This window comes from Phytobacter cepae (assembly GCF_054165735.1).
The window spans coordinates 4,927,467-4,985,012 of the sequence record NZ_CM135107.1 but is presented as its reverse complement, the minus strand read 5'-3'; the positions used below and the strand labels follow the sequence as shown (position 1 = coordinate 4,985,012).

At 53.2% G+C, this 57,546-nt stretch carries 50 protein-coding genes, 8 tRNA genes and 3 rRNA genes (2 of these 61 running past the window's edge); 47 read left to right on the top strand and 14 right to left on the bottom strand.

What is annotated here, in order from left to right; genetic code table 11:
• From btuB to ACUY4Q_RS23330, 9 genes are all read left to right on the top strand, one after another.
• Window positions 1-1,212, top strand: the 3' portion of a protein-coding gene (gene btuB, locus ACUY4Q_RS23370) for a TonB-dependent vitamin B12 receptor BtuB (protein ID WP_458044991.1). 639 nt of this gene lie to the left of the window's left edge; only the last 1,212 of its 1,851 coding nucleotides appear in the window; the start codon falls outside the window, past its left edge; the stop codon is at window positions 1,210-1,212.
• Window positions 1,157-2,008, top strand: coding sequence for a glutamate racemase (murI, locus tag ACUY4Q_RS23365; RefSeq protein ID WP_458044990.1), 852 nt, complete (start codon window positions 1,157-1,159; stop codon window positions 2,006-2,008). Before btuB ends, murI begins: the two co-directional genes overlap by 56 nt.
• Window positions 2,009-2,390: 382 nt before the next feature.
• Window positions 2,391-3,930 (top strand): 16S ribosomal RNA (locus tag ACUY4Q_RS23360).
• 71 nt (window positions 3,931-4,001) lie between these two features.
• A tRNA-Ile gene (locus ACUY4Q_RS23355) sits at window positions 4,002-4,078 on the top strand.
• Window positions 4,079-4,189: 111 nt separating this feature from the next.
• A tRNA-Ala gene (locus ACUY4Q_RS23350) sits at window positions 4,190-4,265 on the top strand.
• Window positions 4,266-4,473: 208 nt separating this feature from the next.
• Window positions 4,474-7,379 (top strand): 23S ribosomal RNA (locus ACUY4Q_RS23345).
• A gap of 191 nt (window positions 7,380-7,570) precedes the next feature.
• Window positions 7,571-7,686, top strand: a 5S ribosomal RNA gene (gene rrf, locus ACUY4Q_RS23340).
• Together the 16S, 23S and 5S rRNA genes with 4 tRNA genes alongside form the textbook arrangement of a ribosomal RNA operon.
• Window positions 7,687-7,738: 52 nt before the next feature.
• A tRNA-Asp gene (locus tag ACUY4Q_RS23335) sits at window positions 7,739-7,815 on the top strand.
• Window positions 7,816-7,822: 7 nt separating this feature from the next.
• Window positions 7,823-7,898 (top strand) — tRNA-Trp (locus tag ACUY4Q_RS23330).
• Between the two features lie 94 nt (window positions 7,899-7,992).
• Here the strand turns inward: ACUY4Q_RS23330 and hdfR are convergent.
• On the bottom strand, window positions 7,993-8,814 hold the full coding sequence (hdfR, locus tag ACUY4Q_RS23325; protein WP_458044989.1) for an HTH-type transcriptional regulator HdfR: 822 nt from the start codon (window positions 8,812-8,814) through the stop codon (window positions 7,993-7,995).
• Between the two features lie 118 nt (window positions 8,815-8,932).
• Between hdfR and ACUY4Q_RS23320 the strand changes: the two genes are divergently transcribed.
• On the top strand, window positions 8,933-9,271 hold the full coding sequence (locus ACUY4Q_RS23320; RefSeq protein ID WP_458044988.1) for a MaoP family protein: 339 nt from the start codon (window positions 8,933-8,935) through the stop codon (window positions 9,269-9,271).
• 25 nt (window positions 9,272-9,296) lie between these two features.
• Here ACUY4Q_RS23320 and ACUY4Q_RS23315 read toward each other — a convergent pair whose 3' ends face one another.
• The gene (locus tag ACUY4Q_RS23315) at window positions 9,297-10,820 is read right to left on the bottom strand and encodes a YifB family Mg chelatase-like AAA ATPase (protein WP_458044987.1); all 1,524 of its coding nucleotides are present in this window, start codon (window positions 10,818-10,820) and stop codon (window positions 9,297-9,299) included.
• 339 nt (window positions 10,821-11,159) lie between these two features.
• Between ACUY4Q_RS23315 and ilvL the strand changes: the two genes are divergently transcribed.
• The 8 genes from ilvL to ACUY4Q_RS23275 all read left to right on the top strand — a co-directional run bounded on the left by ilvL (window position 11,160) and on the right by ACUY4Q_RS23275 (window position 18,713).
• Window positions 11,160-11,258, top strand: coding sequence for an ilv operon leader peptide (ilvL, locus tag ACUY4Q_RS23310; RefSeq protein ID WP_001311244.1), 99 nt, complete (start codon window positions 11,160-11,162; stop codon window positions 11,256-11,258).
• 86 nt (window positions 11,259-11,344) lie between these two features.
• Window positions 11,345-11,395: a peptide IlvX gene (gene ilvX, locus ACUY4Q_RS23305; protein ID WP_458047430.1), complete on the top strand. Its 51-nt coding sequence runs from the start codon at window positions 11,345-11,347 to the stop codon at window positions 11,393-11,395.
• A 2-nt stretch (window positions 11,396-11,397) separates the two neighbouring features.
• Window positions 11,398-13,044 carry an acetolactate synthase 2 catalytic subunit gene (gene ilvG / locus ACUY4Q_RS23300; protein ID WP_458044986.1) on the top strand — a complete coding sequence of 549 codons (1,647 nt, stop codon included), beginning with the start codon at window positions 11,398-11,400 and terminating at the stop codon, window positions 13,042-13,044.
• Window positions 13,041-13,304 carry an acetolactate synthase 2 small subunit gene (gene ilvM / locus ACUY4Q_RS23295; protein WP_458044985.1) on the top strand — a complete coding sequence of 88 codons (264 nt, stop codon included), beginning with the start codon at window positions 13,041-13,043 and terminating at the stop codon, window positions 13,302-13,304. The genes ilvG and ilvM overlap by 4 nt, the downstream gene beginning before the upstream one ends.
• 16 nt (window positions 13,305-13,320) lie before the next feature.
• Window positions 13,321-14,247 (top strand): branched-chain amino acid transaminase, encoded by a 927-nt coding sequence (locus ACUY4Q_RS23290; protein WP_437433026.1) that lies wholly within the window; start codon window positions 13,321-13,323, stop codon window positions 14,245-14,247.
• 63 nt (window positions 14,248-14,310) lie between these two features.
• Window positions 14,311-16,161 carry a dihydroxy-acid dehydratase gene (ilvD, locus tag ACUY4Q_RS23285; protein ID WP_458044984.1) on the top strand — a complete coding sequence of 617 codons (1,851 nt, stop codon included), beginning with the start codon at window positions 14,311-14,313 and terminating at the stop codon, window positions 16,159-16,161.
• A gap of 2 nt (window positions 16,162-16,163) precedes the next feature.
• Window positions 16,164-17,708, top strand: a complete 1,545-nt coding sequence (gene ilvA, locus ACUY4Q_RS23280) for a threonine ammonia-lyase, biosynthetic (protein ID WP_458047429.1) — start codon at window positions 16,164-16,166, stop codon at window positions 17,706-17,708.
• A 165-nt stretch (window positions 17,709-17,873) separates the two neighbouring features.
• Window positions 17,874-18,713 (top strand): ankyrin repeat domain-containing protein, encoded by an 840-nt coding sequence (locus tag ACUY4Q_RS23275; protein WP_458044983.1) that lies wholly within the window; start codon window positions 17,874-17,876, stop codon window positions 18,711-18,713.
• 64 nt (window positions 18,714-18,777) lie between these two features.
• On the opposite strand, the gene ACUY4Q_RS23270 is transcribed toward ACUY4Q_RS23275, so the two are convergent.
• Both ACUY4Q_RS23270 and ilvY read right to left on the bottom strand, forming a co-directional pair.
• On the bottom strand, window positions 18,778-19,164 hold the full coding sequence (locus ACUY4Q_RS23270; protein WP_458044982.1) for a hypothetical protein: 387 nt from the start codon (window positions 19,162-19,164) through the stop codon (window positions 18,778-18,780).
• 12 nt (window positions 19,165-19,176) lie between these two features.
• Window positions 19,177-20,064, bottom strand: a complete 888-nt coding sequence (gene ilvY / locus ACUY4Q_RS23265) for an HTH-type transcriptional activator IlvY (RefSeq protein ID WP_458044981.1) — start codon at window positions 20,062-20,064, stop codon at window positions 19,177-19,179.
• Window positions 20,065-20,213: 149 nt separating this feature from the next.
• Between ilvY and ilvC the strand changes: the two genes are divergently transcribed.
• The 3 genes from ilvC (at window position 20,214) to ACUY4Q_RS23250 (ending at window position 22,691) form a co-directional block, all read left to right on the top strand.
• A complete protein-coding gene (ilvC, locus tag ACUY4Q_RS23260; protein ID WP_458044980.1) occupies window positions 20,214-21,689 on the top strand; it encodes a ketol-acid reductoisomerase in 1,476 nt (491 codons plus the stop codon).
• Window positions 21,690-21,876: 187 nt separating this feature from the next.
• Window positions 21,877-22,317 (top strand): Rrf2 family transcriptional regulator, encoded by a 441-nt coding sequence (locus ACUY4Q_RS23255; RefSeq protein WP_458044979.1) that lies wholly within the window; start codon window positions 21,877-21,879, stop codon window positions 22,315-22,317.
• Complete coding sequence (locus tag ACUY4Q_RS23250; RefSeq protein WP_458047428.1) at window positions 22,317-22,691, top strand: DUF1360 domain-containing protein; 375 nt, start codon at window positions 22,317-22,319, stop codon at window positions 22,689-22,691. Before ACUY4Q_RS23255 ends, ACUY4Q_RS23250 begins: the two co-directional genes overlap by 1 nt.
• A 114-nt stretch (window positions 22,692-22,805) precedes the next feature.
• Here the strand turns inward: ACUY4Q_RS23250 and ppiC (ACUY4Q_RS23245) are convergent, their stop codons facing one another.
• A complete protein-coding gene (ppiC, locus tag ACUY4Q_RS23245) occupies window positions 22,806-23,087 on the bottom strand; it encodes a peptidylprolyl isomerase PpiC (RefSeq protein WP_039055076.1) in 282 nt (93 codons plus the stop codon).
• Between the two features lie 51 nt (window positions 23,088-23,138).
• Window positions 23,139-23,420: a peptidylprolyl isomerase PpiC gene (gene ppiC, locus ACUY4Q_RS23240; protein WP_458044978.1), complete on the bottom strand. Its 282-nt coding sequence runs from the start codon at window positions 23,418-23,420 to the stop codon at window positions 23,139-23,141.
• Between the two features lie 112 nt (window positions 23,421-23,532).
• Here ppiC (ACUY4Q_RS23240) and rep point away from each other — a divergent pair, with 112 nt between their 5' ends.
• The gene (gene rep / locus ACUY4Q_RS23235) at window positions 23,533-25,557 is read left to right on the top strand and encodes a DNA helicase Rep (protein WP_458047427.1); all 2,025 of its coding nucleotides are present in this window, start codon (window positions 23,533-23,535) and stop codon (window positions 25,555-25,557) included.
• 44 nt (window positions 25,558-25,601) lie between these two features.
• Here rep and gppA read toward each other — a convergent pair whose 3' ends face one another.
• Window positions 25,602-27,086 carry a guanosine-5'-triphosphate,3'-diphosphate diphosphatase gene (gene gppA / locus ACUY4Q_RS23230; RefSeq protein WP_458044977.1) on the bottom strand — a complete coding sequence of 495 codons (1,485 nt, stop codon included), beginning with the start codon at window positions 27,084-27,086 and terminating at the stop codon, window positions 25,602-25,604.
• Between the two features lie 5 nt (window positions 27,087-27,091).
• The gene (gene rhlB / locus ACUY4Q_RS23225; RefSeq protein WP_458044976.1) at window positions 27,092-28,357 is read right to left on the bottom strand and encodes an ATP-dependent RNA helicase RhlB; all 1,266 of its coding nucleotides are present in this window, start codon (window positions 28,355-28,357) and stop codon (window positions 27,092-27,094) included.
• 135 nt (window positions 28,358-28,492) lie between these two features.
• On the opposite strand from rhlB, the gene trxA reads away from it, so the two are divergent.
• The 18 genes from trxA (at window position 28,493) to ACUY4Q_RS23135 (ending at window position 43,702) form a co-directional block, all read left to right on the top strand.
• Window positions 28,493-28,822, top strand: coding sequence for a thioredoxin TrxA (gene trxA / locus ACUY4Q_RS23220; protein ID WP_039077011.1), 330 nt, complete (start codon window positions 28,493-28,495; stop codon window positions 28,820-28,822).
• A 165-nt stretch (window positions 28,823-28,987) separates the two neighbouring features.
• Entirely contained in the window at window positions 28,988-29,089 is a 102-nt protein-coding gene (locus ACUY4Q_RS23215) for a hypothetical protein (RefSeq protein ID WP_458044975.1), read from the top strand.
• A gap of 77 nt (window positions 29,090-29,166) precedes the next feature.
• Complete coding sequence (gene rho, locus ACUY4Q_RS23210; RefSeq protein WP_064327923.1) at window positions 29,167-30,426, top strand: transcription termination factor Rho; 1,260 nt, start codon at window positions 29,167-29,169, stop codon at window positions 30,424-30,426.
• Window positions 30,427-30,668: 242 nt separating this feature from the next.
• Window positions 30,669-31,772: a UDP-N-acetylglucosamine--undecaprenyl-phosphate N-acetylglucosaminephosphotransferase gene (gene wecA / locus ACUY4Q_RS23205; protein WP_458044974.1), complete on the top strand. Its 1,104-nt coding sequence runs from the start codon at window positions 30,669-30,671 to the stop codon at window positions 31,770-31,772.
• A 13-nt stretch (window positions 31,773-31,785) separates the two neighbouring features.
• Window positions 31,786-32,832, top strand: coding sequence for an ECA polysaccharide chain length modulation protein (wzzE, locus tag ACUY4Q_RS23200; RefSeq protein ID WP_458044973.1), 1,047 nt, complete (start codon window positions 31,786-31,788; stop codon window positions 32,830-32,832).
• 56 nt (window positions 32,833-32,888) lie between these two features.
• On the top strand, window positions 32,889-34,019 hold the full coding sequence (wecB, locus tag ACUY4Q_RS23195) for a non-hydrolyzing UDP-N-acetylglucosamine 2-epimerase (protein ID WP_458044972.1): 1,131 nt from the start codon (window positions 32,889-32,891) through the stop codon (window positions 34,017-34,019).
• A complete protein-coding gene (gene wecC, locus ACUY4Q_RS23190; RefSeq protein WP_458044971.1) occupies window positions 34,016-35,278 on the top strand; it encodes a UDP-N-acetyl-D-mannosamine dehydrogenase in 1,263 nt (420 codons plus the stop codon). Before wecB ends, wecC begins: the two co-directional genes overlap by 4 nt.
• An 11-nt stretch (window positions 35,279-35,289) precedes the next feature.
• Complete coding sequence (rffC, locus tag ACUY4Q_RS23185; RefSeq protein WP_458044970.1) at window positions 35,290-35,964, top strand: dTDP-4-amino-4,6-dideoxy-D-galactose acyltransferase; 675 nt, start codon at window positions 35,290-35,292, stop codon at window positions 35,962-35,964.
• Window positions 35,965-35,968: 4 nt separating this feature from the next.
• Window positions 35,969-37,099, top strand: a complete 1,131-nt coding sequence (gene rffA, locus ACUY4Q_RS23180; RefSeq protein ID WP_458044969.1) for a dTDP-4-amino-4,6-dideoxygalactose transaminase — start codon at window positions 35,969-35,971, stop codon at window positions 37,097-37,099.
• Window position 37,100: 1 nt separating this feature from the next.
• Window positions 37,101-38,351 carry a lipid III flippase WzxE gene (gene wzxE, locus ACUY4Q_RS23175; protein ID WP_458044968.1) on the top strand — a complete coding sequence of 417 codons (1,251 nt, stop codon included), beginning with the start codon at window positions 37,101-37,103 and terminating at the stop codon, window positions 38,349-38,351.
• Window positions 38,348-39,427 carry a TDP-N-acetylfucosamine:lipid II N-acetylfucosaminyltransferase gene (locus tag ACUY4Q_RS23170; protein ID WP_458044967.1) on the top strand — a complete coding sequence of 360 codons (1,080 nt, stop codon included), beginning with the start codon at window positions 38,348-38,350 and terminating at the stop codon, window positions 39,425-39,427. Before wzxE ends, ACUY4Q_RS23170 begins: the two co-directional genes overlap by 4 nt.
• Complete coding sequence (gene wzyE, locus ACUY4Q_RS23165) at window positions 39,424-40,764, top strand: ECA oligosaccharide polymerase (protein WP_458044966.1); 1,341 nt, start codon at window positions 39,424-39,426, stop codon at window positions 40,762-40,764. The genes ACUY4Q_RS23170 and wzyE overlap by 4 nt, the downstream gene beginning before the upstream one ends.
• Before the next feature lie 12 nt (window positions 40,765-40,776).
• A complete protein-coding gene (gene wecG, locus ACUY4Q_RS23160; protein WP_458044965.1) occupies window positions 40,777-41,517 on the top strand; it encodes a lipopolysaccharide N-acetylmannosaminouronosyltransferase in 741 nt (246 codons plus the stop codon).
• A 233-nt stretch (window positions 41,518-41,750) separates the two neighbouring features.
• Window positions 41,751-43,136, top strand: a complete 1,386-nt coding sequence (gene thrP, locus ACUY4Q_RS23155) for a bifunctional threonine/serine APC transporter ThrP (protein WP_458044964.1) — start codon at window positions 41,751-41,753, stop codon at window positions 43,134-43,136.
• A gap of 102 nt (window positions 43,137-43,238) precedes the next feature.
• Window positions 43,239-43,315, top strand: a tRNA-Arg gene (locus ACUY4Q_RS23150).
• Window positions 43,316-43,383: 68 nt separating this feature from the next.
• Window positions 43,384-43,459 (top strand) — tRNA-His (locus tag ACUY4Q_RS23145).
• A 43-nt stretch (window positions 43,460-43,502) separates the two neighbouring features.
• Window positions 43,503-43,588 (top strand) — tRNA-Leu (locus ACUY4Q_RS23140).
• 37 nt (window positions 43,589-43,625) lie between these two features.
• Window positions 43,626-43,702, top strand: a tRNA-Pro gene (locus ACUY4Q_RS23135).
• A 528-nt stretch (window positions 43,703-44,230) separates the two neighbouring features.
• Here the strand turns inward: ACUY4Q_RS23135 and ACUY4Q_RS23130 are convergent.
• From ACUY4Q_RS23130 to hemC, 5 genes are all read right to left on the bottom strand, one after another.
• Window positions 44,231-45,442 (bottom strand): MFS transporter, encoded by a 1,212-nt coding sequence (locus tag ACUY4Q_RS23130; RefSeq protein ID WP_458044963.1) that lies wholly within the window; start codon window positions 45,440-45,442, stop codon window positions 44,231-44,233.
• A gap of 176 nt (window positions 45,443-45,618) precedes the next feature.
• Entirely contained in the window at window positions 45,619-46,815 is a 1,197-nt protein-coding gene (gene hemY, locus ACUY4Q_RS23125) for a protoheme IX biogenesis protein HemY (protein WP_458044962.1), read from the bottom strand.
• 2 nt (window positions 46,816-46,817) lie between these two features.
• The gene (gene hemX / locus ACUY4Q_RS23120) at window positions 46,818-47,975 is read right to left on the bottom strand and encodes a uroporphyrinogen-III C-methyltransferase (RefSeq protein ID WP_458044961.1); all 1,158 of its coding nucleotides are present in this window, start codon (window positions 47,973-47,975) and stop codon (window positions 46,818-46,820) included.
• 21 nt (window positions 47,976-47,996) lie between these two features.
• A complete protein-coding gene (gene hemD, locus ACUY4Q_RS23115; protein ID WP_458044960.1) occupies window positions 47,997-48,737 on the bottom strand; it encodes a uroporphyrinogen-III synthase in 741 nt (246 codons plus the stop codon).
• Window positions 48,734-49,675: a hydroxymethylbilane synthase gene (hemC, locus tag ACUY4Q_RS23110; RefSeq protein WP_458044959.1), complete on the bottom strand. Its 942-nt coding sequence runs from the start codon at window positions 49,673-49,675 to the stop codon at window positions 48,734-48,736. Before hemC ends, hemD begins: the two co-directional genes overlap by 4 nt.
• Window positions 49,676-49,983: 308 nt before the next feature.
• On the opposite strand from hemC, the gene cyaA reads away from it, so the two are divergent.
• On the top strand, window positions 49,984-52,527 hold the full coding sequence (gene cyaA / locus ACUY4Q_RS23105) for a class I adenylate cyclase (protein ID WP_458044958.1): 2,544 nt from the start codon (window positions 49,984-49,986) through the stop codon (window positions 52,525-52,527).
• Window positions 52,528-52,625: 98 nt separating this feature from the next.
• Here the strand turns inward: cyaA and cyaY are convergent, their stop codons facing one another.
• Window positions 52,626-52,946 carry an iron donor protein CyaY gene (gene cyaY / locus ACUY4Q_RS23100; protein ID WP_458044957.1) on the bottom strand — a complete coding sequence of 107 codons (321 nt, stop codon included), beginning with the start codon at window positions 52,944-52,946 and terminating at the stop codon, window positions 52,626-52,628.
• A 137-nt stretch (window positions 52,947-53,083) separates the two neighbouring features.
• Between cyaY and lptM the strand changes: the two genes are divergently transcribed.
• The 6 genes from lptM to uvrD form a co-directional block, all read left to right on the top strand.
• Window positions 53,084-53,284, top strand: a complete 201-nt coding sequence (gene lptM, locus ACUY4Q_RS23095) for an LPS translocon maturation chaperone LptM (protein ID WP_458044956.1) — start codon at window positions 53,084-53,086, stop codon at window positions 53,282-53,284.
• Between the two features lie 44 nt (window positions 53,285-53,328).
• Entirely contained in the window at window positions 53,329-54,153 is an 825-nt protein-coding gene (gene dapF / locus ACUY4Q_RS23090; protein WP_458047426.1) for a diaminopimelate epimerase, read from the top strand.
• Window positions 54,150-54,857 (top strand): DUF484 domain-containing protein, encoded by a 708-nt coding sequence (locus ACUY4Q_RS23085; RefSeq protein ID WP_458044955.1) that lies wholly within the window; start codon window positions 54,150-54,152, stop codon window positions 54,855-54,857. Before dapF ends, ACUY4Q_RS23085 begins: the two co-directional genes overlap by 4 nt.
• On the top strand, window positions 54,854-55,756 hold the full coding sequence (gene xerC / locus ACUY4Q_RS23080; protein WP_458044954.1) for a tyrosine recombinase XerC: 903 nt from the start codon (window positions 54,854-54,856) through the stop codon (window positions 55,754-55,756). The genes ACUY4Q_RS23085 and xerC overlap by 4 nt, the downstream gene beginning before the upstream one ends.
• Window positions 55,756-56,472 (top strand): 5-amino-6-(5-phospho-D-ribitylamino)uracil phosphatase YigB, encoded by a 717-nt coding sequence (gene yigB / locus ACUY4Q_RS23075; protein ID WP_458044953.1) that lies wholly within the window; start codon window positions 55,756-55,758, stop codon window positions 56,470-56,472. Before xerC ends, yigB begins: the two co-directional genes overlap by 1 nt.
• 187 nt (window positions 56,473-56,659) lie before the next feature.
• A protein-coding gene (gene uvrD / locus ACUY4Q_RS23070; protein WP_458044952.1) for a DNA helicase II crosses the window boundary here: on the top strand, window positions 56,660-57,546 show its 5' end (the start). The gene runs 1,276 nt beyond the window's last position; 887 of the gene's 2,163 nt are visible here — the first part of the coding sequence; its start codon is at window positions 56,660-56,662; the stop codon falls past the right edge of the window.

Sequence of the window (57,546 nt, the reverse complement as noted above, 5' to 3'; positions counted from 1 at the left end):
TATCGCAATAAAACCTTCTGGGGAAGCCTGCAGCATAAGTTCAACGAGAACATTGACGGTTTCTTCCGCGGGTACAGCTTCAGCAATAATGTGGACTATGACCTGGGGAGCCCGCCATTTCTGCCGGAGTACAGTGCAGATGAACGTCAGTTGTATAGTCAGGGCTGGGATACCGGGCTGAGCTTTAACCAGGGGATCTACTCGTCCCAGCTGGTGGCGAGCTACCAGAAAAGCAAAGACTATAACTACAGCAGCATCTATGGTCGTTATGAAGACGGCACCACGCTGGATGACATGGAGCAGCGTTATATTCAGTGGGCGAATAATGTTGCAGTCGGTCATGGTTCGGTGAGCGCGGGCGCAGACTGGAAGCAGGAGCGTCTGGTGTCTTCTAATAAAACCTCCCGTGAAGCCTACGACCGTGATAACACCGGGCTCTACTTGTCTGGCCTGCAGCAGTTCGGCGACGTCACGCTGGAGGCCTCTGGCCGTGAGGACAAAGACGAGGAGTTCGGCTGGCACGGCACCTGGCAGACGGCTGCCGGTTGGGAGTTCGTTAAAGATTACCGTCTGACCGTTTCCTACGGCACAGGATTCCTGGCACCGTCTCTCGGTCAACAGTTTGGCGCGAAGCGTTTTAATATTGCTTCCAACCCGGATCTGAAGCCGGAAGAGTCTAAGCAATGGGAAGCGGGTGTTGAAGGGCTGACCGGACCGCTCGACTGGCGCCTGTCTGCTTATCGCTATGAGATTGATAATCTCATTACCTACAGCGACACGGCGTATTACAACATCAACTCGGCAACCATTAAGGGCGTAGAGTGGACGGGCAGTGTGGATACGGGCATCTTCTCGCACCGCGTTACGCTGCAATATATTGACCCGCGTGATGATGAAACGAACGAAGTGCTGCCGCGTCGTGCGAAGCGCCAGGCCAAGTATCAGCTTGACTGGGCGGTCTTCGATGTGGACATGAATCTCGCCTGGGAATATTTCGGTAAGCGCTATGACAACAGAACATCGACATACAATCCTGAGCAGCGCGTGCTGCCAAGCTACAGTACCGTCGATTTTTCTGCGTCATATCCAGTGACCTCTCACCTGACAGTTCGTGGTAAAATAGCTAACCTGTTCGATAAAGACTACGAGACAGCTTATGGCTACCAAACTGCAGGACGAGAATACACCTTGTCTGGCAGCTACACCTTCTAAACTACGGCCCACCGTGCTGGTGTTTGACTCCGGCGTCGGTGGGTTATCGGTTTATGATGAGATCCGGCATCTCCTGCCGGATCTGCATTACATCTACGCCTTCGATAACGTTGCCTTTCCTTATGGAGAAAAGAGCGAAGCGTTTATTGTTGAGCGTGTGGTGGAAATCGTCACCGCCGTTCAGGCTCAATACCCACTTTCTCTCGCCATTATCGCCTGTAACACCGCCAGTACCGTTTCTCTTCCAGCATTACGCGAAAAATTCGCCTTCCCCGTGGTCGGTGTTGTGCCGGCAATCAAGCCGGCGGCACGTTTAACCGCCAACGGCGTGGTGGGATTACTGGCAACACGGGCGACGGTGAAACGGCCTTATACTCATGAGCTGATTTCCCGTTTTGCCAACGAGTGCAAAATCGAAATGCTGGGTTCTGCTGAGATGGTTGAGCTCGCGGAAGCGAAGTTACACGGCAAGCCGGTCCCGCTTGATGAAGTAAAAAAAATTCTCCGTCCGTGGCTGCGTATGGCAGAGCCGCCAGATACCGTGGTTCTCGGCTGTACTCACTTCCCTCTATTACATGATGAGTTAGTGCAGGTGTTGCCGGAAGGCACGCGTCTCATTGATTCCGGGGCGGCTATTGCGCGCCGTACTGCCTGGCTGCTGGAGAATGAGGCACCCGATGCAAAATCAGCAGATGATAATTTAGCGTATTGCATGGAAGTGACGCCCGAAACTGTACTTTTATTACCCGTATTACAGCGGTATGGGTTCGGAACGCTTGAAAAACTGGCAGTTTAATGGCGTTTTGCACAAAAAAGAGACGGTTGAAAAGTTTTTTTAATTTAGCCCTTGTCAGCCCGGAATAACTCCCTATAATGCGCCTCCACTGACACGGAACAACGGCTTGCAAGCCGCCGGGTCAGCGGGATTCTCCTGAGAATTCCGGCAGAGAAAAGCGAAAATAAACGCTTGACTCTGAATGAGGAAAACGTAATATACGGGACCTCGCAACGGTGAGCGAAAGCCGCGTTGCACTGCTCTTTAACAATTTATCAGACAATCTGTGTGGGCACTCAAAGTGACATGGATTCTTAATGTCTCCGGACAATAAATGAATACCAAGTCTCAAAGAGTGAACACGTAATTCATTACGAAGTTTAATTCTACGAGCATCAAACTTAAATTGAAGAGTTTGATCATGGCTCAGATTGAACGCTGGCGGCAGGCCTAACACATGCAAGTCGAACGGTAGCACAGAGAGCTTGCTCTCGGGTGACGAGTGGCGGACGGGTGAGTAATGTCTGGGAAACTGCCTGATGGAGGGGGATAACTACTGGAAACGGTAGCTAATACCGCATAACGTCGCAAGACCAAAGAGGGGGACCTTCGGGCCTCTTGCCATCAGATGTGCCCAGATGGGATTAGCTAGTAGGTGGGGTAACGGCTCACCTAGGCGACGATCCCTAGCTGGTCTGAGAGGATGACCAGCCACACTGGAACTGAGACACGGTCCAGACTCCTACGGGAGGCAGCAGTGGGGAATATTGCACAATGGGCGCAAGCCTGATGCAGCCATGCCGCGTGTATGAAGAAGGCCTTCGGGTTGTAAAGTACTTTCAGCGGGGAGGAAGGCGATACGGTTAATAACCGTGTCGATTGACGTTACCCGCAGAAGAAGCACCGGCTAACTCCGTGCCAGCAGCCGCGGTAATACGGAGGGTGCAAGCGTTAATCGGAATTACTGGGCGTAAAGCGCACGCAGGCGGTCTGTCAAGTCGGATGTGAAATCCCCGGGCTCAACCTGGGAACTGCATTCGAAACTGGCAGGCTTGAGTCTTGTAGAGGGGGGTAGAATTCCAGGTGTAGCGGTGAAATGCGTAGAGATCTGGAGGAATACCGGTGGCGAAGGCGGCCCCCTGGACAAAGACTGACGCTCAGGTGCGAAAGCGTGGGGAGCAAACAGGATTAGATACCCTGGTAGTCCACGCTGTAAACGATGTCGACTTGGAGGTTGTTCCCTTGAGGAGTGGCTTCCGGAGCTAACGCGTTAAGTCGACCGCCTGGGGAGTACGGCCGCAAGGTTAAAACTCAAATGAATTGACGGGGGCCCGCACAAGCGGTGGAGCATGTGGTTTAATTCGATGCAACGCGAAGAACCTTACCTACTCTTGACATCCAGAGAACTTAGCAGAGATGCTTTGGTGCCTTCGGGAACTCTGAGACAGGTGCTGCATGGCTGTCGTCAGCTCGTGTTGTGAAATGTTGGGTTAAGTCCCGCAACGAGCGCAACCCTTATCCTTTGTTGCCAGCGGTCCGGCCGGGAACTCAAAGGAGACTGCCAGTGATAAACTGGAGGAAGGTGGGGATGACGTCAAGTCATCATGGCCCTTACGAGTAGGGCTACACACGTGCTACAATGGCATATACAAAGAGAAGCGACCTCGCGAGAGCAAGCGGACCTCATAAAGTATGTCGTAGTCCGGATCGGAGTCTGCAACTCGACTCCGTGAAGTCGGAATCGCTAGTAATCGTGGATCAGAATGCCACGGTGAATACGTTCCCGGGCCTTGTACACACCGCCCGTCACACCATGGGAGTGGGTTGCAAAAGAAGTAGGTAGCTTAACCTTCGGGAGGGCGCTTACCACTTTGTGATTCATGACTGGGGTGAAGTCGTAACAAGGTAACCGTAGGGGAACCTGCGGTTGGATCACCTCCTTACCTTAAAGAACCTGCCTTTGTAGTGCTCACACAGATTGTCTGATGAAAATTAGCAGTAAAGCAATCTCTGCAGGCTTGTAGCTCAGGTGGTTAGAGCGCACCCCTGATAAGGGTGAGGTCGGTGGTTCAAGTCCACTCAGGCCTACCAAATTTTCCCTGAATGCTGCGTTGTGAAACAGCTCGCATACCTCAGTATGCTTCGCCGTTACACGCCTTGCCTCAGGAAAAATTCCGGTAAACAGAGATTCAGTATTACGATGGGGTTATAGCTCAGCTGGGAGAGCGCCTGCCTTGCACGCAGGAGGTCTGCGGTTCGATCCCGCATAGCTCCACCATCCTTTACTGCACATGATAAGAAAACTTCAGAGTGTACCTGAAAAGGTTCACTGCGAAGTTTTGCTCTTTAAAAATCTGGATCAAGCTGAAAATTGAAACGACACATCGTGTCTGTTCTCCGTAATAAGAACAGAATGACGGTGTGTTCGAGTCTCTCAAATTTTCACGACACTGAACGGTGTTTTACGAAACATCTTCGGGTTGTGAGGTTAAGCGACTAAGCGTACACGGTGGATGCCCTGGCAGTCAGAGGCGATGAAGGGCGTGCTAATCTGCGATAAGCGTCGGCGAGGTGATATGAACCTTTGACCCGGCGATACCCGAATGGGGAAACCCAGTGTGTTTCGACACACTATCATGTCATGAATACATAGTGGCATGAGGCGAACCGGGGGAACTGAAACATCTAAGTACCCCGAGGAAAAGAAATCAACCGAGATTCCCCCAGTAGCGGCGAGCGAACGGGGAGGAGCCCAGAGTCTGAATCAGCATGTGTGTTAATGGAAGCGTCTGGAAAGTCGCACGATACAGGGTGAAAGTCCCGTACATGAAAGTGCATATGTTGTGAACTCGAAGAGTAGGGCGGGACACGTGGTATCCTGTCTGAATATGGGGGGACCATCCTCCAAGGCTAAATACTCCTGACTGACCGATAGTGAACCAGTACCGTGAGGGAAAGGCGAAAAGAACCCCGGCGAGGGGAGTGAAAAAGAACCTGAAACCGTGTACGTACAAGCAGTGGGAGCACCTTCGTGGTGTGACTGCGTACCTTTTGTATAATGGGTCAGCGACTTATATTCTGTAGCAAGGTTAACCGTATAGGGGAGCCGCAGGGAAACCGAGTCTTAACTGGGCGTTAAGTTGCAGGGTATAGACCCGAAACCCGGTGATCTAGCCATGGGCAGGTTGAAGGTTGGGTAACACTAACTGGAGGACCGAACCGACTAATGTTGAAAAATTAGCGGATGACCTGTGGCTGGGGGTGAAAGGCCAATCAAACCGGGAGATAGCTGGTTCTCCCCGAAAGCTATTTAGGTAGCGCCTCGTGAATTCATCTTCGGGGGTAGAGCACTGTTTCGGCTAGGGGGTCATCCCGACTTACCAACCCGATGCAAACTACGAATACCGAAGAATGTTATCACGGGAGACACACGGCGGGTGCTAACGTCCGTCGTGAAGAGGGAAACAACCCAGACCGCCAGCTAAGGTCCCAAAGTCATGGTTAAGTGGGAAACGATGTGGGAAGGCACAGACAGCCAGGATGTTGGCTTAGAAGCAGCCATCATTTAAAGAAAGCGTAATAGCTCACTGGTCGAGTCGGCCTGCGCGGAAGATGTAACGGGGCTAAACCATGCACCGAAGCTGCGGCAGCGACGCTTATGCGTTGTTGGGTAGGGGAGCGTTCTGTAAGCCGTTGAAGGTGACCTGTGAGGGTTGCTGGAGGTATCAGAAGTGCGAATGCTGACATAAGTAACGATAAAGCGGGTGAAAAGCCCGCTCGCCGGAAGACCAAGGGTTCCTGTCCAACGTTAATCGGGGCAGGGTGAGTCGACCCCTAAGGCGAGGCCGAAAGGCGTAGTCGATGGGAAACAGGTTAATATTCCTGTACTTGGTGTTACTGCGAAGGGGGGACGGAGAAGGCTATGTTAGCCGGGCGACGGTTGTCCCGGTTTAAGCATGTAGGCGGAGGTTCCAGGTAAATCCGGTACCTTTTTAACGCTGAGGTGTGATGACGAGGCACTACGGTGCTGAAGTAACAAATGCCCTGCTTCCAGGAAAAGCCTCTAAGCATCAGGTAACACAAAATCGTACCCCAAACCGACACAGGTGGTCAGGTAGAGAATACCAAGGCGCTTGAGAGAACTCGGGTGAAGGAACTAGGCAAAATGGTGCCGTAACTTCGGGAGAAGGCACGCTGATGGTAGGTGAAGCGACTTGCTCGTGGAGCTGAACTCAGTCGAAGATACCAGCTGGCTGCAACTGTTTATTAAAAACACAGCACTGTGCAAACACGAAAGTGGACGTATACGGTGTGACGCCTGCCCGGTGCCGGAAGGTTAATTGATGGGGTTATCCGTAAGGAGAAGCTCTTGATCGAAGCCCCGGTAAACGGCGGCCGTAACTATAACGGTCCTAAGGTAGCGAAATTCCTTGTCGGGTAAGTTCCGACCTGCACGAATGGCGTAATGATGGCCAGGCTGTCTCCACCCGAGACTCAGTGAAATTGAACTCGCTGTGAAGATGCAGTGTACCCGCGGCAAGACGGAAAGACCCCGTGAACCTTTACTATAGCTTGACACTGAACATTGAGCCTTGATGTGTAGGATAGGTGGGAGGCTTTGAAGCGTGGACGCCAGTCTGCGTGGAGCCAACCTTGAAATACCACCCTTTAATGTTTGATGTTCTAACGTAGACCCGTGATCCGGGTTGCGGACAGTGTCTGGTGGGTAGTTTGACTGGGGCGGTCTCCTCCTAAAGTGTAACGGAGGAGCACGAAGGTTAGCTAATCCTGGTCGGACATCAGGAGGTTAGTGCAATGGCATAAGCTAGCTTGACTGCGAGAGTGACGGCTCGAGCAGGTGCGAAAGCAGGTCATAGTGATCCGGTGGTTCTGAATGGAAGGGCCATCGCTCAACGGATAAAAGGTACTCCGGGGATAACAGGCTGATACCGCCCAAGAGTTCATATCGACGGCGGTGTTTGGCACCTCGATGTCGGCTCATCACATCCTGGGGCTGAAGTAGGTCCCAAGGGTACGGCTGTTCGCCGTTTAAAGTGGTACGCGAGCTGGGTTTAGAACGTCGTGAGACAGTTCGGTCCCTATCTGCCGTGGGCGCTGGAGAATTGAGGGGGGCTGCTCCTAGTACGAGAGGACCGGAGTGGACGCATCACTGGTGTTCGGGTTGTCATGCCAATGGCATTGCCCGGTAGCTAAATGCGGAAAAGATAAGTGCTGAAAGCATCTAAGCACGAAACTTGCCCCGAGATGAGTTCTCCCTGACCCTTTAAGGGTCCTGAAGGAACGTTGAAGACGACGACGTTGATAGGTCGGGTGTGTAAGCGTAGCGATACGTTGAGCTAACCGATACTAATGAACCGTGAGGCTTAACCTTACAACGCCGAAGGTGTTTTGGCGTGATTTGAGAGATTTTCAGCTTAGATTCAGAGTCCGAAGGATTTTGCGCTGAGACAAGGCGGCAAACGCAGTGACGGAAGGAGCATACTGAGGTATGTGACTGACGTTCACAAGAGCAGCCAACGCAGTATCAGCACAAAAGCCACAGGACAGAGCACAAAGAATTTGCCTGGCGGCACTAGCGCGGTGGTCCCACCTGACCCCATGCCGAACTCAGAAGTGAAACGCCGTAGCGCCGATGGTAGTGTGGGGTCTCCCCATGCGAGAGTAGGGAACTGCCAGGCATCAAATTAGCAGTAAACCGGGGCAATAAACCGGTGTGTGACGAAATTCGGTGGAGCGGTAGTTCAGTCGGTTAGAATACCTGCCTGTCACGCAGGGGGTCGCGGGTTCGAGTCCCGTCCGTTCCGCCACCCTATTAGGGGCGTAGTTCAATTGGTAGAGCACCGGTCTCCAAAACCGGGTGTTGGGAGTTCGAGTCTCTCCGCCCCTGCCAGAAATTAAAAATCCTTAGCAAATGCTAAGGATTTTTTTTTGCCTTCTTTACCCCTAATTCCTCCACCCCCGCCATTTTCCACACACGAAAACATTCAATCCATAACAGTCACTTTCAAAAGTTCACGGATTTGGCTCTGTTTATCGCTATTTTGTAACCAAATCGCATAAAGAGGACGAGAAAGCGTTGTGCTATCTGTAACCGGATGCAGGCCACTCTTTTGCTGAACCCATGAAACGGGAAGCCAGGTACATCCATTGAGCAGAGGTAGCTGCTGATGAGCAATTTCCGCCGAACTGGTCGTGAGGGTAGGAACATCATCAACTGCGATCAACTCGGCTTCGTGTTGCTGAAAATCAGGGCCCCATTCTAATCGCAGATAATTGAGCTGAGATTTCGTCTTGTCTGGTGCGGAGCAGTAAAGTCCAAGCGCAAAATGCCCTAACAATTGACTACTAAATTCATCCATTTTCGGCGCTTCGGTGGTGATCAGTAGATCAAGCTGACGCTCATGTAACTGCTTGACCAGAGACTGCCGCTGCGCGATTCGTGCTTCAAACTGCAAATTCTCTTCCAGTTGATACAGCCTTCCCAGCCAACTATTCAACATGCATTCCCAAAGAGAAGCGCTGGCCCCAATGGAAAATTGATTGTGCCTGGAGGTGTGAGCCACATCCTTGCGTGCAGCCTGCCAGGTGCTCATTAAGGTCTCGGCATAGGGCAGCAGTTTCTCTCCGGCAGCCGTCAGGCGAATGTTGTTGCGATGCCGGGTAAAGAGATTTACGCCAAGTTGATTTTCTAACTGACGAATACGAAAGCTTACTGCTGATTGTGTTAAATAAAGTGCTTCAGCGGCACGTCCAAAGTGACGTGTTCGACTGACTTCCAGGAAAGTTTTCAGCAATTCCGTATCCACAGGTTTCTCCGCAAAATTATTTGTCGTAATGATTTAAATCTTTTGTTTTACACTCTGTCAAGCGTAACTAATACTCCGCGCCATAAATAGCTCGGCCAAAGAATTAGGAGCGTGCAGGATGGCGGAAAGCTTTACGACGACTAATCGTTTTTTCGATAACAAACATTATCCGCGCGGGTTTTCCCGTCATGGTGATTTCACCATCAAAGAAGCTCAGTTACTTGAGCGCCACGGTTATGCGTTCAATGAGTTGGATCTCGGAAAGCGTGAGCCAGGTACTGAAGAAGAAACTCATTTTGTCTCCGTATGCCGTGGCGAAAGTGAGCCAAAAACTGAAGCAGAGCGTGTCTGGTGCAAGTATATGGCACGTGTGAAGCGTCCGAAGCGTTTTCATACTCTTTCCGGCGGAAAACCGCAGGTTGAAGGTAACGAAGACTACACGGAATCTGACGATTAACAAAAAGGGGCTCAGGCCCCTTTTTTCATCCCATCATTTTTTGCAGGTGAATGAGTAGCCTGTCGATCGCGCGATAGCTCAATGCTTCTTGCAAATGTGTGCGATGGATTTTTTCCTGCTCTTCAAGATCGGCAATCGTGCGTGCGACTTTCAACAGCCGTTGCCAGGCCCGAATTGAAAGTCCTAACTGCATCAACGTTTCCTCCAGCCAATGTGCATCCTCCGGCATGAGCGAGCAGCACGTTCTCATCTCACTGTTTTCCAGTCGGGCGTTGAGCTTATTCTGCCGATGATACTGACGTGCCTGCGCTCTGGTGACCCGTTCACGGACAAGCGCGCTGCACTCACTCTTGTGTTGTGGCTGACTTAACAAGCCAGGTGGAAGTAATGGGATTTCCAGTGAGATATCAAATCGGTCAAGAAAAGGCCCTGAAAGCCGTCCCAGATAGCGTAGCGTTTGCTCTGGCGTACACCGATTGTGGTTCCCCTGATAGTGCCCCGTGGGGCTGGGATTCATGGCGGCGATAAGCTGAAAACGTGCGGGGTAGCTGACTTTCGCGCGCGTTCGGGAAATGTGTATTTGGCCTGATTCTATCGGTTCGCGCAGGGCGTCAAGAACCCGGCGTTCAAACTCAGGTAGTTCATCCAGAAAGAGTACACCATTATGAGCCAGAGAGATTTCACCTGGCGCGGGTATTGAACCTCCCCCAACCATTGCCGTCAGTGAAGCGCTGTGGTGAGGTGCGCGAAAGGGTCTTTGACGCCATTTTTTTGCAATGCTGGCAGAGTTCACCAGACTAAGAATTGCTGCACTCTCCAGCGCCTCCTGATTGTTTAAAGAGGGGAGTAGTGGTCCCAGGCGGCTGGCCAGCATCGTTTTTCCGGTGCCGGGTGGGCCGATCAACAGCAGATTGTGTCCTCCGGCGGCCGTGATTTCCAGCGCACGTTTGCCCTGTTCCTGACCAATCACATCACTTAAATCATCCTGCGTACTTTCCAGCACTGGCTGCAGGGCAAACGAAGGTGGCTGCAATGTATGTTTGCCCTCAAGAAAAGCACACACTTCCTGTAAATGGCGGGCAACGAGGCAATCCTCTGTTTCTGCAAGGCTCACTTCCGCCTCGTTTTCTTGCGCCACGATGATACGTCTGCCCGCTTTAATTGCTTCGACAGTGCTTGATATCGCACCGGGAACGCCCCGTAACGCGCCTGTAAGGGCCAGTTCACCCACAAACTCAAACTGGGCCAGATGATGCGCATTGAGCTGCTCAGAGGCGGCGAGAAGCGCGATAGCGATAGGTAAATCGTATCGCCCACCCTCCTTCGGCAAATCTGCCGGTGCGAGATTAATGGTGATTTTTTTAGCCGGAAATTCGTAGCCGCTATTGATGATTGCGCTACGTACGCGATCGCGTGCTTCTTTAACGGTGGTTTCTGGTAGACCGACCATGGTCAAACCCGGAAGGCCGTTGCTGATGTGAACTTCAACAGTAATGAGCGGCGCAGAGACCCCTAATGCTGCTCGCGTGTAGATAACCGATAGCGCCATGACCCCTCCTTGTAAAACAAAATTATGCACCGCTCGTGAAGGGATAAGAGGGATGAAATAGTGAGTATGCGAAACGCCTTCCAGGTTGATTTACAGTTGCATCAACATTTTCAATACTCTTGAAGCCTCTTCGCATTTAATGGCGTTCCACGCGGTGGCCGTCATGGGCATAAAAGAATGAAGAAAATTCATTTTTAATTTTCTTTATGTAAAACAACGTGTTTCATAGAGATAATTTGTATTTGGTTAAAGTGCGTCATAAATTTTTCTTGTGTCACGTCTCATATCTGTGATAACTCTTTAGGTATTCCTTCGAACTGAAGACCGAAATTAACGAAAATGACAGCCCTTCTACGAGTGATTAGCCTGGTCGTGATTAGCGTGGTGGTGATTATTATCCCACCGTGCGGGGCTGCACTTGGACGAGGAAAGGCTTAAAAATCAAGCCTTAACGAACTAAGACCCCCGCACCGAAAGGTCCGGGGGTTTTTTTATGACCTGAAAACATAAGCGAGGAGCAGAGAATGATTATTAGCACAAAATTCTGTTTCTCTCGATTTACGGCGGGGAACTAACTATGAATGGGGCGCAGTGGGTGGTACATGCGTTGCGGGCACAACAGGTCGATACCGTCTTCGGGTATCCGGGTGGCGCCATCATGCCTGTGTACGATGCGTTATATGATGGAGGCGTAGAGCACTTGTTGTGTCGACATGAACAGGGCGCAGCCATGGCAGCCATTGGCTATGCGCGTTCAACCGGTAAAACGGGAGTCTGCATTGCGACTTCTGGGCCTGGCGCGACTAACTTGATCACCGGCCTTGCTGATGCGCTGCTGGATTCCGTTCCTGTTGTTGCCATCACCGGCCAGGTTTCTGCCCCGTTCATAGGTACCGATGCGTTTCAGGAAGTGGACGTTCTTGGTTTGTCGCTGGCCTGTACCAAACATAGTTTTCTGGTGCAGTCGCTGGAAGAGCTGCCGCGTGTTATGGCGCAAGCTTTCCAGGTGGCAAACTCAGGCCGCCCTGGTCCCGTGCTGGTTGATATTCCTAAAGATATTCAGTTAGCTTCCGGCGATTTAGAGCCTTATTTCTCTACGGTTGAAGATGAGTTCTCTTTTCCGCATGAAGACGTAGCACAGGCGAGCGAGATGCTGGCCCAGGCCAAAAAACCGATGCTGTATGTCGGTGGCGGCGTTGGGATGGCGCAGGCGGTTCCTGCATTGCGTGAATTTCTGGCTGTCACCCAAATGCCAGTGACCTGTACGCTGAAAGGTCTCGGTGCCGTTGAAGAGTACTACCCCTGGTATCTGGGCATGCTGGGGATGCATGGCACCAAAGCAGCAAACCTGGCGGTACAGGAATGTGATCTGCTGATTGCCGTTGGCGCACGCTTTGACGATCGCGTGACCGGCAAGCTGAACACCTTTGCCCCGCATGCAAAAGTTATCCATATGGATATCGACCCGGCGGAAATGAACAAACTGCGTCAGGCGCATGTCAGCTTGCAGGGCGACCTCAATGCGCTCTTGCCTGCATTGCAGCAGACGTTAGCCATCAATGAATGGCGCCAGTTTAATGCCGATATGCGTACCGAGTTTGCGTGGCGTTATGACCATCCGGGTGACGCAATTTATGCCCCCCTGTTGTTAAAACAATTGTCAGATCGTAAGCCTGCCGACAGCGTGGTGACTACCGATGTGGGCCAGCACCAGATGTGGTCAGCGCAGCACATGACCTACACGCGCCCGGAGAATTTCATCACATCCAGTGGCTTAGGCACGATGGGCTTCGGCCTGCCAGCTGCTGTAGGCGCGCAGGTGGCACGCCCGGATGATACGGTTATCTGTATCTCCGGTGACGGCTCCTTCATGATGAATGTACAGGAGCTCGGCACCGTTAAACGCAAGCAGTTACCGCTGAAAATCGTGTTACTGGACAATCAGCGCTTAGGCATGGTTCGTCAGTGGCAGCAGTTATTTTTCAATGAGCGTTACAGCGAAACCACCCTGACCGATAACCCCGATTTCCTCGTTCTGGCCAGCGCCTTCGGCATTCCCGGTCAGCACATCACCCGTAAAGACCAGGTTGAAGCGGCACTCGACACCATGTTGTCCTGCGAGGGGCCTTACCTGCTTCATGTCTCAATCGACGAGCTTGAGAATGTCTGGCCGTTGGTACCGCCCGGTGCCAGTAATGCAGAAATGCTGGAGAAATTATCATGATGCAACATCAGGTCGCCGTGCAGGCTCGTTTGAACCCGGAAACGTTAGAACGTGTCTTACGTGTAGTGCGCCATCGTGGCTTTCAGGTTTGTGCGATGAACATGGAAACCACCACCGACGCTCAGAATATAAATATTGAATTGACCGTTGCCAGTCCTCGCCCCGTCGAATTACTGTTTAGCCAGCTAAGTAAACTGATCGACGTCGCCCGGGTTGATATCCAGCAATGCACAACATCATCACAACAGATTCGCGCTTGAGCGCAAAGGAATGAAAATGACGAAGAAAGCTGATTACATTTGGTTCAATGGCGAGATGGTTCCGTGGGGAGAAGCGAAGGTCCACGTCATGTCTCATGCGCTGCACTACGGTACCTCGGTGTTTGAAGGCATTCGTTGCTACGACTCGCACAAAGGACCCGTGGTGTTCCGTCATCGTGAACATATGCAGCGTCTGCGTGATTCCGCAAAAATCTATCGTTTCCCGGTTTCTCAGAGCGTGGATGAATTAATGGAAGCCTGCCGCCAGGTGATCCGCAAAAACAACCTGACCAGCGCCTATATTCGTCCGCTGGTGTTTGTCGGTGATGTGGGTATGGGCGTGAATCCGCCGGAAGGATACACCACCGATGTGATCATCGCCGCTTTCCCGTGGGGGGCGTACCTCGGTGCAGAAGCGCTGGATCAGGGGATTGATGCGATGGTTTCTTCCTGGAACCGCGTCGCGCCGAACACCATCCCGACTGCGGCAAAAGCGGGTGGTAACTATCTCTCCTCTCTGCTGGTGGGTAGTGAAGCTCGCCGCCACGGTTATCAGGAGGGTATTGCGCTGGATGTGAATGGCTATATTTCAGAAGGGGCCGGTGAAAACCTGTTCGAAGTGAAAGATGGCGTGCTGTTCACACCGCCATTTACCTCTTCCGCCCTGCCGGGTATTACCCGTGATGCGATTATCAAACTGGCGCAGGATCTGGGCCTGGAAGTCCGTGAGCAGACGCTCTCCCGCGAATCTCTGTATCTGGCTGATGAAGTGTTCATGTCCGGCACGGCGGCAGAAATTACGCCGGTTCGTAGCGTCGATGGTATTCAGGTGGGCGAGGGTCGTTGTGGCCCGGTCACCAAACGTATTCAGCAAGCATTCTTTGGCCTCTTTACCGGTGAAACCGAAGATAAATGGGGCTGGTTGGATTCAGTAAACCAATAAAAAATTCATATTTCCCCCAATAATCGACGTTGCCGGGGAAAGACAGACGGGAGTAAACAGAGCATGCCTAAGTACCGTTCCGCCACCACCACCCATGGCCGTAATATGGCGGGTGCCCGCGCGCTGTGGCGCGCCACCGGAATGACAGACGCTGATTTCGGCAAACCGATCATTGCTGTCGTAAACTCGTTTACCCAGTTCGTGCCAGGGCACGTGCACCTGCGCGATCTCGGTAAGCTGGTTGCTGAGCAGATCGAAGCCTCCGGCGGCGTGGCGAAAGAGTTCAATACCATCGCTGTGGATGATGGGATTGCCATGGGCCACGGGGGCATGCTTTATTCGCTGCCATCGCGCGAGCTGATCGCCGATTCCGTTGAATACATGGTCAACGCCCACTGCGCAGATGCGATGGTCTGTATCTCTAACTGCGACAAAATCACCCCGGGAATGTTGATGGCCTCTCTGCGCCTGAACATTCCGGTGATCTTTGTTTCCGGTGGCCCAATGGAGGCGGGTAAAACCAAGCTTTCTGACAAAATCATCAAGCTGGATCTCGTCGATGCGATGATTCAGGGCGCTGACCCGAAAGTGTCTGACGATCAGAGCGATCAGATTGAGCGTTCCGCCTGCCCGACCTGCGGTTCCTGCTCTGGTATGTTCACTGCAAACTCCATGAACTGTCTGACCGAAGCACTGGGCCTTTCTCAGCCGGGTAACGGCTCACTGCTGGCCACGCATGCCGATCGTAAGCAGCTGTTTTTGAATGCGGGCAAACGCATCGTTGAACTGACGAAACGTTATTACGAGCAGGATGATGCCAGCGCGCTGCCACGTAATATCGCTAACAAATCCGCATTCGAAAACGCCATGACGCTGGATATCGCCATGGGCGGTTCCACTAACACCGTTCTGCACCTGCTGGCTGCCGCCCAGGAAGCTGAAATCGACTTCACCATGAGTGATATCGATAAGCTGTCCCGCAAAGTACCGCAGCTGTGTAAAGTCGCGCCGAGTACGCAGAAATATCACATGGAAGATGTGCACCGTGCAGGTGGCGTATTAGGCATTCTTGGTGAACTGGATCGCGCCGGTCTGCTGAACCGCGAAGTCAAAAACGTATTGGGTCTGACGCTGCCGCAGTCGCTTGAGCAATATGATGTGATGCTGACCCAGGACGAAGCGGTGAAAAAAATGTTCCGCGCCGGACCTGCGGGTATCCGCACAACGCAGGCGTTTTCGCAGGATTGCCGCTGGGATTCACTGGATGATGACCGTGCGGAAGGGTGTATTCGCTCTCTGGAGCATGCCTACAGCAAAGACGGCGGCCTGGCCGTGCTGTACGGTAACTTCGCCGAGAATGGCTGTATCGTTAAAACCGCGGGTGTGGATGACAGCATCCTGAAATTCACCGGCCCGGCAAAAGTGTACGAAAGCCAGGATGACGCGGTGGAAGCGATCCTCGGCGGCAAAGTGGTCGCTGGTGATGTGGTTGTGATTCGCTACGAAGGGCCGAAAGGCGGGCCGGGGATGCAGGAGATGCTCTATCCGACCACCTTCCTGAAATCGATGGGCCTTGGCAAAGCCTGTGCGCTGGTGACTGATGGGCGTTTCTCTGGCGGCACATCGGGCCTCTCTATTGGCCACGTCTCTCCGGAAGCGGCGAGCGGCGGCAACATTGCCATCATCGAAGATGGTGACATGATCGCGATTGATATCCCGAACCGTGGCATTCAACTGCAACTGAGCGATGCCGAAATTGCGGCACGTCGTGAAGCTCAGGATGCCCGCGGCGCCGAAGCCTGGACACCGAAATCGCGTGAGCGCCAGGTCTCCTTCGCGCTGCGTGCTTACGCCAGCCTCGCCACCAGTGCAGACAAAGGCGCTGTACGCGATAAATCTAAACTCGGGGGCTAATGATGGCTGAGTCGCAACCCCTATCCGCCGCCCCTGAGGGGGCGGAGTATCTGCGTGCCGTGTTACGCGCTCCGGTATACGAAGCCGTGCAGGTCACGCCGCTACAGAAGATGGAAAAACTCTCTTCTCGCCTCGACAACGTCATTCTGGTCAAGCGTGAAGACAGGCAGCCCGTGCACAGCTTTAAACTGCGTGGCGCTTACGCCATGATGGCGGGTTTAACGGCTGAGCAGAAAGCACGGGGTGTCATCACGGCATCGGCAGGTAACCATGCGCAGGGCGTGGCCTATTCCTCCGCCCGTCTTGGGGTGAAAGCCCTGATTGTGATGCCAACTGCGACGGCAGATATCAAAGTCGATGCGGTACGCGGTTTCGGCGGTGAAGTGCTGCTGCATGGTGCCAACTTCGATGAGGCCAAAGCCAAAGCGCTTGAGCTTTCTGCACAACAGGGTTTTACCTGGGTGCCACCGTTTGACCATCCGATGGTGATTGCCGGGCAGGGGACGCTGGCGCTGGAACTTCTCCAGCAGGATGCCCACATTGACCGCGTGTTTGTGCCGGTTGGCGGCGGTGGTCTGGCGGCGGGCGTTGCCGTGCTTATCAAACAGTTGATGCCGCAAATCAAAGTGATTGCCGTTGAGGCTGAAGATTCTGCCTGCCTGAAGGCGGCGCTGGATGCCGGTCATCCGGTGGATCTTCCGCGGGTTGGCCTGTTTGCTGAAGGTGTGGCGGTTAAGCGCATTGGCGATGAAACTTTCCGTCTGTGTCAGGAGTATATCGACGACATCATCACCGTCGACAGCGACGCTATTTGCGCAGCCATGAAAGACCTGTTCGAAGACGTGCGTGCGGTGGCTGAACCCTCTGGCGCACTGGCGCTGGCAGGAATGAAAAAGTATGTCGCTCAGCATAAGATCCGTGGCGAACGTCTGGCACATGTCCTGTCCGGTGCGAATGTGAATTTCCACGGGCTGCGTTACGTTTCCGAACGTTGTGAGCTGGGTGAACAACGCGAAGCGCTGTTAGCGGTGACGATCCCTGAAGAACAAGGCAGCTTCCTGAAATTCTGTCAGCTACTGGGTGGGCGTTCAGTTACCGAGTTCAACTACCGCTTTGCAGATGCCAAAGAAGCCTGCATTTTTGTTGGGGTACGCTTAAGTCGGGGGCTGGAAGAGCGCAAAGAGATCCTGCAGCTCCTGAACGACGGCGGCTACAGCGTGGTGGATCTGTCTGACGACGAAATGGCGAAGCTGCATGTTCGCTATATGGTCGGTGGGCGCCCGTCAAAACCGCTTAAAGAACGGTTATTCAGCTTTGAGTTCCCGGAGTCACCGGGCGCGCTGCTGAAATTCCTGCATACGCTCGGTACGCACTGGAATATCTCGTTGTTCCACTATCGTAGCCACGGCACCGATTATGGTCGCGTACTGGCAGCCTTCGAACTGGGTGAGCATGAGCCGGATTTCGAAACCCGGCTCAATGAACTGGGTTATGACTGCCACGATGAGACCCATAATCCGGCGTTCCGCTTCTTTCTTGCGGGCTAAAATGTAAAGGTCAGGAAAACAAGGCACGATTCATCGTGCCTTGTCTGTTTCAGAAACCCGGCGGTGTAAAGCGGTCGTCCTGGCCGCCGTTTAGTCATTGCTGACGGTGACGACGCGGAAACGGACAGATCCAATGGATGCGTACTTTTTTACAGGGCCAGTAAAATGAAAGCTGATAAGTCGTTACTCTATGCCTGCGTCATTAATGATTTACCTTTGATTAAAGAAAGGGTTAGCAATGCCTCACCCGCCCAGCTTAATAAGCGCACTCAACAAGACGGCACGCCACTTCATGCGGCTTCCTTACATGAAAACAGGGAGGCGGTCGAACTTCTCTTAGCCGCAGGCGCAGATATCGAAGCGGGTAACTTTTTAGGTAATAACGCGATGTTAACCTGTATTGCCGAAGGCAAATTAGCCATGGCCAGGTACCTCATTGAGAAGGGGTCAGACATCAATAAAAAAGGCTGTCAGAGCCGACATGCGCTCAACCAGCTTATTTGCTATTCATGGGATCGTGATTTCGCTCATTACCTGTTGAGCCAGGGGTGCGATATCAATCAAACCTCGCGGGATAAGTATGATTTACTGAATATCGCTGCCTGCAACAACAATACCGACGCGCTTGATTTCCTGCTCTCCAATGGCATCAATCAGACGGGCATTCATTCCGCGTTATGTTGGGGAATACTGAAAAATTCTGTGGAAGCCGTATCGCTATTGCTGCAACGCGGTGCCAGCCTGACCGTGATGTATCCTGAACTCAAAGGCCTGGAAAAAGGTGTCTATCATCAGGCCGCGGTGAAAGAGAGCGGTGAAGCGATGCTGGCACTACTGTCAGATGCGGGCATTGATTTCAGTTTGCCGCCTGAGCGCGCCGTGGTGGTGGGTCTGGAGAAAACAAAGTTAAGCCCGCTTGAGTACGCTAAAGCGCAGTTAACGGCCTGGCCGCAGTCTCTCTGGCTTAATCATAATATTAAGATGATGGCTAGCCAGTCTACGTAGGCCAGGCGCCACAACCTGCTCACTGGGGAACACGCCTCTGTTTCTGATCTGCTCCCCAGCGCCTTTATTTCATGACCGTCTCACGCACGTATTTATCCAGCGCCTTCGACTCATAAAACGTCATGCATTGCGCCAGCACATTGTTCGCTTTTCCACTTTCATCTTTCAGCGAAAGGGTCAGCTTATCGAAATCTTTGGTCTCTCTGGTAACAAATGCCTGGAACGCATCCCAAAGGCCTGCATTGCCCAGCGCATAACTTTCTACCAGAAATGAGGCATCGTGAGCGGGGGCAGAAAAGGTATCTGCAGGGGTAAGATCGCGGTAGTTCTGCAACAGGCACTGTTTTAAGGCCAGATGTTTTACATCCTGGACGGTCACGCCCTTAGGTTTCGCCTGTACACCAACGCACATTGCCATCAACACAATGAGCAGAGCAGGTCTGGTACGCATAGTCTCTCCTTATCAACCCTGAACAATTTTCCAGAACGCATCAATCAGCGGCTCATGCAGCCGTTTTTTCTGTACGCAGACGCCAAGCTCAAACGGCGATTCCGCATCGTTGCGTTCCAGAATCATCACACGATTACGCACGGGTTCCGGGCTGTTTTCCAGTACCACTTCTGGTAGTAGCGCGACGCCGCAACCGAGCGCGACCATAGATACCATCGCCTCATGCCCACCCACCGTCGCGTAAATCAAAGGGTTACTGATTTTGTGACGACGAAACCAGAGCTCAATACGGCGGCGCACCGGCCCCTGATCGGCCATGATAAACGGTACGGAAGACCAGTCCGGTTCCGCATGAGAGACCTGATTTCGTACCGGACAGGGCAGAGCAGGCGCAATCAGCACAACGGCTAAATTCTCCAGAATGGCGAATGCCACCGCACCGGGCAAGGTTTCTGGCTTCCCGGCAATCGCCAGATCGGCTTCGCCTGAGACAACTTTTTCCATTGCATCAGCGGCATCGCCGGTGGTGAGCTTGATCTCAACGGAGGGATGTTCAGCCCTGAAGCGATCAAGGATCGGCGGCAGGTGGCTGTATGCGGCGGTAACGGAGCAAAACAGATGCAATTCGCCGGAAAGCGAGGGACCTTTTTGATCCATCGTATGGCGAAGCTGCTGATACTGCATCAGCGTATGCTGGGCAAAGATACGGAGTTCTTCACCTGCTTCGGTGAGCGTCACGGTGCGGTTATCGCGGATGAATAACGGCTGACCCAGGTCCTCTTCCAGACGTTGGATCTGGCGGGAGAGCGTCGAGGGGCTCACGTGCATTGCACGGGCGCTGCGGCCAAAATGACGGCTCTCTGCGAGGTGCAAAAAGGTTTTAAGATCGCGTAAATCCACAGCCCGCTCCTGATTTATTTACGTTGCAGAATTTGCAATGTGACGTTGTGAATATATCAATTTCCGCAATAAATTTCCTGTCATATAGTAAGTTCATTCTCGCATATGCGAACCGAACAATAAGCACGACACATCAACGAGGTTTCACCATGGCTAACTACTTTAATACATTGAATCTGCGCCAGCAGCTGGCTCAGCTGGGTAAATGTCGCTTTATGGCGCGTGATGAATTTGCCGATGGCGCAAGCTACCTGCAAGGTAAAAAAGTGGTCATCGTGGGTTGTGGCGCACAGGGTCTGAACCAGGGTCTGAACATGCGTGACTCTGGTCTGGATATCTCCTACGCACTGCGTAAAGAAGCCATTGCCGAGAAACGTGCTTCATGGCGTAAAGCGACCGAAAACGGTTTTAAAGTGGGGACCTACGAAGAGCTGGTTCCGCAAGCCGATCTGGTGGTTAACCTGACGCCGGACAAACAGCACTCCGATGTTGTACGTTCCGTTCAGCCGCTGATGAAAGATGGCGCGGCGCTGGGTTACTCCCACGGCTTCAACATTGTAGAAGTGGGCGAGCAGATTCGTAAAGACATCACTGTGGTGATGGTTGCGCCAAAATGTCCGGGTACAGAAGTCCGTGAAGAGTACAAACGTGGTTTCGGTGTACCGACCCTGATTGCCGTTCACCCGGAAAACGATCCGAAAGGCGAAGGCATGGCGATTGCGAAGGCCTGGGCAGCAGCAACCGGTGGTCATCGTGCAGGTGTTCTGGAATCTTCCTTCGTTGCAGAAGTGAAATCTGACCTGATGGGTGAGCAGACTATCCTGTGTGGCATGCTGCAGGCGGGCTCGCTGCTGTGCTTCGATAAGCTGGTGGAAGAGGGTACCGACCCGGCATATGCAGAAAAACTGATTCAGTTCGGTTGGGAAACCATCACCGAAGCGCTGAAACAGGGTGGCATTACGCTGATGATGGATCGTCTGTCCAACCCGGCAAAACTGCGCGCCTATGCGCTGTCTGAGCAACTGAAAGGCATCATGGCCCCGCTGTTCCAGAAACATATGGATGACATTATCTCCGGCGAATTCTCTTCCGGCATGATGGCTGACTGGGCAAACGACGACAAAAACCTGCTGACCTGGCGTGAAGAGACCGGTAAAACCGCGTTCGAAACCGCTGCCCAGTTCGAGGGTAAAATCGGCGAGCAGGAGTACTTCGACAAAGGCGTTCTGATGATTGCGATGGTGAAAGCAGGCGTTGAGCTGGCCTTCGAAACCATGGTCGATTCCGGCATCATCGAAGAGTCCGCTTACTATGAATCCCTGCACGAACTGCCGCTGATCGCGAACACCATCGCCCGTAAGCGTCTGTACGAAATGAACGTGGTTATCTCCGATACCGCTGAATATGGCAACTACCTGTTCTCCTACGCATGCGTACCGCTGCTGAAAGAGTTCATGACTACCCTGCAGACTGGCGATTTGGGCAAAGCCATTGCAGAAGGTTCTGTAGACAACGCGCAGCTGCGTGATGTTAACGAAGCTATTCAGGCTCACCCTATCGAGGCTGTAGGTAAGAAACTGCGTGGCTATATGACCGATATGAAACGTATCGCTGTCGCAGGCTAATCAAGCGTCGGGTCGCTTTTTGCCGACCTGACCTGCCGCTCCCTCCGGCTTAAAAACCTGACGTGCACAAATGCCGTCAGGTTTTTTTATCTATATAATCCATTAGATCAACAAGATAGTTATCTTCCGCCACGAGTTTTCACTGGCGTTATTGTTATTTAGACTCTTATGTAATATCGTAAGTTACATGAAAATAAATAACTCATTCTCCGCAACGCTTCACATCCTGCTGCATATGGAGCAGGCCGATAAACCCATGACCTCGGAGCAGATGGCCGCCTTTATTGACGGTAATCCTGCATTCATCCGTAAGCTGCTCGCTGGCCTTCGGGAAAGCCAGATCGTCTGTGCCATAAAAGGGCACCACGGCGGCTGGCGGCTTTGTCGTCCTGCCAACGAAGTCACGCTCCACGATATTTACGTCGCGTTAGGCGAACCCGCGCTGTTTGCGCTGGGGAATCGAAGCGAGAACCCGGCATGCCTGGTAGAACAAGGGGTAAACCGGATGATGTCATCTACGCTTGCCGATGCTGAGACATTGATCCTGGCGCGTTTCAAGGGGCTGACGCTGCAGGACATTGGTGTGGAATTTATGTCTTATTTCAACGAGAAGGGTCACGAATCATGATGTCTGAATTTCTAGCCGATGTAACCACTTGCCTGATGATCGCTCTGGCAGCCAGCAGCATCTCAATGACGATAACGCAAACAGAACTGTTCGCTGCGTTTCGCGAGTGGACGACCAAAAAGAACGCAATGATGGGGCATCTTTTCCAGTGCTTTTACTGTATGAGCCACTGGGTGGTGTTTGGTGGGATGCTGGTTTACCGCCCGGCGTTATTACACAGCGGTTTTGCATTTATCGACTGGGTGATGACCGCTTTTATCACCATCACGCTGGCCACATTGATTAACGGACTGATGTTCAAAGTATTCCAGGCGGCCGTCAGCACACATGTGATGAAACATAACGCTCAACAGATGCTGCAATCGCAGAAATAAAAAAACTGGCGTCGCTGGCTAATTACAAAGCACGCTGGTGCCTTCATCCCGGCCCTCTCCCGGTGGGAGAGGGTGCAAACACTAAACGCCTTCTCCTGGAGAAGGCGTTGCTGTTTATTTCCGGTACAGCACTTTAATGATGTGGTAGCCGAACTGGGTATGCAGCGGGCCGGTTGGCTCCAGTTCCGGGCAGGAGAAGACGACTTTATCGAAAGCCGGGACCATTTGACCCTGACGGAACTCGCCTAAATGGCCGCCTTTTTTACCTGACGGGCAGGTGGAATGTTTCTTCGCCAGCTTCTCAAAGTCGCCGCCGTTTTTCAGTTGTTCGAGAAGATCGAGTGCCAGTTTCTCTTCTTTCACCAGGATATGCATTGCTGCCGCTGTTTTTGCCATGATCGCGCCTTAAATAAATGGGGATAAATCAGGCCGCAATAGTAGCATGCGTTAGCGACGATACAGCACCTTGATAATGTGGTAACCAAACTTGGTTTTCACCGGACCAAAAGGGGTGAGCAGCGGACAACTGAACACCGCCTTATCGAAGGGGCCAACCATGACTCCCTGCTTAAACTCACCAAGATCGCCACCGTTGCGTGCAGATGGACAAGTAGAATGACGTTTTGCCAGATAATCAAAGCTTGAACCTTTTTCCAGTTTCGCCAGGATCTCCTGCGCCAGTTTTTCGGTTTTCACCAGGATATGCAGTGCTGCTGCGGTCTTCGCCATTTGTTTGGCCCTGTGAGGTATTCATGTCGCCACACTTTACCATCCGCAGGTAAATCTCCCTTCGGCTTTCTGCTACAATCCTCCCCCCGTTCGAAGATTGAGCAATATGTCCATGCGTCTTAACCCTGGCCAACAACAAGCCGTAGAATTTGTAACTGGTCCTTGCCTGGTGCTGGCGGGGGCTGGCTCCGGTAAAACCCGTGTTATCACTAACAAAATCGCCCATTTGATCCGCGAGTGCGGATATCAGGCTCGCCACATCGCTGCGGTGACATTTACCAACAAAGCGGCGCGCGAGATGAAAGAGCGTGTCGGGCAGACGTTGGGGCGTAAAGAGGCGCGGGGTTTGATGATTTCAACGTTCCATACTTTGGGGCTGGATATTATCAAACGTGAGTTTGCCGCGCTGGGGATGAAATCCAACTTTTCACTGTTCGATGACACCGATCAGGTCGCGTTACTTAAGGATCTGACTGAAGGGTTGATCGACGATGACAAAGTGGTATTGCAGCAATTGATCTCAACGATCTCAAACTGGAAAAACGATCTTCTGACGCCTCCCCAGGCGGCAGCACGCGCCAGTGGCGAGCGGGATCGCATATTTGCCCACTGTTACAGCCTTTACGATGCCCACCTGAAAGCCTGTAATGTGCTCGACTTTGACGATCTGATTTTGCTGCCAACCTTACTGCTGCAACGTAATGAAGAGGTGCGCGAGCGCTGGCAAAACAAAATTCGCTATCTGCTGGTGGATGAGTACCAGGATACCAACACCAGTCAGTATGAGCTGGTCAGATTATTGGTAGGGCAGCGGGCGCGTTTCACCGTCGTGGGTGACGACGATCAGTCGATTTACTCCTGGCGTGGCGCGCGTCCACAAAACCTGGTACTGCTGAATGAAGATTTTCCGGCCTTGCAGGTCATCAAGCTTGAGCAGAACTACCGCTCCTCAGGGCGTATTCTGAAAGCCGCAAACATTCTGATTGCCAATAACCCCCATGTGTTTGAAAAGCGCCTTTTCTCTGAGCTGGGCTATGGTGCTGAACTGAAAGTGCTGAGCGCAAACAATGAAGAGCACGAAGCGGAACGCGTCACCGGCGAATTGATTGCCCATCACTTTATCAACAAGACGGAATACAAGGACTACGCCATCCTGTACCGTGGGAACCATCAGTCCCGCGTGTTCGAAAAATTCCTGATGCAAAACCGCATTCCTTATCGTATTTCCGGCGGGACATCTTTCTTCTCACGCCCCGAAATTAAAGACTTGCTGGCGTACTTACGGATCCTGACCAATCAGGATGATGACAGCGCTTTTTTACGCATTGTGAACACCCCTAAACGTGAAATCGGCTCGGCGACGCTGCAAAAGCTGGGTGAATGGGCGATGGTTCGTAATAAGAGTCTGTTCGCGGCCAGCTTCGATGTGGGGCTAAATCAGACGCTCACCGGTCGTGGCTATGAATCATTAACGCGTTTTACCCATTGGCTGGGAGAAATTCAGCGACTGGCAGAACGTGAGCCTATCTCAGCGGTACGCGATCTCATTCATGGCATCGATTACGAATCCTGGCTTTACGAAACCTCACCCAGCCCGAAAGCCGCTGAAATGCGAATGAAGAACGTCAACACGCTCTTTTCCTGGATGACAGAAATGCTGGAGGGGGATGAGCTCAATGACCCGATGGCGCTGGACCAGGTGGTGACGCGTTTTACGTTGCGCGACATGATGGAGCGGGGTGAGAGCAATGAAGACCTGGATCAGGTGCAGTTGATGACCCTGCATGCCTCGAAAGGTCTGGAGTTCCCCTATGTCTTTATGGTGGGCATGGAAGAGGGCTTCCTTCCGCATCAGAGCAGTATTGATGAAGATAACATCGACGAGGAGCGCCGACTGGCTTATGTCGGTATCACCCGTGCGCAAAAAGAGCTGACCTTTACGTTGTGTAAAGAGCGACGTCAGTACGGGGAGCTGATGCGCCCTGAGCCGAGCCGCTTCCTGCTTGAATTGCCCCAGGATGATGTTATCTGGGAACAGGAACGTAAGGTCATTACCGCCGAAGAAAGGATGCACAAGGGGCAGGCTAACGTCGCCAACATTAAGGCCATGCTGGAAAGGGCGAAAGGGAAAGCGTAGGAGTGAGCGTTGCCCGGCACAAGGAACAGGCCGGGCACATCGATTTACAGCACCGCGAGCGGCCAGTGAACATAACTTTGCCACTGGCTTTCCTGCTCAATCAGCTCCGCACCCAGCGGATGACACGCCAGCCAATCCTGTGGCAAGCGCAGCGTCAGCTTTTCTCCTTCGGCCGTGAGCGTGATAGCCGGCAGCAAATCGTCACGACGACGACTGGCAAAAATAATCGCCAGGCGCAGCAAACGACAAAGGTGTTCTGCAACGCGCGGCGGAACGGCGTTCTGCTGATGTAACGAGGAGAGATCGACCGTATTCGTCTGGTTTAACAGCAAGGTGGCCAGCAGTTTTTTCTGCGCAGGTGTAAAACCGGGCAAATCCAGATTTCTCACCAGCCAGGCCGCATGTAACGGTGCCTGCTTGAACTCAATGCTTAAACCGATTTCGTGTAATTCACTGGCGACCTGCAGAATTTCGATGCTGTATGCATCCAGATCCCAGGCGGCAGATACGCTGTCTGCGAACAGGGCGGCCAGAGTAGAGACGCGGCGTGCCTGATCGGTATCAATAATAAAACGGCGTTGAATATTGCGCAGCGTGCGGCTGCGAATGTCCTGATCGACGGTCAGATGTAACATCCCATAGACCAGCCCTTCGCGAAGCGCACCGCCCGCCAGGGTCATACTCTGAATGTTCATTTCAGTGAAAATGGCAATCAGAATGGCAAGGCCGCTTGGGAAAACCAGCGCACGTTCCAGCGTCAGGCCTTCAATCTCAAGCTCTTCCAGGCGACCGCATTGAATCGCCCGCTGCTTTAACTGCTGAAGTTTAACGAGGGTGATGCGCTCATCCATGCCCTGCGCCATCATGATTTCCTGCAGCGCCTGAACGGTGCCGGAAGCGCCGACGCAAACCTGCCAGCCATGACGGTGCAGTTCAGCAGCCACCGGGCGAAGCACTTCGCGCGCCGCCTGCTCTGCGGCAGCGAAATTTTCCTGCCCCAGATTACGATCGGTAAAGAATCGCTCAAGCCAGGTAACACATCCCATAGAGAGACTGAAAAGGGAGGTGGCCTGTGCGCCAGTCCCAGTGACCAGTTCGGTGCTGGCGCCACCTATGTCGACAACCAGACGGCGGTCAGAGCCTCCGGTGGTATGGGCAACACCCTGATAGATCAACCGGGCTTCTTCTTCACCGCTGATCACCTGGACCGGGCAGCCGAGAATTTGCTGGGCTTTGGCGATAAATTCGCTCGCGTTCACCGCCAGGCGCAATGTTGCGGTAGCGACTACACGAATTTGAGCGGAGGGAATATCCTGCAAGCGTTCTGAAAACAAACGCAGACACTGCCAGCCGCGCTCCATGGCTTCCTGCGACAGAACATTTTCGCGGCTCAAACCCGCCGCAAGGCGCACTTTGCGCTTCACGCGGGTCAGCGTTTGAATACTGCCTGCCACCTCGCGAACAACCAGCATATGAAAACTGTTTGAGCCTAAATCAATAGCGGCATAAAGCGAGGCGGAAGCGAGCATGTTTTTTAACCTGAACGACGACGATTACGTGGCGCGCTATTACGGCGCGGACCATTACCTGAACGCGATCGAACCAGACGTTTCGCAGGGGGCAACTCGGTTAACAATGCATCCGGATTGTATTTACTCACTGGAATCGAGTGACCCGTGTAAGTTTCAATCGCTGGCAAGTTCAGTGCGTACTCTTCACAGGCAAGGCTGATAGAATGACCGCTGGCGCCTGCACGACCGGTACGCCCGATGCGGTGAACGTAATCTTCGCAATCGTCCGGCAAGTCGTAGTTGAAGACGTGGGTCACTGCAGGGATGTGCAGGCCACGAGCCGCGACGTCGGTTGCCACCAGGATGTCCAGATCGCCACGGGTAAACTCTTCCAGGATACGCAGGCGTTTTTTCTGCGCCACGTCGCCGGTCAGCAGACCCACGCGGTGCCCATCTGCTGCCAGGTGGCCCCAGATATCTTCGCAGCGGTGCTTGGTGTTGGCGAAAATGATGGCGCGATCTGGCCACTCTTCCTCGATCAACGTTTGCAGCAGACGCATTTTCTCTTCGTTTGACGGATAGAAAAGCTCTTCTTTAATACGGTGACCGGTTTTCTGTTCCGGTTCGACTTCAACGTATTCCGCGTTGTTCATCTGCTCAAACGCCAGCTCGCGTACCCGGTAAGAGAGGGTGGCAGAGAACAGCATATTGAGGCGTTGAGTGACCCCAGGCATACGGCGGAACAACCAACGGATATCTTTAATAAAGCCCAAATCGTACATACGATCGGCTTCATCAAGAACCACTACTTGGATAGCTCCAAGGTTAATGTGATTCTGCTTTGCGTAATCAATGAGGCGACCGGTGGTGCCGATAAGGATATCGACGCCGCTCTCAAGCACTTTTAACTGCTTGTCATAACCGTCACCGCCATAGGCGAGACCCAGTTTCAGGCCAGTGGTTTGTGCCAGAGGTTCGGCATCAGCATGAATTTGAACCGCTAATTCACGGGTTGGTGCCATGATAATGGCGCGCGGTTGATTAACCTTGCGATCGTCAATAGCAGGATGAGAAAGCAAATAATGGAACGTTGACGTTAAAAACGCCATCGTTTTGCCGGTACCGGTTTGCGCCTGCCCTGCAACATCACGGCCAGCCAGCGTCAGCGGGAGGGCCAGTGCCTGTATGGGCGTACAATTATGAAAGCCTTTAGTTTCAAGGGCTTCAATCACCTTAGGGTGCAGGGCGAAGTCGGAAAACTTCTGTTCTGTTAAATGTGTTTTGCTCATAGTGTGGTAGAATATCAGTTTACTATTGCTTTACGAAAGCACATCCGTTCAAATAAACGGGGTGAAATAAAGTCAACCTTTAGTAAGGTTATGCTACATACACTAACAAGGTAGACATAATCCTGTGGAGTAAATATGAGCGATAAAATTATTCACCTGACTGACGACAGTTTTGACACGGATGTACTCAAAGCGGACGGGCTGGTTCTCGTCGATTTCTGGGCAGAATGGTGCGGCCCGTGCAAAATGATCGCCCCGATTCTGGATGAAGTCGCTAGCGAGTACGAAGGTAAACTGACCGTCGCGAAGCTGAATATTGACCAAAACCCAGGTACGGCACCGAAGTACGGTATCCGTGGTATCCCGACCCTGCTGCTGTTTAAAAACGGCGAAGTGGCAGCGACCAAAGTGGGCGCACTGTCCAAGGGTCAACTGAAAGAGTTCCTGGACGCCAACCTGGCGTAACCCCTCGAATCTCAGCCGGCGCGCCAGTCTTCCTAAATTAAGGGGATCGCTGGACGCCCGGCTTCAGTCGTGCTAATTTAGTTTTGACTTCGTTTTGAACATACCTTGTAGTTTGAACCTTGTATTACCCGATACTTCCCGCTGAGAACTTTTGTTGCGAGAGAAGTGGATAGATTCCGGGCTTGTCACTTAATTCCGTCTTGTCGTTTCAGTTCTGCGTACTCTCCTGTGACCAGGCAGCGATTGGACATGAGTGATGGCCGTTAACAGGCATGGATGACCCTGCCATACCATTCACAACATTAAGTTCGAGTTTTACCCCGAGTTTAAGAACCCACACCATTATGAATCTTACCGAATTAAAGAATACGCCGGTTTCTGAGCTGATCACTCTCGGCGAAAATATGGGACTGGAAAACCAGGCTCGTATGCGCAAGCAGGACATTATTTTTGCCATCCTGAAGCAGCACGCAAAGAGTGGCGAAGATATCTTTGGTGACGGTGTACTGGAGATATTGCAGGATGGATTTGGTTTCCTCCGCTCTGCAGACAGCTCCTACCTCGCCGGTCCTGATGACATCTACGTTTCCCCCAGCCAAATCCGCCGTTTCAACCTCCGCACTGGTGATACCATTTCTGGTAAGATTCGTCCGCCGAAAGAAGGTGAACGTTACTTTGCGTTGTTGAAAGTTAACGAGGTTAACTACGATAAGCCGGAAAACTCGCGCAACAAGATCCTGTTCGAGAACTTAACCCCACTGCACGCAAACTCTCGTCTGCGTATGGAGCGTGGTAACGGTTCTACCGAGGACTTAACCGCTCGCGTACTGGATCTGGCCTCGCCGATCGGTCGCGGTCAGCGTGGTCTGATTGTGGCACCGCCGAAAGCCGGTAAAACCATGCTGCTGCAGAACATCGCGCAGAGCATCGCTTATAACCACCCAGACTGCGTACTGATGGTTCTGCTCATCGACGAACGTCCGGAAGAAGTGACCGAGATGCAGCGTCTGGTTAAAGGCGAAGTGGTTGCTTCCACCTTCGACGAACCGGCCTCGCGTCACGTTCAGGTTGCTGAGATGGTGATCGAGAAGGCGAAGCGTCTGGTTGAGCATAAGAAAGACGTTATCATTCTGCTCGATTCCATTACCCGTCTGGCGCGTGCTTATAACACCGTGGTGCCTGCTTCCGGTAAAGTACTGACCGGTGGTGTGGACGCCAACGCCCTGCATCGTCCGAAGCGTTTCTTCGGTGCTGCACGTAATGTCGAAGAGGGCGGTAGCCTGACCATTATCGCGACGGCGCTGGTAGACACGGGCTCTAAAATGGATGAAGTCATCTACGAAGAGTTTAAAGGCACCGGTAACATGGAACTGCATCTGGCACGTAAGATCGCTGAAAAACGCGTCTTCCCGGCCATCGACTACAACCGTTCCGGTACCCGTAAAGAAGAGCTGCTCACCACGCAAGAAGAGCTGCAAAAAATGTGGATCCTGCGCAAAATCATCCATCCGATGGGTGAAATCGACGCGATGGAGTTCCTCATTAATAAGCTGGCAATGACGAAGACGAATGATGAGTTCTTCGACATGATGAAGCGCTCTTAATTCAAATAAACCTCAGAAACGCCACGTTTTTACGTGGCGTTTTTTATTTATGGGCTATACGCTATATGCACAGGGACAGGCATAGTCCACCGCAGGCCACCCCAACGCAAACGTCAATGGAATCAGCGCTCTGATTGCTTGATAAATATACTAAAACGCCTGTGAATGACCTGCTTTCTCCTTTTTGGAGCGTGGCATCGTCGTTATACTGCCAGGATTAACATTCGCTGAGAGCTTGCATTGTGAATTTACTCACTGCGTTTACTGAATTATTCAGTATTTTCTTATTCACCACCGCGTTTTTATTTTTTGCCCGCAAAGTGGCAAAGCGCGTCGGTCTGGTGGATAAGCCTAACTTCCGCAAACGGCATCAAGGGTTGATACCGCTGGTGGGGGGAATTTCAGTATACGCGGGCATCTGCTTTACCTTTGGAATCGCCAACTATTACATCCCCCACGCTGCGCTCTACCTGGCTTGTGCCGGTGTGCTGGTTTTCGTGGGAGTGATGGATGACAGGTTTGATATCAGCGTCAAAATTCGCGCTCTGATCCAGGCACTCATCGCCATTGTGATGATGACCGTTGGAAAACTTTATCTGAGCAGCCTCGGTTATATCTTCGGTACCTGGGAAATGGTACTGGGGCCCTTTGGTTACCTGCTTACGCTGTTTGCTATCTGGGCGGCGATTAACGCCTTTAATATGGTTGATGGCATCGATGGCTTACTGGGCGGGCTCTCTTGTGTTTCCTTCGCCGCGATTGGCATCATTCTGTGGTTTGACGGGCAGATTAGCCTCGCCATGTGGTGCTTCGCCATGATTGCCGCCATCGTGCCCTACATCATGTTAAATCTGGGTGTATTGGGTCGCCGCTATAAAGTCTTTATGGGTGATGCGGGCAGTACGTTTATCGGCTTTACCCTTATCTGGATCCTGCTGGAAACCACCCAGGGAAAGACGCACCCGATAAGCCCCGTCACCGCACTTTGGATTATTGCCATCCCGCTGATGGACATGGTAGCAATCATGTATCGCCGTCTGCGTAAAGGGATGAGCCCGTTCTCAGCGGACCGCCAGCATATTCACCATCTCATCATGCGCGCCGGGTTTACCTCCCGTCAGGCCTTTGTTTTGATTACCTTAGCCGCTGCCCTGTTGGCTTCCATCGGGGTGGCCGCCGAATATACCCACATTGTGCCTGAGTGGGTGATGTTGGCATTATTTTTGCTATCCTTCTTCTTGTACGGTTATTGCATCAAGCGTGCCTGGAAAGTGGCGCGTTTTATTAAGCGTGTGAAGCGCAGAATTCGCCGCAACAGCGGTAACAAACCAACACTAACCAAGTAAATCCGGGAAAGAGATGACTCAACCATTGGCGGGAGCACCTTTAGCAGGTACGGAAAATGAGCTGGATATTCGTGGTCTGTTTCGTACCCTTTGGGCTGGAAAATTATGGATTGTGGGCATTGCGCTATTGCTGGCGTTAGCCGCCTTAATCTGGACCTTCTTTGCGCGCCAGGAGTGGGGAGCCACGGCTATCACCGACAGACCTACCGTAAACATGCTCGGCGGTTATTACTCGCAGCAGCAGTTTTTACGTAATCTCGATGTCAAAGCCAGTCTCGCACCCGTTGATCAGATTTCCGTCATGGATGAGGCGTATAAAGAGTTCGTGATGCAGTTGGCGTCCTGGGATACCCGACGCGATTTCTGGTCGCAAACGGATTACTTCAAGCAGCGTAAAGTGGGTAACAGTAAAGCGGATGCCGCTATGCTGGATGAGTTGATAAACAACATTCAGTACACCGCAGGCGATGTCACCCGTAATATGAATGACAATATCAAACTGACGGCTGAAACGGCGCCGGATGCCAATAACTTGCTCCGTCAGTACGTTGCGTTTGCCAGCCAGCGTGCGGCGAGGCATTTAAATGATGAACTGAAAGGGGCCTGGGCTGCGCGAACGATTCAGATGAAAGCGCAGGTTAAACGTCAGGAAGAGGTGGCGAAAGCCATTTTTAACCGCCGCGTCACGAGCGTGGAAAACGCCCTGAAGGTTGCAGAACAGCACAACATTTCTCGTACTGAAACAGAAGTACCGCCTGCAGAGTTGCCGGACTCCGAACTGTTTTTGTTAGGTCGGCCGATGCTTCAGGCGCGACTGGAAAATTTGCAAGCCGTAGGCCCTGAGTTCGATCTGGATTATTTCCAGAACCGGGCCATGCTCAACACGCTAAACGTTGGTCCCACACTCGATCCCCGTTTTCAGACATATCGTTACTTGCGCACGCCGGAGGAGCCGGTAAAACGCGATAGCCCGCGTCGTGCCTTCCTGATGATTATGTGGGGAGTGGTGGGCGCATTGATTGGCGCAGGCGTTGCCTTAGCGCGTCGCCGTTCACTCTAATACGCTGTCTACGATGAAGGCTTTGGGCCTTCATCACCTAATCGAAGAGAAACGTTGTGAAAGTACTCACCGTATTTGGCACACGCCCGGAAGCCATTAAAATGGCACCACTGGTTCATGCGCTGGCAAAGGATCCTGATTTCGACGCAAAGGTATGCGTCACTGCGCAGCATCGGGAGATGCTCGATCAGGTATTGAATCTTTTTTCTATCGTTCCGGACTATGACCTCAACATCATGCGGCCAGGGCAAGGGCTGACTGAAATCACCTGTCGTATTCTGGAAGGCTTAAAACCCATTCTTGAATCATTCCGGCCGGATGTCGTGCTGGTGCATGGTGATACCACTACCACAGTTGCCGCAAGCCTGGCTGCCTTCTATCAACGCATCCCGGTCGGTCATGTGGAGGCTGGATTGCGGACCGGCGACCTTTCGTCGCCGTGGCCTGAAGAGGCAAACCGCACGCTGACCGGCCATCTGGCCCTGTATCACTTCGCGCCGACGGAAAATTCACGCAGTAACCTGCTGCGCGAAAACATTGCTGAAAAGCATATTTATGTCACGGGTAATACGGTGATTGATGCGCTTTTCTGGGTACGGGACAGCATTCTGGATGACGCTTCTCTGCAGGAGACGTTGGCCGCGCGCTACCCCTTCCTGGACCCTAATAAGAAGCTGATTCTGGTTACCGGCCACCGTCGTGAAAGCTTCGGGCGTGGGTTTGAAGAAATTTGCCATGCACTGGCTGACATCGCCGCGCAGCATGACGATGTGCAAATCGTCTATCCGGTACACCTTAACCCCAACGTCAGTGAGCCGGTCAATCGCATTCTTGGACACGTTGAAAACATCACGTTGATTGAGCCGCAGGACTATCTGCCATTCCTGTGGTTAATGAATCATGCCTGGCTGATCCTCACCGATTCGGGTGGGATTCAGGAGGAAGCCCCGTCGTTGGGTAAACCGGTGTTGGTAATGCGTGATACCACTGAACGCCCGGAAGCGGTTGATGCCGGTACGGTCAGACTGGTCGGAACAAACTGTCAGCGCATTGTTGAAGAGGTTTCACGACTGCTGAATGACAACGACGCCTGGCAAGCCATGAGCCGTGCCCATAATCCGTATGGAGACGGACAGGCCTGTGGTCGAATTTTGCATGCACTGAAAAATAATCGGGTAACCCTATGAGCTTCACAACCATTTCCGTCATTGGCCTTGGCTATATTGGACTGCCAACAGCAGCGGCTTTTGCTTCCCGGCAAAAACAGGTCGTGGGGATCGACATTAACGCCCACGCTGTAGACACCATCAACAAGGGCAAGATCCATATTGTTGAACCGGATCTGGATAAGGTGGTGAAAACCGCAGTGGAAGGGGGCTGGTTGCGTGCCAGCACTACGCCGGTTGCCGCTGATGCTTATCTGATTGCGGTGCCGACGCCATTCAAAGGCGAGCATGAACCTGACATGAAGTATGTCGAGGCGGCTGCGAAGTCTATCGCTCCCGTGCTGAAGAAAGGGGCGCTGGTGATCCTCGAATCGACATCCCCCGTCGGTTCTACCGAACAGATGGCCGCATGGTTGGCACAAGCGCGTCCAGATCTCAGCTTCCCGCAGCAGGCAGGCGAACAGGCTGACATCAATATCGCCTACTGCCCGGAACGCGTACTGCCGGGGCAGGTGATGGTTGAGCTTATCAAAAATGACCGCGTGATTGGCGGAATGACGCCGGTTTGCTCTGCACGTGCGAGCGAGCTGTACAATATTTTCCTTGAAGGCGAATGCGTGGTGACCAACTCCCGCACCGCTGAAATGTGTAAGCTCACCGAAAACAGCTTCCGCGATGTGAACATTGCGTTTGCCAATGAACTGTCGCTGATTTGTGCCGACCAGGGCATCAATGTCTGGGAACTGGTACGTCTGGCGAATCGCCATCCGCGCGTCAATATTCTGCAGCCGGGCCCGGGTGTCGGCGGGCACTGCATTGCTGTCGATCCCTGGTTTATCGTGGCGCAAAATCCGCAGCAGGCGCGTCTCATCCGTACCGCGCGTGAAGTTAACGACAGCAAGCCGCACTGGGTCCTGGGTCAGGTCAAAGCGACGGTGGCCGACTGTCTCGCCGCAACCGACAAACGGGCCAGTGATGTGAAAATCGCCTGTTTTGGCCTGGCGTTTAAGCCCAATATTGACGACCTGCGTGAAAGCCCGGCGATGGAAATCGCCCACAGCATTGCGCAGTGGCATAGCGGTGAAACGCTGGTGGTTGAGCCGAATATTCATCAGTTGCCGGCGCGTCTGGCTGAAAACAGCGTACTGGTGAGCCTTGATGAGGCGCTGGCGCAAGCCGATGTGCTCGTCATGCTGGTCGATCATAACGAATTCAAAGCTATTGCCGGTGAAAAAGTACAGCAGCAGTACATTGTCGACGCCAAAGGCGTCTGGCGTTAAGGCTGCGCAACGTGATTCACGGCACGCTTGAAGAACTGACGTGGGAAAGCGCCTTTTTCGGCATTCGTAGCGCTATTCTGCGTTTGCAGGATGATGCGCCCGCGCTGGATCCAGAATCATTTAACGCCTGGCCTCGCGTGCAGGTCAAAATTCCGGCCGCGCACGCCCATCAGCTTGATCGCCTGCAACAATTGGGGTTTCAACTGGTCGAAGGGGAAGCGGATTTTGCCCTGGCGGTGCCCGAGAGTGGAATCGATCCGCTGGCGCAAACCGCTGCAGACGCAGACATCGCGCCATTGCGCGAAATGGCCGCCACGCTGTTCAGCCAGAGTCGTTTCCGTGCGCCCTGGTACCCCGCAGAGGCCAGTGGTCGTTTTTACGCGCAGTGGATTGAAAACGCCGTTAAAGGTGTGTTTGACCACCAGTGCCTGCTGTTTCGAACGACCACCGGCGACGTCTCGGCTTTTGTCTCCCTGCGTCAGCTCAACGATCATGAAGCCCGAATTGGCTTGTTGGGCGGCTTTGGTGCCGGGGAAAAACTGATGCTGGCGGCATGCCAATGGGCGCGTCAGCGTCAGCTTACGACGCTTCGCGTGGCGACGCAGATAGGTAATCTCGCCGCCATCAAACGATACACTCGCAGCGGTGCGATAATGGAAAGTACCGCTTACTGGCTATACAGGTGACCCTATGATCCCTTTTAATGCACCTCCGGTAGTAGGAACGGAACTCGACTACATGCAGTCGGCGATGGGCAGCGGCAAGCTTTGCGGTGACGGTGGGTTTACCCGTCGCTGTCAGCAGTGGATGGAACAACGCTTCCGTAGCCCGAAGGTGTTGCTCACGCCATCCTGTACGGCCTCGCTGGAGATGGCGGCGCTGCTGCTGGATATTCAGCCGGGTGATGAAGTGATCATGCCAAGCTATACCTTCGTGTCGACCGCCAATGCGTTTGTACTTCGCGGCGCGAAAATCGTCTTTGTTGATATTCGTCCGGATACGCTCAACATTGATGAAACCCGTATTGAAGCGGCTATCACCGAAAACACCCGCGCCATTGTGCCCGTGCACTATGCCGGCGTGGCCTGCGAAATGGACACCATCATGGCGATTGCCAAACACCATAATCTGTTCGTGGTGGAGGATGCCGCGCAGGGCGTCATGTCGACCTACAAAGGGCGTGCGCTGGGGACGATCGGCCATATTGGCTGCTTTAGCTTCCACGAGACCAAGAACTACACCGCCGGTGGTGAAGGTGGCGCAACGCTGATTAACGATCGTGCTCTGGTTGAACGCGCGGAGATCATCCGTGAGAAAGGCACCAACCGCAGCCAGTTTTTCCGTGGCCAGGTTGATAAGTATACCTGGCGCGATATCGGCTCCAGCTACCTGATGGCTGATTTGCAGGCTGCCTATTTATGGGCGCAACTCGAAGCCGCTGACCGCATCAATCAACAGCGTCTCTCCTTATGGCAGACCTATTTTGATGCGCTCACCCCACTGGCACGTAGCGGGCGAATCACGCTACCGTCGATTCCGAAAGAGTGCGGTCATAACGCACACATGTTTTATATCAAGCTGCGGGATCAGGACGACCGCAGTAAATTAATCGACTTCCTTAAAGAAGCTGAAATTCTGTCGGTATTCCATTACATACCGCTTCATGCCTCTCCGGCTGGTGAGAAATTCGGTGAATTCCACGGCGAAGATTTGCATACCACCGAAGAGAGTGAGCGTTTGCTCCGCCTGCCGTTGTTCTACAACCTTGCCCCGGTGAATCAGCGTACGGTGATTAACACCTTGCTGAGTTACTTCAACTGACATGTCGCTGGCAAAAGCATCTGTCTGGACCGCAGCCAGTACCCTCGTCAAAATTGGCGCAGGGTTGCTGGTGGTTAAGCTGTTGGCTCTGGCGTATGGACCGGCAGGCGTCGGGCAGGCGGGGAATTTCCGCCAGCTCGTCACCGTACTGGGCGTGCTCGCTGGCGCGGGTATTTTTAACGGCGTAACGAAATTCGTGGCTCAGTACCACGACTCGCCGCAGCGTCTGCGGGATGTTGTTGGCACCTCTTCGGCGATGGTACTGGGCTTCTCAACGCTGATGGCGTTGGTTTTCCTGCTGGCGGCGGCACCCATTAGTCAGGGCCTGTTTGGTCACACGGATTACCAGGGGCTGGTCCGTCTGGTGGCGCTGGTGCAGATGGGGATTGCCTGGGCAAACCTGCTGCTTGCGGTCATGAAGGGCTTTCGCGATGCGGCAGGCAATGCCATTTCGCTGATTACCGGCAGCGTGATTGGCGTGTTAGCCTGGTACGCCTGCTATAAAGTCGGCGATTATCAGGGGGCCTTGCTTGGAATGGCGCTGGTGCCAGCGCTGGTGGTTGTTCCGGCCCTGGTTATGCTTATCCGCCGCCGCCATGTGCCGCTCTCAGACTTCAGGCCGCGTTGGGATAACGGCCTCGCCGGCCAGCTCAGTAAGTTTACGCTGATGGCGCTCATCACCTCCGCCACGTTACCCCTGGCCTATGTGTTGATGCGAAACCAACTGGCCGCACACTACAGCTGGGAAGAGGTGGGTATTTGGCAGGGGGTAAGCAGTATTTCCGATGCTTATCTACAATTTATTACCGCCTCGTTTAGCGTTTATCTGCTGCCGACGCTGTCACGGTTAACGGCAAAGCAGGACATTACCCGTGAGATTGTGAAATCACTGAAATTTGTACTGCCGGCGGTAGCCGCGGCGAGCTTCTGCGTCTGGTTGTTGCGGGATTTCGCCATCTGGCTGCTGTTCTCTGACAAATTCACCGCCATGCGCGATCTGTTCGCCTGGCAACTGGTCGGGGATGTATTGAAAGTCGGCGCTTACGTATTTGGCTATCTGGTTATCGCAAAGGCCTCTCTGCGATTTTATATTCTGGCGGAATTGAGTCAGTTTGCGTTGCTGACGGCGTTTTCTCGTTTACTGATCCCGGCCCACGGTGCGGCGGGAGCAGCACAGGCGTACATGGCAACATATATTATTTATTTCGCCCTCTGTTGTGGCGTGTTTTTACTCTGGCGTAGACGGCAATGACTGCACTCATACACGTACTGGGATCGGATATCCCACACCATAATCACACCGTGTTGCGATTCTTTAATGACAATCTCGCGGCATCGGGCGATCGCGCCCGTGAGTTTATGTTGGCCGGTCAGGATGAAGGGATCAGTTCGACATACCCTGCGTTAACGCTGCATTTTTTTGGCTCCAAACAGGCTCTGGCGCAGGCGGTGATTGCTAAGGCGAAAGCAAACAGGCAGCAACGCTTCTTCTTTCACGGCCAGTTTAATACCGGCATCTGGCTGGCGCTGTTGCGCGGCGCGATTAAGTCTTACCAATTTTACTGGCATGCCTGGGGAGCCGATCTTTATGAAGTCTCCCGTAGCATCAAGTTCCGACTGTTTTACCCGCTGCGGCGTTTTGCCCAGGGGCGTGTTGGCGCTATCTTTGCCACTCGCGGCGATCTGGCCTGGTTTGCTAACGTTCACCCGGACGTTCGTGGCGAGTTGCTCTATTTCCCGACCCGAATGGATCCGGCGCTGAATACGCTGGCCTATGAAATCAAGCGTGAAGGTAAGCTGACAATACTGGTGGGCAACTCGGGTGATCCGAGCAACGAACACATTGCTGCCCTGAATGCCATTCATCGTCAGTTTGGCGACACGGTGAATGTCATTGTGCCCATGGGGTATCCGGCGAATAACGAAAGCTATATTGAACAGGTGCGTCAGGCCGGGCTGGCGCTTTTTAGCGCGCAAAATGTCCGTGTTTTAGACCAAAAAATGGCATTTGACGACTACCTGGCGTTGCTCAGCCAGTGCGACCTGGGCTATTTCATCTTTGCCCGGCAGCAAGGCATTGGCACGCTGTGCCTGTTGATTCAGGCCGGTGTTCCCTGCGTGCTTAATCGTAAAAACCCCTTCTGGCGGGATATGGTGGAAGAGGGCGTTCCGGTACTGTTTACCGATGATACGCTGAATGAAAGTATTATCCGGGAAGCACAGCGCCAGTTACTGGCGGTGGATAAAGACGCTATTACCTTCTTCAGCCCGAATTATCTTGGTCCGTGGCATCAGGCGTTACGTATTGCCGCAGGGGAGACGCGATGAGCCCACTTGAGTTTTGTGGATTACTGATCCTCTGGTTAGTGTCATCCCTGTTTATCGCGGCCCTTACCTGGTTTGAGTTTCGCCGCGTACGCTTCAATTTCAACGTCTTCTTCTCGTTGCTCTTTTTGCTGACCTTTTTCTTTGGTTTCCCACTGACCAGTATTCTGGTGTTTCGTTTCGACGTTGGTGTCGCGCCTCCAGGCATCATGATGCAATCCCTGCTGGCGGCAACCTGCTTCTATGGCATCTACTACGTTACCTATAAAACCCGGTTGCGCGCCTCATCGCAGGAGATGCCTCGTCGTCCTTTGTTCACGGTGAACAGGGTGGAGGCGCATCTCACCTGCGCGATGCTGCTGGCGATCGCGCTGGTCAGTGTCGGTATTTTCTTTATGCACAACGGCTTTTTGCTGTTTCGCCTGCACTCGTACAGCCAGATCTTCTCCAGTGAAGTATCTGGCGTTGCGCTCAAACGCTTCTTCTATTTCTTCATCCCAGCGATGCTGGTGATCTACTTCCTGCGTCAGGATGCGCGGGCGTGGCTGTTTTTCCTCGTCAGCACGGTCGCCTTTGGTTTGTTGACCTATATGATTGTGGGGGGGACGCGCGCCAATATCATTATCGCGTTTGCTATCTTCTTGTTTATCGGCATTATTCGCGGCTGGATCTCGCTATGGATGCTGGCGACGGCTGGCGTGATGGGGATTGTTGGCATGTTCTGGCTGGCGCTTAAGCGCTATGGCCTGAATGTGAGCGGGGATGAGGCGTTCTACACCTTCCTGTACCTCACCCGCGACACGTTCTCACCATGGGAAAACCTGTCACTGCTGTTGCAAAATTACGACAAGATTGATTTCCAGGGGCTGGCCCCCATCGTGCGTGATTTTTATGTCTTTATTCCCACCTGGCTCTGGCCTTCACGCCCCGGTATTGTGCTCAACTCAGCAAACTACTTTACCTGGGAAGTCCTGAACAACCATTCTGGCCTCGCGATCTCCCCTACGCTTATCGGCTCGCTGGTGGTGATGGGTGGGGTGTGGTTTATCCCTCTTGGTGGCGTGGTTGTGGGGCTTATCATCAAGTGGTTCGACTGGATTTATACCCTGGGGAATCGGGAAACAAACCGCTACAAGGCCGCCATTTTGCATAGTTTCTGCTTCGGTGCCATCTTCAATATGATTGTCCTTGCACGTGAGGGGCTGGATGCATTCACGTCGCGGGTCGTCTTTTTCCTCCTCGTTTTCGGTGCCTGCGTGCTGATGGCGAAACTGCTTTACTGGTTATTTGATGTTGCCGGGCTGATTCACAAGCGCGGCGCTCCATTGTCTCAGGTCTGAATAAGGATGCGAATGACTGACAACACTGCTGCTCCGGTGTATGAGCTGCGTGGACTGAAGCTTATCGGTTGGCGCGATATGCAGCATGCACTGGATTATTTATATGCCGATGGGGCGATCAAGGAAGGAACGCTGGTCGCCATTAACGCAGAAAAAATGCTGACGATTGAGGATGAGCCGCAGGTTCGCACCCTGATCGAAAACGCTGAGTTCAAGTACGCGGACGGCATCAGCGTGGTGCGCTCGGTGCGTAAGAAGTACCCCCACGCCGATGTTCAACGTGTTGCGGGCGCCGATCTTTGGGAAGCGTTGATGAAGAAAGCGGGGCGTGAGGGGACGCCGGTGTTTCTTGTCGGCGGTAAACCGGACGTACTGGCGCAAGCAAAAGAAAAGCTGCGCAGTCAGTGGCAGGTTAACATTGTTGACAGCCAGGACGGCTACTTTCGTACCGAAGACCGCCAGGCCCTGTTCGAGCGCATCCGTGACAGCGGGGCAAAGATTGTGACAGTCGCCATGGGCTCGCCGCGTCAGGAGATCCTGATGCGGGACTGCCGTGCCGTATATCCACATGCGTTATATATGGGAGTAGGGGGCACCTATGATGTCTTTACAGGGCATGTAAAACGCGCGCCGGGAATATGGCAGCGGTTGGGGCTTGAGTGGTTATATCGTCTCCTTTCCCAGCCGAGTCGTATCTCAAGGCAGCTACGTTTGCTGCGTTATCTCTCCTGGCACTATCGCGGTAACTTGTAATTTTCTGCCATCGCGCCGCTCTGGCGCGATGTATTCGCCGTTTTATTGCGCGAAATAGAGGATTTTTTTACACATCGTTTGCCATTTTCCTCAATTTAATAAACCATTCGCTCACTCAATGCATTGTGGCGACGTATTTCGCACATTCGACGCCGGTATCGGTGCGTTGCTGCACGTTACTCTCATAAAAACAACCCGCCAGGCGGGAAATAAGCAATCACAACAGAGGTTATATGGCCGAAAACAAACCCGAGCTCCAGCGTGGTCTGGAGTCTCGTCACATTGAATTAATTGCCCTTGGCGGCACAATAGGCGTTGGCCTGTTTATGGGGGCCGCGAGCACCCTGAAATGGGCAGGCCCTTCCGTGTTACTGGCCTATATTATCGCCGGGCTTTTTGTGTTCTTTATTATGCGCTCAATGGGCGAGATGTTATTTATGGAGCCGGTGGCAGGCTCCTTCGCCGTATATGCGCATCGCTACATGAGCCCCTTCTTTGGATATCTCACCGCCTGGTCCTATTGGTTTATGTGGATGGCAGTGGGCATTTCGGAAATAACCGCCATCGGGGTATACGTCCAGTTCTGGTTCCCGGAAATGGCGCAGTGGATACCTGCGCTGATTGCCGTCGGACTGGTGGCGATGGCCAACCTTGCGGCAGTCCGTCTGTACGGCGAGATCGAGTTCTGGTTCGCGATGATCAAAGTCACCACCATCATTGTGATGATTGTGGTGGGACTGGGCGTTATTTTCTTCGGCTTCGGCAATGGCGGTCACTCTATTGGTTTCGGTAACCTCACCGAACATGGCGGTTTCTTTGCCGGCGGCTGGAAAGGCTTCCTGACGGCGCTGTGTATTGTTGTTGCGTCTTACCAGGGCGTGGAACTGATCGGCATTACTGCGGGTGAAGCGAAAAATCCGCAGGTTACGCTGCGCAGTGCGGTCAGTAAGGTGCTGTGGCGCATCCTGATTTTCTATGTGGGTGCCATCTTCGTTATCGTGACGATTTTCCCGTGGAATGAAATTGGTACCAATGGAAGCCCCTTTGTACTGACCTTCGCTAAGATTGGCATTACAGCGGCGGCAGGGATCATTAACTTCGTGGTACTGACCGCAGCGCTTTCTGGCTGTAACAGCGGTATGTACAGCTGTGGGCGCATGCTCTACGCGCTGGCAAAAAACCGTCAGTTACCGGCATCCGTTGCGAAAGTATCTAAAAGCGGTGTACCGGTAGCGGGCGTCAGCATCTCTATTGTGATTCTGCTGATCGGTTCATGCCTTAACTACATCATCCCTAATCCACAGCGCGTGTTTGTTTACGTCTACAGCGCCAGCGTATTACCGGGTATGGTGCCGTGGTTTGTGATTCTGATAAGCCAGCTACGTTTCCGCATTGCTCATAAGCAGGCCATTGCCAGCCATCCGTTCCGCTCTATTCTCTTTCCGTGGGCTAACTATGCCACGATGGCCTTCCTGGTTTGCGTGCTGATCGGCATGGCATTCAATGAAGATACCCGTATGTCGCTGTTTGTCGGCATCCTCTTTATGGCCATTGTGAGCGTCGCCTACAAGCTTTTAGGCTTCGGTCGCCGTGTTGAAAGCCATAAAGTGGGGGAATAATCACCAAAATGCACAAAGCATGACCAAACGAACATTTTATTTAAAAAGGCACTAGACAGAGGGTAGGGAAGTCCGTAATATCCAGCCCCGCAACGGCGCTAAGCGCCCGTAGCTCAGCTGGATAGAGCGCTGCCCTCCGGAGGCAGAGGTCTCAGGTTCGAATCCTGTCGGGCGCACCATTTAACCCGGTGCTTGATGAGCTGCGGTGGCCTGTAAAATACAGGGCCGCGTGAAAAAATTTGTAGTGGTGGCTATAGCTCAGTTGGTAGAGCCCTGGATTGTGATTCCAGTTGTCGTGGGTTCGAGTCCCATTAGCCACCCCATTAATTAGTAGTAAAAGTTTAGTTGTAAAAAGTTTAGTGGAATGCGAAGGTGGCGGAATTGGTAGACGCGCTAGCTTCAGGTGTTAGTGTCCTTTGGATGTGGGGGTTCGAGTCCCCCCCCTCGCACCACAACTTTGATTAAACAAAAAGTCAAAAAGTAGTACATCGGCGAGTAGCGCAGCTTGGTAGCGCAACTGGTTTGGGACCAGTGGGTCGGAGGTTCGAATCCTCTCTCGCCGACCAATTTTGAACCCCGCTTCGGCGGGGTTTTTTGTTTTCTACGCCCTGCAAATTATGCCTTTCTCTTTTGTTGCGAATCAGCGACAACCTGAACCCTGAATGTCGCCGTTGAGAGACGTTTAACTTATTGATTTAATTTACCTTAATCGTAAGAGATACGACTTGTCGCTCGCAGGCGACACTTCTGTGTACTAACGCCAACTCGCTCAAGATGTCCCGCTTCTTTCGCCCCCTGAATTTCCTGCATTCCTAAAAGCTTGCTGACGATCGGTTTTGCTAATGCGAACCTGGCACACTATGTGCAATAATATACCTGTAGATGCTCATTCCATCTCTTATGTTCGCCTCAGGGCCTCATAAACTCAGGAATGATGCAGAGCCGTTTACGGTGCTTATCGTCCACTGACAGATGTCGCTTCGGCCTCATCAGACACCATGGGCATAACGTTGAGTGAAGCACCCAATTATGTTGTCATAAAGACCTGTTTTAACGCCTGCTTTTTAGCAGGCGTTTTTTTATGCTTTTTTAGATTATTGTCGGTAATGGTGCATGAGCAGGGCCGACAATAGCAGCGTGCAGAGTGATACCGCGTAGAGTGCCTGCATGGCTCCCCATTCGCTGGCAAGCGCTGCGGCAAGGGATGTCACCACGGTGGCGGTGACCGTTTGCCAGCGCCAGGCTCGGGCACTGGCTGACGAGACCTGTTCGGCAGAAAACCCGGCGAGCAGGCTAAAGGTTCCTATTGCAAACAATATGTTAGAAGCCAGATGGGCGACAAAAATCAGTCCCGATGCCGCTAACAACTCACCTGACACCTGCGGCACCATACCGTAGCTCACCAGATAGATTCCCAGACACATCAACAAAACCCGATTGCGACTGGCATAGTGGGAGAGCTTATTACCATCGAGCAGTAACGGGCCACAAAGCTGCCCCAGGCTACGAGCAAAAAGCAAAGGTAGCGTCAGGCTTGTCGCATTATCCGGTTGTATCTGCTGGATCAGTGCGGGCAGTAATGCCATGGCAGGTGAGCCAACCGCAGCGAGCACAGGAAGTATCAGTATGCTTCGCTTTTGTGCCTTGTTCAGTTGACGCCAATTGACCGCTGACGCCTGTTCTGACTTCCCATGTTGTTCCCCATGATGCGCATGGCTGGAGAGAAATGTGAGGATCAATAATGTTATCGCGGCCAGGAAGCTCACCGCATCAACGCTCAGTAGCACCCGTGGATCGACGCGACCATACAAAAGCACGCCAATGCCGGTACCCAACAACACCTGGGAAGCAAAAATCACGTTTTCCATAGCCGTCGCCGCCGGTAACTCCCGCTCTGACAAGCCGCGCTTAAAGATAAGCGTCAGCGCCGGCCACGACATCCCGCCCAACAGAGCTTCAACCGACTGAACCAGAAGTAACGCCGTGATGCTGTGATGCAAGATCCCAAGCAATGGCAGGGTCAGCGCGACCAGGCCCAGGGTTTCGGTGAGGATCAAAAGGTAATAGGGGGAGAGGCGTTGGCAAAGCCTCTCGCCAATGAGACTCCCTACAAAACCGGGCAATGTCGCCAGCACCCAGGCAAGTGTCAGTGTTGACGGTGAGGCCTGCCAGTCAAGTAACAGGCCAAAGACCAGCACCTGCGTTAAGCCATTGCCAAGCGAAGATAAGATGAATGCGCAAAGCAACAGCCGCAGCCAATGATGCACGCGCAATGCGCGCGTAAGCGCAAAAAACAGAGTGTTCATGATGATTTCCCAAAACGAGTGATGCCCTGCAGCAAGGTGCTGCACAGTTGAAAAAGGGGAACTCGAGGGAAATCGTTACATTGGCGGGCGTATTCCGTTAATTGAGACTCGAAAACTGTAGCACAGCACGGTCACATTAACAGGCAAAAAAAACGGGGCCGACTGGCCCCGTGATATCAGGAAGGAGGATTGTTTTGTAATGTCAGTAACAATCCGTCGCGGCGCATTGTCGCCGCCTCTTCCGGCTGATGGAGGCGGTCAAGACAGTCCGCCAGCCATGCATAGTCGAACGCATCAGGCCGCTGCTTAAGGGCGGCACGAAACGCCAGGCACGCTTCTTTCCATTCGCCGTGCTTCATCAATGACTGTCCCAGCGTGCTCCACAGGAGTGGGCGGTCGCCCTGGGTTTTGATCTGCTGACGAAGGATCTTTTCGACCTGCTCAGGGTTATTTGTTTTCAGCCGTGGAATGACCAGTACCAGGCGATCGTCATAATGGCGTTTGAGGCCATCAAGAATGATTTCCTGCGCCGTATCATGGTCGTCACATTCAATCAAATGCTCAGCCATCGCCACCTGTAGCACTGCCTGATGACGGGTTTTACGGTTCTGGTTTTTCCACCACGCTTTTAGTCCCTCGCTGCCCTGGTCTGCCCTGGCTTGATCCATCAAACCAATCCAGGCCTGTTGCTGAAGGGCATCACGATGCGCTTCGTCACCGACATTGGCTTTGGTCATGGAAGGAATAATGTCGAGCAGCGAACTCCATGCGCCGGTACGAATATAAGCCTGCTCTGCAAGACGCAGCACTTCAGGGTGCCTTGGCGTGATTTCAAGCAGTTTATCGACGCCGTGACGCGCAGCATGATTTTCATTACGGGCAAGCTGTAACCGGACGCGGGTGATTTCGACCGGAATCAGATCGTTGCCTGCCAGTTCAGCGGCACGTTCCAGGTGCTGATTGGCCCGGATCTCATCGCCACGCTGCTGGGCCGCTTCGGAGGCCAGCAGATAGTTCACCACCGGCTGTTCAGCGTGATCGGCGTTTTTCGCCATCAGCTTCTCAACCTGCTGGTAATCCCCTTCGGCCAGTTTGAGCAGCGCCTGCTCTGTTTGCTTACGAGCACGACGACGCTTACGGCCAACGAACCAACCGCGCGTATGGGCGCCAGTACGGAAAATACGGCGCAGCAGCCATTCAACGGCAAACAGAACCACGAGCGCCAACACGAGGATGATCACCAGACCGGTAACGCTTGTTTCAATGTTGTAATTATCCGTCTGGATAAGTACATAACCCTGATGACCCGCAATCATCGGCCCTACGACGATACCCGCCAATAACAGTGCAAAGAGTAATAATACTTTCAGCATGATTATTCTCCCTGCGGCGCGTTAGCGGGGGCGGGCTGTTCAGCCTCGGCACCGGGTTGCGTCAGTAAATTGCGCACGCGGGTTTGCATCAGTTTTTCCACAATCGGCTGGCTTTGCAGGGATTCCGGAATTTCCATGCCGATGCTTTGTTGATCGAGCTTGTCGACTTCATCAAGGAAAGCTTTGGTTGTGGCATCGTCGGTATCGTAGTAAGCACGAACCCAGGTCGACACGTTATCCAGCGCCTGCTTGTAAGTCTCTTCCTGATGACGAGGTACGGCCTGCGCCGCTACTAACAGACGTGAACGAATATTTTCACGCAGGTACACGTCCTGATTAGGGGCCAGCAGCGGCACCGCTGTTTCATCACGACGGCGAATCGTAATAAAGCTATCCATAAAGTTCTGCCAGCTTTTCTGCAGGTTAACGCGCCATTCGCTGATAGAGCTGGAGAGTTCGCCACTGTCGGCATCCATCGGAGAATCATCGTCGTTATTGTCTGCCAGACGCAAATTATCAATTTGGTTGGCAAGCTGATTCACCTTCAGGATGATGCCGTCATAGTCCACCTGGGTAATCGCCGACAAACGGGTGATATCTTCGGTGATGGCGCGGCGGGCAGCGATCAGGCTGGGGTCGTTCATTTCCGCAAGGCTAATATCCGCACTTTTCAACAGGGCGGCGGCGGTGGTGGCATCCTGATCGCTCCAGAGCTTACGCCCCGCCAGTTTGACCAGAAAATCAGCCTGCGCCAGAAGCCAGGTTTTAGCGTCTGAGCCCGAAATGGTCGCCACTTTTTGCTGCAGCTCATCCAGTTGCTTCGTGAGCGCTGCCTGCTGGTTTTTCGCATCGTCCAGCTGAGTCGCCTGCTGTTTAATGATCTCTTCCAGCCCGGCTTTTTGTTTATCCTGCGCTTGCTGCAAGCTGATGACCTGGTTTGCCAGTTCATCATTCGTTGCACGAATAACGGTGGTCTGATGCTTGACCCAGCCATAAAGACCGACGCCTGCGGCCAGTGCGATAGCAATCGCAATCACACTCAGCGCAAGACTTGTCTTGCCAGCGCGGTTGTTCTTCTCGGCTTTTTCGGGCGGCGGCGTGTTGCCATCAACCTGTTTGGTCTCTTCGACCACGGCAGAGGAGTGTTGTTGTTCCGTCATTATGGCTTCCCATTATGAGTGTTATTGTAATGCGCGAATCAGCGCATCGTTTTCTGCGTTATCAGCGACCTGAATATCCTGCCAGCCCAATTCCCGGGCGAGGTTCGCCAGACGTTCACTGACGACAAGGAGTCGGCAATGAAGTAACCAGTTTTCACGATACCAGGGCGGGGTGAGCGAGAAAAGTTGCTGTAACATTTCGCCGCTGGTGACCACCAGAGTTTTCACCCCACGCGTGTGCCAGCGCATCGCCTCTTCCGCACCATCGTAATGTTTCATATTACGTTGATAGCATTCGCAAAATTCTACTTTGGCACCGCGAGCTTCGAGAGTTTGACCCAATAATTCACGGCCGCCGTTACCTCGTAAGATTAGCGCACGTTTGCCCTGAATGTTTTGTAATTCAGGCAATTGTAGTAAGACTTCGCTAATTTCCCGATCCAGCGGATAGCGTACATCAAGACCGCTGACCTTATGTAATGCCAGTGCGGTGGTGCGGCCAATAGCAAAGTAATGCGGCTGCACTGGCCAGGTTTGGTGGATCTGCCGTAAGTGAGCCTGGGCGAACGTCACAGCATGTTGTGAAAGGACAAAAACCAGATCGTCCGCGGTGAGCGAGAGTAACCTGGTCGCCAGGGAATTCAGCTCGCGGCCCGGCGAAAACTCGATCAGCGGAAAGCTCCATGCCACCCGACCCAGTGCGCGCAACCGGCTCACTAAAATATCCCCTGCGGGGGAGGGGCGGGTGACAAGAATAGTCATGCGGGCGCATCTCCGTTATACACGTCGGCCAGAATTTCGCGTGCGCCGTTTTCCAACAGCTCTTCAGCGAGCGAAATACCCATCTGAACGGCGTCTGCCGGATGACCACGTCGTTCGCCACGAATGATGGCTGAGCCATCCGGTGCGCCGACTAACGCGCGCAGCCAGAGCTCACCGTCAATCAGTTCAGCGTAGCTGCCAATCGGTACCTGGCAGCCTCCTTCCAGCCGGGTATTCATGGCGCGTTCGGCTGCAACACGCAGCGAGGTCTCATCATGATTGAGTGGGGCGAGCAGTGCGCGGGTATGCTCATCCGCGAGGCGGCATTCAATACCCACTGCGCCCTGGCCCACTGCCGGAAGCGAGAGTTCCGCTGGCAGTGCCTGGCGAATACGGGATTCCAGACCCAGGCGTTTGAGCCCTGCCACTGCAAGAATGATGGCGTCATAGTCACCGTTATCAAGTTTGCTAAGACGCGTGCCAACATTGCCTCGCAGGGAACGTATCAACAGATCCGGGCGACGGGCGGCCAATTGGCACTGGCGGCGTAAACTTGACGTGCCAACTACGCTGCCAATCGGTAATGCCTCCAGGCTCTCGAAGTGATTGGAGACGAAAGCATCTCGCGGATCGTCGCGCTCACAAATCGTTACCAGCCCTAAACCGTCCGGGAATTCAACCGGCACATCCTTCATGGAATGCACGGCAATATCGGCACGGTTTTCAAGCAATGCCAGTTCCAGCTCTTTAACAAACAAGCCTTTACCGCCCACTTTTGCCAGAGGCGTATCCAGAATCACATCACCACGCGTCACCATCGGTACCAGTTCAACCGTCAGGCCTGCGTGGTGCGCTTCAAGGCGCGCCTTAACAAAATGTGCCTGCCAGAGCGCAAGGGGGCTTTGCCGTGTGGCAATTCTTAAAACATTGTCTAACATGCTTGTTACCGTCATTATCGTCTGTTGACCATCCTAACATTGTTGTCCTGGGGTGTCAGGTTTGCGGTGAATGCACGGGAAGTGGTGGGTTTTACCATCACGACAAGACTCGCCTAAGTCGTAAGTGGGAATTTACACGTAGTGAAGGGTGCTACAATGGTATGTAGCGCATCTTTCTTTACGGTCAATGAGCAAGGTGTTAAATTGATCACGTTTTAGACCATTTTTTCGTCTTTACCACCATAAAGTGTAAGGCGAAAAAGGGTGACGGCTAAATTGGCTTTTCTGTAACCATCAGGCGATATGTCTTGTACCTCTATATTGAGACTCTGAAACAGAGACTGGATGCCATCAATCAACTGCGTGTGGATCGCGCGCTTGCTGCCATGGGTCCTGCTTTCCAGCAGGTCTACAGTCTGCTGCCGACATTGTTGCACCATCATCATCCGCTGATGCCGGGTTACCTCGACGGTAACGTTCCAAAAGGCATTTGCCTTTACACGCCTGATGAAACCCAACTGCACTACCTCAATGAACTCGAACTCTATCGTGGTATGCCGCCGCAGGTGTCGGCAAAAGGCGAACTGCCGATTACGGGCGTCTATTCCATGGGGAGTACCTCTTCGGTAGGGCAGAGCTGCTCGTCCGATCTGGATATTTGGGTGTGCCATCAATCCTGGTTGGATAACGAAGAGCGCCAGCTATTGCAACGCAAATGCAGCCTGCTTGAGAGCTGGGCTGCGTCGCTGGGGGTGGAAGTCAGCTTCTTCCTGATTGATGAGAACCGTTTCCGCCATAATGAAAGCGGCAGTCTGGGTGGTGAAGACTGTGGCTCGACGCAGCATATTTTGCTGCTTGATGAATTCTATCGTACCGCTGTGCGCCTGGCCGGTAAGCGTATTCTGTGGAATATGGTCCCGGGCGATGAAGAAGAACATTATGACGATTACGTCATGACGCTCTACGCACAGGGTGTACTGACGCCAAACGAATGGCTGGATCTGGGTGGCCTGAGTTCCCTCTCTGCCGAAGAGTACTTCGGTGCCAGCCTGTGGCAACTCTATAAAAGCATCGATTCTCCGTATAAAGCGGTGCTGAAAACGCTGCTGCTGGAAGCCTATTCCTGGGAGTATCCAAACACCCGCCTGCTGGCAAAAGACATTAAACAGCGTCTGCACGACGGCGAAATCGTCTCGTTTGGCCTGGACCATTACTGCATGATGCTGGAGCGTGTGACCCAGTATCTGACTGCCATTGAAGATTTCACTCGTCTTGATCTCGTGCGTCGATGTTTCTACTTAAAAGTGTGTGAGAAACTGAGTCGCGAGCGCGCGTGTGTCGGCTGGCGGCGTGAAGTGGTCAGTCAATTAGTGAAAGAGTGGGGTTGGGACGATGCGCGCCTGACTATGCTCGATAACCGGGCAAACTGGAAAATCGATCAGGTGCGTGAAGCGCACAACGAACTGCTCGATGCCATGATGCAGAGCTACCGTAACCTCATCCGCTTTGCTCGCCGCAATAATCTGAGCGTCTCCGCCAGTCCGCAGGACATCGGCGTGTTGACCCGTAAGCTGTACGCCGCTTTTGAAGCGCTGCCGGGCAAAGTCACGCTGGTGAACCCGCAAATTTCGCCGGATCTCTCCGAGCCAAATTTAACCTTTATTCATGTTCCGCCGGGCCGTGCGAACCGCACGGGTTGGTATCTCTACAATCGCGCCCCGAACATGGACTCTATCGTTAGCCATCAGCCGCTGGAATATAACCGCTACCTTAACAAGCTGGTGGCCTGGGCGTGGTTCAACGGTCTGTTAACGTCGCGTACCCATCTCTATGTGAAGGGTAACGGCATTGTTGATCTGGCAAAACTGCAGGAGATGGTGGCGAACGTGTCGCATCACTTCCCGCTGCGCCTGCCCGCGCCCACGCCAAAGGCGCTCTACAGCCCGTGTGAAATTCGCCATCTGGCGATTATCGTCAATCTTGAATATGACCCGACGGCGGCATTCCGCAATCAGGTTGTGCACTTCGATTTCCGCAAACTGGATGTGTTCAGTTTTGGCGAGCAGCAAAACTGCCTGGTCGGTAGCGTTGACCTCTTGTACCGCAACTCGTGGAACGAAGTGCGTACGCTGCACTTCAACGGCGAGCAGGCGATGATCGAAGCGCTAAAAACCATCCTTGGTAAAATGCACCAGGATGCCGCGCCGCCGGACAGTGTGGAAGTGTTCTGCTACAGCCAGCATCTGCGTGGATTGATCCGTACGCGTGTGCAACAGCTTGTTTCTGAGTGCATTGAGCTGCGCCTTTCCAGTACCCGTCAGGAAACCGGGCGCTTTAAAGCGCTGCGCGTCGCCGGGCAGACCTGGGGATTGTTCTTTGAGCGTCTGAACGTGTCGGTGCAAAAACTGGAAAATGCGATCGAATTTTACGGTGCCATTTCCCATAACAAGCTGCACGGTCTTTCGGTTCAGGTGGAAACCAATCACGTTAAGCTGCCGCAGGTGGTGGACGGTTTTGCCAGCGAAGGGATTATTCAGTTCTTCTTTGAAGAGACCGGCGATGACGGCTTCAACATCTATATTCTCGATGAGAGCAACCGCGCGGAAGTTTATCATCACTGCGAAGGCAGCAAAGAGGAGCTGGTGCGTGACGTAAGTCGTTTCTACTCTTCGTCTCACGACCGCTTTACCTACGGTTCCAGCTTCATCAACTTCAATCTGCCGCAGTTCTACCAGATTGTGAATGTGGATAATCGGATGCAGGTGATTCCGTTCCGCAATCAGGCCATTACGCCCGTAGCGTCTGCCAACCAGGATAACAACGCGCCGTTGTTGCAGCAGTATTTCTCTTAACCATGATGCCGGATGGTGTTGTAAACACTTTATCCGGCCTACAAATGGTGCATAACGTGTAGGCCGGATAAGGCGGAGCCGCCATCCGGCAAAAAAACTCAGCGGAAGCTAACCTCTTCACCCGCCTGTTGTGTCGCAGCCTGTTCAAGTAAATCCCAGAAGGTTTCACCTGAACGGTCACTTACCCACTCTTCCCCTTTAAGGTCAAAATGGTAGCCACCTTGTTTGGTTGCCAGCCATACCTGATGCAGCGGCTCCTGACGGTTAATGATGATTTTGCTGCCGTTTTCAAAGGTAATGGTCAGTACGCCACCGTTGATTTCGCAGTCGATATCGCTGTCGCCGTCCCAATCGTCAAGACGCGCTTCGATGGTCTCCCAGAGGGCATCTGCCAGGCGATGAAATTCACTGTCGTTCATTGTCGTTTCCCGTTTTAGGTGATGGCGGCAGTATAACGCGAAATATTTCCCGATGCAGGGTGCGTGCAAACTCTTGCTTTTGTGTCTTCTCCTGCGATGATAGATGAAAGAAAGGATGAACTAACAGGCTACCTACAATGAAAGAAGTGTGTCGCACGCTGACCGTACTACTGGCCCTATTCAGCCTGACCGGCTGTGGTCTGAAAGGACCGTTATATTTCCCGCCGGCCGATAAAAACGCGCCGCCGCCAACGAAGAAAGCTACACCCGTTCTCCAGTCGAGTACGCCGGATCGTAACGATCGTGGTGATAACGGTGGCCCGAGCCAGGTTAACTAATTACGATCCCCATTCTGTACCCGCGTAGGTAATTGGAGTAGATGATGCAGTTCTCGAAGATGCATGGCCTTGGCAACGATTTTATGGTCGTCGACGCGGTGACGCAGAATGTCTTTTTTTCCCCGGAACTGATTCGTCGTATGGCGGACAGGCATCTGGGCGTGGGGTTTGATCAACTACTGGTGGTTGAACCTCCGTACGATCCTGAACTTGATTTCCACTATCGCATTTTCAACGCCGATGGCAGTGAAGTGTCGCAGTGTGGCAACGGCGCACGCTGCTTTGCGCGTTTTGTTCGACTGAAAGGATTAACCAACAAGCGAGACATTCGTGTCAGCACCGCTAACGGACGCATGGTATTAAGCGTGACGGAAGACGAGCTGGTTCGCGTAAACATGGGTGAGCCTAATTTCGAACCGTCCCAGGTGCCGTTCCGCGCGAACAAAGCGGAAAAGACCTATATTATGCGGGCGGCGGAGCAAACCATAATGTGCGGCGTCGTCTCAATGGGTAACCCGCACTGCGTGATTCAGGTTGATGACATCGATACCGCGCCGGTCGAAACGTTAGGACCGGTCATGGAGAGCCATGAACGCTTTCCTGAGCGGGCCAATATTGGTTTTATGCAGGTTGTTAAACGCGATTTTATCCGCCTGCGGGTGTTTGAACGCGGCGCCGGTGAAACGCAGGCCTGCGGCAGCGGCGCATGCGCAGCCGTTGCAGTCGGTATTCAGCAAGGTTTGCTGACGGAAGAAGTACGAGTCGAATTGCCAGGCGGCCGACTGGATATCGCCTGGAAAGGCCCGGGCCAACCGTTATATATGACTGGCCCGGCGGCACATGTCTACGACGGGTTTATTCATCTATGAAGCAAGTTGGGGAAGAACAGCAGGACACCCTGGCCGAACTGGACGACAGGGCGGTTGTGGAGTATCTGCTGCGCAATCCTGAATTCTTTATTCGTAATGCACACGCAGTGGAACAAATTCAGGTCCCGCACCCGGTGCGCGGCATGGTTTCTCTGGTGGAATGGCACATGGCGCGCGCGCGCAATCATATCAATGTGCTGGAAGATAACATGACGCTGTTGATGGAGCAGGCCAGTGCGAACGAAGGCCTGTTCTATCGATTACTCCGTCTGCAAAGTAAGCTGGCATCGGCCGGCAGTCTCGAAGAGATGCTCAATCGCTTCCATCGGTGGGCAAAAGATCTTGGGCTTGCAGGCGCGACCATTCGTCTCTTCCCGGACCGCTGGCGTCTGGGAGCCCCCTCCGGCTTTACGCATCTTGCGCTCTCCCGACAGGCGTTCGAATCTTTTCGCATTCAACGGCTGGGTCATCAGCAGCACTACCTGGGGTCGCTGAACGGGCCTGAGCTATTACTGCTGCTACCCGAAGCGAAAGCGATTGGATCGTCAGCTGTTTCAATGATGGGGCGCGATGCCGATTTGGGCGTGGTTATCTTCAGCAGCCGCGATCCCCACCATTATCAATCTGGTCAGGGCACGCAGTTAATTGAAGAGATCGCCATCATGTTACCGGATCTGCTGGAGCGTTGGATCGAACGCGTATGACCGATACGCCACTTCACCAGGCCGTTGCACGATTCCTGCGTTACCTGGGTGTCGAGCGCCAGCTCAGCCCCATCACTTTACTCAATTATCAGCGCCAGCTGGATGCCATCATTGCGTTAGCCAGTGAGATTGGGCTTCAGCGCTGGCAGCAATGCGATGCCGCCATGGTTCGCGCCATTGCCGTGCGTAGTCGTCGTAAAGGGCTCGGTGCCGCTAGCCTGGCGCTGCGTCTTTCAGCCCTGCGCAGTTTCTTCGACTGGCTGGTGGGGCAGGGCGAACTGCCTGCCAACCCGGCGAAAGGGGTTTCTGCGCCAAAAACGCCGCGTCACCTGCCTAAAAATATTGATGTCGATGATGTGAATCGTCTGCTGGATATCGATCTTAACGACCCCCTGGCGGTGCGCGACCGGGCGATGCTCGAAGTCATGTATGGCGCCGGTTTGCGTCTGTCTGAGTTGGTTGGGCTGGACATTAAACATGTCGATCTGGAGAGCGGTGAAGTTTGGGTGATGGGCAAAGGCAGCAAAGAGCGTCGCCTGCCCATCGGGCGTAATGCGGTTATCTGGATTGAGCACTGGCTGGATTTACGTGGCCTTTTCGGCACTGATGACGATGCGCTGTTCCTGTCGAAACTGGGTAAACGTATTTCGGCGCGCAATGTACAAAAACGGTTTGCCGAATGGGGTATCAGGCAGGGGCTGAACAGTCATGTACATCCCCATAAGCTGCGCCACTCCTTTGCCACCCATATGCTGGAGTCCAGCGGCGACCTGCGCGGTGTGCAGGAGCTTCTCGGCCATGCTAATCTTTCCACCACGCAAATTTATACTCATCTTGATTTTCAACACCTTGCCTCAGTGTATGACGCAGCGCATCCACGCGCCAAACGGGGGAAATAATGCGATTTTACCGACCAACAGGCCCGATCTCGGCTCTCACCTTCGATCTGGACGACACGCTGTATGACAACCGTCAGGTCATCCTGCGTACGGAGCAGGAGTCTCTGCGCTTTGTGCAGGGCTATCACCCATCGCTGAATGCGCTGGAAAGCACCGATCTGCACCGCATTCGTCAGTCTTTGCGTGAGACGGAGCCGGAAATTTATCATGACGTGACCGAGTGGCGTCGACGTGCCGTTGAGCGCGCGATGCTTGATATGGGCTTAACGGCAGATGAGGCTACCGCCGGAGCCGAAGCGGCAATGCACCATTTCGCCAAATGGCGTAGCCGCATTGATGTCCCGCCGGAGACGCACGAGACGTTGGCAAAACTGGCGGAAAAATGGCCACTGGTAGCCATCACCAACGGCAATGCGCAGCCGGCGCTTTTTGGTCTGAATGACTACTTTAAGTTTGTGCTTCGCGCTGGCCCTGATGGCCGTTCCAAGCCTTTTAACGATATGTATCACCTTGCTGCCGAGCGCCTGGATGTGCCGTTGGGCGAAATCCTTCACGTAGGGGATGATCTGACCACCGATGTGGCAGGTGCCATTCGCTGCGGAATGCAGGCCTGCTGGATCAAACCTGAAGGTGCTGACCTGTTGACGGCAAACGATAGCCGCTTGCTGCCCCATCTGGAAATTTCGCGGTTGGCATCCCTCACCACGCTGATATAATCACCAACAGTTCTGTATAAATTCCCAGGGGTTGTTGCGCGTCATCCTTTGGTTTACAGGTGCGTTGGTTGTCCTCACTCACCCCAGTCACATAGTTTATCTATGCTCCTGGGGATTCATGAGCTTGCCGCCTTCCTGTAAACCACATGATATAGCGCAACGGCTTCATACTAACCCGGCGGTGCCAATGGACGTTTCTTACCTGCTTGACAGCCTCAATGACAAACAACGTGACGCCGTTGCAGCGACACGTTCCAATATGCTGGTGCTGGCTGGGGCAGGCAGTGGTAAAACGCGCGTATTGGTCCATCGTATTGCCTGGCTGCAAAGTGTGGAAAACTGCTCCCCGTACTCCATTATGGCGGTGACCTTTACCAACAAAGCGGCAGCGGAAATGCGTCACCGTATTGCCCAGTTGATGGGCACAAGCCAGGGCGGCATGTGGGTCGGCACCTTCCACGGGCTGGCGCACCGCCTGTTGCGCGCCCATCATATGGATGCGAACCTGCCGCAGGATTTTCAAATTCTCGACAGCGAAGATCAGCTGCGTTTGCTTAAGCGTCTGATTAAAGCGATGAATCTTGATGAGAAACAGTGGCCGCCGCGTCAGGCCATGTGGTACATCAACGGCCAGAAAGATGAGGGTATCCGCCCGCATCATATTCAAAGCTACGGCAACCCCGTTGAACAGACCTGGCAGAAAGTGTATCAGGCCTATCAGGAAGCTTGCGATCGCGCAGGGCTGGTGGACTTTGCCGAGCTGCTGCTGCGTGCCCACGAGCTGTGGCTGAATAAACCGCACATCCTCCAGCACTACCGCGAACGCTTCACCAACATTCTGGTGGACGAATTCCAGGATACCAACAACATTCAGTACGCGTGGATCCGCCTGCTGGCAGGGGACACCGGCAAAGTGATGATTGTTGGTGATGATGACCAGTCCATTTACGGCTGGCGTGGCGCACAAGTGGAGAATATTCAACGCTTCCTGAAGGATTTTCCCGGTGCCGAAACCATCCGTCTTGAGCAGAACTATCGCTCGACCAGCAATATTCTCAGCGCGGCAAACGCCCT

What these genes read in the sequence shown, in the direction of transcription:
- murI (WP_458044990.1), top strand. Translation starts at nt 1,157, where the DNA reads ATGGCTACCAAACTGCAGGACGAGAATACACCTTGTCTGGCAGCTACA.
- ACUY4Q_RS23320 (WP_458044988.1), top strand. Translation starts at nt 8,933, where the DNA reads ATGGCGGAAAGCTTTACGACGACTAATCGTTTTTTCGATAACAAACAT.
- ACUY4Q_RS23315 (WP_458044987.1), bottom strand. Translation starts at nt 10,820, where the DNA reads ATGGCGCTATCGGTTATCTACACGCGAGCAGCATTAGGGGTCTCTGCG.
- ilvL (WP_001311244.1), top strand. Translation starts at nt 11,160, where the DNA reads ATGACAGCCCTTCTACGAGTGATTAGCCTGGTCGTGATTAGCGTGGTG.
- ilvG (WP_458044986.1), top strand. Translation starts at nt 11,398, where the DNA reads ATGAATGGGGCGCAGTGGGTGGTACATGCGTTGCGGGCACAACAGGTC.
- ilvM (WP_458044985.1), top strand. Translation starts at nt 13,041, where the DNA reads ATGATGCAACATCAGGTCGCCGTGCAGGCTCGTTTGAACCCGGAAACG.
- ACUY4Q_RS23290 (WP_437433026.1), top strand. Translation starts at nt 13,321, where the DNA reads ATGACGAAGAAAGCTGATTACATTTGGTTCAATGGCGAGATGGTTCCG.
- ilvD (WP_458044984.1), top strand. Translation starts at nt 14,311, where the DNA reads ATGCCTAAGTACCGTTCCGCCACCACCACCCATGGCCGTAATATGGCG.
- ilvA (WP_458047429.1), top strand. Translation starts at nt 16,164, where the DNA reads ATGGCTGAGTCGCAACCCCTATCCGCCGCCCCTGAGGGGGCGGAGTAT.
- ACUY4Q_RS23275 (WP_458044983.1), top strand. Translation starts at nt 17,874, where the DNA reads ATGAAAGCTGATAAGTCGTTACTCTATGCCTGCGTCATTAATGATTTA.
- ACUY4Q_RS23270 (WP_458044982.1), bottom strand. Translation starts at nt 19,164, where the DNA reads ATGCGTACCAGACCTGCTCTGCTCATTGTGTTGATGGCAATGTGCGTT.
- ilvC (WP_458044980.1), top strand. Translation starts at nt 20,214, where the DNA reads ATGGCTAACTACTTTAATACATTGAATCTGCGCCAGCAGCTGGCTCAG.
- ACUY4Q_RS23255 (WP_458044979.1), top strand. Translation starts at nt 21,877, where the DNA reads ATGAAAATAAATAACTCATTCTCCGCAACGCTTCACATCCTGCTGCAT.
- ACUY4Q_RS23250 (WP_458047428.1), top strand. Translation starts at nt 22,317, where the DNA reads ATGTCTGAATTTCTAGCCGATGTAACCACTTGCCTGATGATCGCTCTG.
- ppiC (WP_039055076.1), bottom strand. Translation starts at nt 23,087, where the DNA reads ATGGCAAAAACAGCGGCAGCAATGCATATCCTGGTGAAAGAAGAGAAA.
- ppiC (WP_458044978.1), bottom strand. Translation starts at nt 23,420, where the DNA reads ATGGCGAAGACCGCAGCAGCACTGCATATCCTGGTGAAAACCGAAAAA.
- rep (WP_458047427.1), top strand. Translation starts at nt 23,533, where the DNA reads ATGCGTCTTAACCCTGGCCAACAACAAGCCGTAGAATTTGTAACTGGT.
- gppA (WP_458044977.1), bottom strand. Translation starts at nt 27,086, where the DNA reads ATGCTCGCTTCCGCCTCGCTTTATGCCGCTATTGATTTAGGCTCAAAC.
- rhlB (WP_458044976.1), bottom strand. Translation starts at nt 28,357, where the DNA reads ATGAGCAAAACACATTTAACAGAACAGAAGTTTTCCGACTTCGCCCTG.
- trxA (WP_039077011.1), top strand. Translation starts at nt 28,493, where the DNA reads ATGAGCGATAAAATTATTCACCTGACTGACGACAGTTTTGACACGGAT.
- rho (WP_064327923.1), top strand. Translation starts at nt 29,167, where the DNA reads ATGAATCTTACCGAATTAAAGAATACGCCGGTTTCTGAGCTGATCACT.
- wzzE (WP_458044973.1), top strand. Translation starts at nt 31,786, where the DNA reads ATGACTCAACCATTGGCGGGAGCACCTTTAGCAGGTACGGAAAATGAG.
- wecC (WP_458044971.1), top strand. Translation starts at nt 34,016, where the DNA reads ATGAGCTTCACAACCATTTCCGTCATTGGCCTTGGCTATATTGGACTG.
- rffA (WP_458044969.1), top strand. Translation starts at nt 35,969, where the DNA reads ATGATCCCTTTTAATGCACCTCCGGTAGTAGGAACGGAACTCGACTAC.
- wzxE (WP_458044968.1), top strand. Translation starts at nt 37,101, where the DNA reads ATGTCGCTGGCAAAAGCATCTGTCTGGACCGCAGCCAGTACCCTCGTC.
- ACUY4Q_RS23170 (WP_458044967.1), top strand. Translation starts at nt 38,348, where the DNA reads ATGACTGCACTCATACACGTACTGGGATCGGATATCCCACACCATAAT.
- wzyE (WP_458044966.1), top strand. Translation starts at nt 39,424, where the DNA reads ATGAGCCCACTTGAGTTTTGTGGATTACTGATCCTCTGGTTAGTGTCA.
- wecG (WP_458044965.1), top strand. Translation starts at nt 40,777, where the DNA reads ATGACTGACAACACTGCTGCTCCGGTGTATGAGCTGCGTGGACTGAAG.
- thrP (WP_458044964.1), top strand. Translation starts at nt 41,751, where the DNA reads ATGGCCGAAAACAAACCCGAGCTCCAGCGTGGTCTGGAGTCTCGTCAC.
- ACUY4Q_RS23130 (WP_458044963.1), bottom strand. Translation starts at nt 45,442, where the DNA reads ATGAACACTCTGTTTTTTGCGCTTACGCGCGCATTGCGCGTGCATCAT.
- hemY (WP_458044962.1), bottom strand. Translation starts at nt 46,815, where the DNA reads ATGCTGAAAGTATTATTACTCTTTGCACTGTTATTGGCGGGTATCGTC.
- hemX (WP_458044961.1), bottom strand. Translation starts at nt 47,975, where the DNA reads ATGACGGAACAACAACACTCCTCTGCCGTGGTCGAAGAGACCAAACAG.
- hemD (WP_458044960.1), bottom strand. Translation starts at nt 48,737, where the DNA reads ATGACTATTCTTGTCACCCGCCCCTCCCCCGCAGGGGATATTTTAGTG.
- hemC (WP_458044959.1), bottom strand. Translation starts at nt 49,675, where the DNA reads ATGTTAGACAATGTTTTAAGAATTGCCACACGGCAAAGCCCCCTTGCG.
- cyaY (WP_458044957.1), bottom strand. Translation starts at nt 52,946, where the DNA reads ATGAACGACAGTGAATTTCATCGCCTGGCAGATGCCCTCTGGGAGACC.
- lptM (WP_458044956.1), top strand. Translation starts at nt 53,084, where the DNA reads ATGAAAGAAGTGTGTCGCACGCTGACCGTACTACTGGCCCTATTCAGC.
- dapF (WP_458047426.1), top strand. Translation starts at nt 53,329, where the DNA reads ATGCAGTTCTCGAAGATGCATGGCCTTGGCAACGATTTTATGGTCGTC.
- ACUY4Q_RS23085 (WP_458044955.1), top strand. Translation starts at nt 54,150, where the DNA reads ATGAAGCAAGTTGGGGAAGAACAGCAGGACACCCTGGCCGAACTGGAC.
- xerC (WP_458044954.1), top strand. Translation starts at nt 54,854, where the DNA reads ATGACCGATACGCCACTTCACCAGGCCGTTGCACGATTCCTGCGTTAC.
- yigB (WP_458044953.1), top strand. Translation starts at nt 55,756, where the DNA reads ATGCGATTTTACCGACCAACAGGCCCGATCTCGGCTCTCACCTTCGAT.